This window comes from Thalassotalea algicola (genome assembly GCF_012932965.1).
In the GTDB taxonomy this organism is placed as follows: Bacteria; Pseudomonadota; Gammaproteobacteria; order Enterobacterales; family Alteromonadaceae; genus Thalassotalea_F; species Thalassotalea_F algicola.
In genome coordinates this window covers 230,687-288,357 of sequence record NZ_JABBXH010000001.1, presented here as the reverse complement: position 1 = coordinate 288,357, position 57,671 = coordinate 230,687, and the positions used below count along the sequence as shown (strand labels likewise).

Below are 57,671 nucleotides of genomic sequence, written 5' to 3'. Positions count from 1 at the left end.
GAAGTGCACCCATATCATTTTTCGCTAATGCATTAACCGTATCAATTACTCGCTGATTTTCACTAATCACATGATATGCCCGCTTAAATTCATTATCGCTTAATTGTGCCTTTGTTTCATTTAGTCGTGCTAATGTTGCAAGCCGCAATGATGAGACCTGCATTTTCTTCGCTGCACTTTCACAATCTATGCGGCGCTGGTTGTATTCACTTTCAACTAGCTTTCGGGGGTAGTTAGAGTTAACGATGACTAAAGACAAGTCTTCTGGAATCGTCACTGCCTGTGTTGATAAATCTTGGCAATCTATCTGTAACGCATGCCCGGCTTTTCCTTGTGCCGAAATCAACTGATCCATAATGCCACATTGGCAATGCATAAATTCATTTTCTGCTTGCTGACCAATAAGGGCAATGTCTTTACTCGATATACCTAAATTGAATGCTTGATTAAATGCGCCAGTAATCGCAACCTCTAAAGCAGCAGAGGAAGATAAGCCAGCGCCTTGAGGTACATCACTAGTTATTAACAACTCTAAACCGCCAATGTGAAAACCTCGTTGTTTTAGAACATAGGCAACGGCACGAATATAGTTTCCCCATTGTGAATCGCCTTGAATAATCGCTGTATCCACAGAAAAGGTGTCATATTCATTTGGGTAATTGAGTGAATATACACATACATGGTTGTCCTTTCGTCTGTTGAATAGCACCTGCGTTTTGAACTCAAGCGCACAAGGTAGTACATACCCCAAATTGTAATCAGTAAATTCGCCGATTAAATTAACCCGCCCAGGAGCAGAAGAAATCCCTTGTGCTTCTTGCCCGAATAGCTGGCTAAATTTAGCGTTTAATTGCGTCACTTCCATCAAGAAACTCCCTGCGCCTAAGCTGTTTTTATTTGTTTAAAGTGGACAGTGCTTGCTTTTTTAAGAATGTCGGCAGCAGTTTCTGCACTTAAATCTCGTTGGCTCTCAGCTAACATTTCGTAACCAACCATATGCTTTTTAACTGTTGCAGAGCGAAGCAATGGTGGGTAGAAGTGGGCATGCAGGCGCCAGTGGCTATCATCTTCAAGCGTTGTTGGTGCGCTATGCCATCCCATTGAATAAGGGAAACTACAATTAAAGACATTGTCATAGCGAGTGGTAAGCTCTTTTAATAGCGCAGCTAAACTTTTTGCTTGTTGGTTATCTATTTGACCAAACTGACGAATGTCATCTTTCGCTAGTATCATAGTTTCAAATGGCCAAGCAGCCCAAAATGGTACCAGTGCGACCCAATGCTCGTTTTGACAGATTATTCGAGTGTTATTGGCTAATTCTTTGCTTAAGTAATCACCTAAAAGAGAGCTTTCATTGCGTTTAAAGTAGCTCAATTGATTTGTGTCTTCGTTAGCGATTTCACTTGATGCATGCTGGTGAGCCCATATTTGGCCATGAGGGTGTGGCTGAGAGCAGCCCATAATTTCGCCTTTGTTTTCGAAAATATGAATATTGGCGTACGTTTTAGCAAGCTTAAGGTAGTTTTCACGCCAAGTAGTAACGACTTTTGTTAGTTCGTTTACGGAAAGCTCGGGCATAGTTTTGCTATGGTCAGGTGAATAACAAACTACTCTGCATTCGCCAGTCGCTGCTTGATAGTCAAATAATTCATCTGTGATTTCAGTAGCTTGTGCTAACTCATGCGTTAGTGCGCCAAAATCATTAACAAAGACAAAAGTATCTTGATAATCAGGGTTTGTTGTATCGTTCGCTCTTTCATTGCTTGGACATAAAGGGCAATCATGCTGATAGCTAGGAAGTTGCACAGAATTCGTTTGTTCTGTTGCGCCTAACCAAGGCCGATTGTTTCGATGCGGTGAAACCAGCACCCAGTCACCGCTTAATGGATTTTTTCTTCTATGCGTATATTCAAATTGAGTCATTGTTATTCCAAGCCATTAGGGTAATTGGTTTGCCAACGCCAAGTATCTTCGGTCATTGAGTCTAGTCCGCGTTTAGCCTGCCAACCTAATTTGCGTTTAGCTAAGCCAGCATCTGCATAATTACAGGCAATGTCACCACTTCTACGTGGTGCAAAATCATATGGGATCTCTTTGTTTGCTGTTTTGGCAAATGCCTTGATCATCTCCAGAACCGTGTACCCTTGACCTGTACCAAGGTTATAAGCATAGCTGCCTTCTTCGCTTTGATGGTTTAAAAATGCGTCAACATGCCCTTGCGCTAAATCGCTGATATGAATGTAATCTCTCACGCCTGTCCCATCTGGTGTATCATAGTCATGTCCAAAGACACTAATGCTATCGCGACGACCAACAGCTGTTTGCGCAATAAACGGCATTAAATTATTCGGTATACCTTTTGGTGATTCACCTATAAGGCCGCTTTTGTCTGCACCGACAGGGTTGAAATATCGTAACGCTATTGTTAGCCATTGCTTATCGCTTGCCGCAAGGTCTTTGAGCGCTTGTTCAACCATCACTTTGCTCCAACCATATGGATTGGTAGATGAAATTGGATGATTTTCGTCAATGGGTAAATATTGTGGATCGCCATAAACTGTCGCTGAAGAACTGAAAATGAGATTCTTTACGTTCATCAACGACATCACATCCAACATGGTTAAGGTGTTGGCGACATTATTTTGATAGTAACGAATAGGTTGCTGCGTTGATTCGCCGACCGCTTTTAACGCGGCAAAATGGAAAACCGCTTGTATTTTGTGTGCCTTTAAGGCGCTTGTTAGCGCTTGACGATCGCCAACATCTGCAACGATATATTCAAACGTCTTACCTGTAATTTGTGCAAGCTGCTCGATAACTTTAGTGCTTGCGTTAGACAAGTTGTCGTAGATAACTGGTGTGATCCCTGCTTTATGTAGTGCGATACAGGTATGGCTACCTATATACCCCATTCCGCCGGTAACAAGAACTTTCACTTTAATCGTCCTAGCGCTAAACGCATTGCTTTAGATAACTTAGCCCAAAAGTTGGCATTTATCATGTTTGAATTATTTATAATATAAATACTACTATTGAGTTGTGACACTCGCAAGATATTTTTTATTACTAGGTAACTTTATTAGGAGTCTATTTGTTAATTGTTAAATAAGTTTTACTCAAGTTGAGTTAATTTTAGATGAGGGTGATAAAGCTAGAACTAACATTAGGTTTGTTGGTGAATTTGAATATTGGTCACACCAATAGGCACTTTTAAAAGCGAGTGCCTATCAGTTTATACTGAAAATTATCTCATCAATACACGTTTCACAGCATCTTGCCAGCCGCTCAGCATAGTGATTCGTTGCTGTTGGTTCATTTGCGGCGTTAAGCTAGTATCGCTCTGCCAAAGTGATTGTATATGTTCAAGTGAGTCATAAATGCCAGCGTGAAGCCCTGCAAGGTATGCTGCACCTAGTGCTGAGGTCTCAACTGTTTTTGGGCGGTCAATTTGTACATCTAATATGTCTGCTAAAAATTGAATAAACCAGTTATTAGCTGCCATACCACCGTCAACACGCATTTGACTAATATTGATGCCGTCTTTAGCGATGGCTGAGGTTAAATCGTCAGTTTGATAGCATACAGACTGCAAGCCAGCAGAGACAATTTCATTAATACCTGTAGCTCTTGTTAAACCAAAGATTGCCCCCCTAGCTTCGGGGTCCCAATAGGGCGCACCTAAACCTGTAAATGCTGGGACAAAGTAAACGCCATTATCAACGGTCGTTGTTCGGGCAATGCTTTCCGTTTCCTTTGCAGAATCAACCATGCCAACACCATCGCGTAACCATTGTATGGCGGCACCGGCAACAAAAATACTGCCTTCTAATGCATAGTGCACCTTGCCATTTATCTGGTAGCCAATAGTAGTTAATAGCCTGTTGTTAGAAACCAACGCTTTATCGCCAGTATTTACCATGAGAAAACAACCTGTACCATAGGTACTTTTTGCCATGCCCGGTTGAAAACATGTTTGTCCAATAAGTGCAGCTTGTTGGTCACCTGCAATTCCTTGAATGGCTATTTCACCGCCAAAGGCTTTGGTTACACCAAAATTAAACGCGCTATCGCATACTTGAGGTAAAACAGAGGCAGGAATATCCATCAACTCTAGTAATTCAGTATCCCAAATTCCTTGGTGAATGTTGTACAGCATAGTGCGAGAAGCATTTGTTGCATCAGTATAATGTGAGCTGCCATCGGTTAAATGCCACAAAAGGTAAGTATCAACAGTGCCAAATGCTAGTTTTCCTTGGTCAGCAAGCTCTTTTGCGCCGTCGACATTATTGAGTATCCAGCGAATTTTGGTCGCAGAAAAATAAGGGTCAATCAGTAAACCTGTTTTGTCGGTAATGGTGTGACCGTAATCTTGTTCACTTAATTTAGTACAATAGTCTGCAGTACGTCGGTCTTGCCATACAATCGCATTGTAGATGGGCTTTCCGGTATCTCTGTGCCATACCAAGGTCGTTTCGCGCTGATTACATATGCCAATGGAGGCGATTTGCTCAGGTGTAATTTTAGTCTTCTTAATGACTGCTTTTGCGGTATTGATAACGGTAGATAATATATCGTCTGGATTATGCTCTACCCATCCGTTTTGAGGGTAGTGTTGCTCAAATTCCTGCTGTTCACTACCAATCATTTCACCGCGGATATTAAATAAAATTGCACGAGAACTCGTGGTACCTTGATCGATTGATAATAGGTACTGCTCCATAACGACCTCTTTATTAAACTATAAATATGATAAATATCATAAAGGCAATGGTAAGTAAGTCAACTATTTCACTTATGGACAAGAAGGTAAACCCAATGACGTTTTTTCTCGATAAAAGTGATTGAAATTTTGAGATTTTCTTTCGTGATTTATAGCTATATGCAATACTCAAGTTATATGGAGCTGTAACCATTGGTGAGAAGAATTAGTGCGAGTAAAACAATTGTCGTTAGTGAATGTTTGTATGGCACTTTTGCTAATGTTTGCTATTCCTGTTTTATCCAATGCTTACGCCATAGTTGATAACGCTGAACAGCTTCCTAAAAAGAAGTTAACCCTTAATGTTGCACTGCTTTATAGCGCTCGTGGTCATCGTGGTTTCTTTCGTCATTTCAAAAAAGAGTTTGAGGCCAAACACCCGGACATTACACTAGTTTTTACCGGTTTATTAGATGCTGAATATAAACAAGCAGTAATGCCTTGGTTAATGTCTGGCCAAATAGATGTTCTATACTGGCAAGCCGGCGAGCGATTAAATGCAGTAGCTAAAAATAACCTTATCTTACCTATAGACGAACTTTGGCAAAAAGAACAATTTGATACTATTTTCCCAAAAAATATAAAGCAGGCGGTAAGCCATAATGACAAAATATATGCATTACCCTATGCCTATTACACCTGGGGATTATTTTATAATAAAGCATTATTATCCGACTTAGGGTTAGAGCCGCCGATTGATTGGCCGGCTTTACTTAGCTTCTGCCAAGCTGTTCGACAAGAAGGACTAGTGCCAATTATGATTGGAAGCCAAGACCCTTGGTTGCCTGCGGCTTGGTTTGACTACATTGATTTAAGATTAAACGGTTTAGCTTTCCATCAAGAGCTATTGGCGGGTAAGGTTTCTTTTACTGATGAACGAGTAAAAAATGTCTTTGTTCATTGGAAAGCAATGATTGAAAATGATTGCTTTATTTCAACTCATGAGCACTTAAGTTGGCGGAATTTATTGCCACCGTTATTTAGAAAAATGGCTGCGATGACGTTGCTGGGCAATTTTCTCGACAACAATACCCCGCCAGAATTTCAGGATGATATTGGTTACCAAGCCTTTCCAATGATTAATAAAGAGATAGCACGTTATGAAGATGTTCCATTAGATGTTTTTGTTATATCTCAACGTAGCAAAAATATTCCTGCTGCAAAAAAATTCTTAAAATTCATGTCTCGAGCGGATATACAATCGACCATAGCGAATACAATTGGACAAAGTTCACCGCACCTAAAGGCAACGAACAGTAACTATTTCTCTAAGAAGAATAAAAGTATTCTTCTTGGTGCTGAAGGTCTTGCACAATATTTTGATCGAGACATTAACCAGCATATGGTTACTGAAAGTTTAGCGATATTTAAAACATTTCTAACAAATCCGAATATTGAGCGTACTACCAGCCAATTAGAGAAGTTAAGACTTCGTACCGCACATTAACGCTATACTGTTATTAGTGCTTAGCGGTTTGCACCGTTAATATTTTCTAACGATTATCCTACCGTTGACGCATTTTTTACTTGAATTGCTCGTTTAATAAGCTAGTATGTTTGTCATATTGATTATATTTATCATATAAATTATATTTAATCTGAAACAGGTGCTAAAAGTAACTAATCTCATGAGTGCAACTAATACCATATTTGATGTCTTCGTAATTGGCGGCGGTATAAACGGCGTAGGTATCGCTAATGATGCTGCGGGCCGAGGGTTGAATGTTGCACTTTGTGAAATGAATGACTTGGCGTCAGCGACATCAAGTGCTAGCAGCAAGCTTATTCATGGCGGACTACGTTATTTGGAATACTATGAGTTTGGTTTAGTCAAAAAAGCACTCGCCGAACGAGAAGTGTTATTAAAAAATGCGCCACACATCATCTCTCCATTAGTGTTTAGGTTACCCCATCAAGCCCATTTAAGACCAGCGTGGATGATTCGAGCAGGGTTATTTCTGTACGATAACTTGAGTAAGCGCCTGACTTTACCTAAGTCTAAGGGGATTAAGTTTAAAAGCACAGACCCGTTAAAAGTGGAAATTACTAAAGGGTTTGAATATGCGGATGCTTGGGTGGATGACTCGAGGTTAACTGTACTAAATGCGCTTTCAGCAAAATCAAACGGCGCGAAATTATTTACTCAAACGAAAGTGCTGGAAGCGAAATCAGTAAATGGCATATGGCATCTTAAAGTATTAGATAGGGTGACAGGTGAAACATCACAAATGCATAGTAAAACCCTAGTAAACGCCGCAGGCCCATGGGTTGAAAATATAACTGACAATATTAATAGTGCAGAAAGTCATGGAATTCGTTTAGTTAAAGGTAGCCATATTGTTGTCCCTAAAATCCATCATGATCAGCATGCCTATATTCTGCAAAATGAAGATCAGCGTATTGTTTTTGTTCTGCCGTTTGAGGACGACTTTTCTCTAATTGGTACAACTGATGTTGATTATCAAGATGATCCTCAACAGGCAGAAATTTCTCAAGATGAAATTGACTATTTAGTTTCAATTACCAACAGCTATTTTAAACATCAAATTTCGCAGCAAGATATTGTTCATACATTTGCAGGTGTTCGACCTCTTTTACATGATGAAGCAGAAGACGCTAAAGCTGTTACTCGAGACTATACCATCGAGCTCTCTACTAATGGTCATGCTCCATTACTTAATATTTACGGCGGTAAAATTACTACTTATCGAACACTTGCAGAATCAGCAGTAGATAAACTTTCAACGTTATTTCCAAATTTGAAACCTGCTTGGACAAAAAATACGACATTACCAGGTGGCGACTTTAACTCCCGTTCAATGCTGTCGGCAAAGCTTGCTGAAGAATTTCCTTGGCTTCCTATAGCTTTGCGGCAGCGTTACGTTCGCTCATATGGCTCACTATGCTATCGGTTCCTTGATGGCTGCTATACACAGGAAGATCTTGGTGAGCACTATGGCAGTGGCTTATATCAAAAAGAATTATGTTACTTAGTGCAACATGAATGGGCTAAATCGCTAGATGACGTAATTTGGCGGCGCACTAAGCTGGGACTTAGGCTTTCAAAACAAGAAAAAGAAAAAATAAACCAATATTTAGCTAGCAAGTTAACAGAGCATAGCTATGCTCAAAAGTGTTGTGCTTAATAAGATTACAACAACACTAACTTGTTTAAAAAACGTAAAACTTAAAAAAAACAACAAGTAAGTAAAGGGGAGATATATGTTTACACTTACCAAGCGCACAGCGTTAGCTGTAGCCATTGCAAGTGCTGTAGGGGGTTACTCGCAAGCGGCTTTTGCTGCTGAAGAAGCTGCGGATAAGAAAAGTGATGATACTGAGTACATCTTAGTTCGTGGTTTACGTAATAGCTTAAAAGCGGCTATGTTCGATAAAAAAGAAGGTGTCGGTGTTTATGATGGTATTGCTGCCGATGACTTAGGTAAATTTCCAGATCAAAACGTAGCTGAATCACTGCAACGTATTACAGGTGTTTCTATTGACCGTAGTGGTGGTGAAGGTCAATTTGTTACCGTACGTGGTTTTGGTCCGCAGTTTAATACTGTGCTTGTCAACGGGCGTCAAATTGCGACAGAAAACCCTGGTCGTGAATTTAGTTTTGATACATTAGCAGCTGAATTAATTACTGGTGTAGACGTATATAAAAGCCCTACTGCGAATATGCAAGAAGGTGGTATTGGTGCAACCATTAATGTTAATACTGCAAAACCTTTAAACTACGATGGCTTTAAGGCTGTTGCTAGTGCAAAAGGGGTTTACGATGATTTATCGGAAGAAACAACTCCACAGTTTTCAGGCTTGATCAGCAATACCTTTATGGAAGGCAAAGCCGGTGTATTAGTTTCATTGGCACATCAAGAGCGTACGGCTCAAGATAACATTATGGAGTCACGCTATTATCGTCCAAATGTAAGTTTTGAAACACAAAATGGTAAGCAATTTACTAATGCTTATGTACCGCAAAACTTCGATGTAATGGTTGATGAGCAAGACCGCACTCGTACCTCTGGTACTGCGGTATTCCAATATGCTCCCTCTGATGAATTAACCTTAACTTTTGATGGCTTAATCTCTCAATTTGAAGTTGAATCAGATGTTCACTCTTTAGGCCATTGGTTCTCAGAAAGTAACTTTATTGATGCTGAAGTCGATGAAAACAACTCTGTTGTTTACATTGAAAATGCCAATACAGGTGCAACTGATTTTATCCGTCGTAACTATAACCGCGAAGTTGATGTACAGGCTTTTGGCTTTAATGCTGAATGGCAGATCAATGATGATGTAATGGCAACGTTTGATGTTTCAACTTCAACTGCTGAAGAAAAAAGTGCTGGTGACGTATTTTTCAATGTTATCGGATACAACAATGCGTACACATGGGACAACCGTGACGGTAGCCCATCAATTGAAATTCTAGGCGGTGAAGACGCAGCATTGCGCGCCGACCTTGGTCGTGCTCATTACAACGAACGTAATGGTTGGGATCGCGAAGACACTATCACAGAATTTAAAACCGACTTTGAATGGGAAACTGGCTTAGATACATTTACCTCAATGCGTTGGGGAGGTTATTACCAAGACCGTGAAAAAGATGCAGTTCGTAAATATGCATCAGACTGTAATTTATACTGTGGTTATGGCACTGATGTTCCAGATGAGTTATTAACTGAATACACTGCCAATGGCTTCTTTGGCGGAGTGCCAGATCGTTGGTTAACGTATGATGTTGCGGCTTATGATGCATATCGCGAATCTGTTACTGGTGACACTGGTTATTCAGATCCGCAAGGACAAGCTGATCAATATACAGTTGAAGAAGAAATTCTTAGCGCTTACATCGACTTCACTTTTGAAGGTGATTTAGGTGACTTACCTTGGCAAGCAAACGTTGGTGTACGTTATACACAAACAGATACTACGCTTTCTGGTGTTACTCAAGAGCTAATTGATTTACAAGAAGTGCCAAACGATCCTTCAGATTTGTTTGAAGTATATGCACCAGGTGGTGTTCAGCCGGTATCGGCAAGTAATTCATATACCAACCTTTTACCATCAGTAAATGTTAAATTTGATTTAACGGATGAAATGGTAATGCGTGTTGCTTACTCTGAAACATTAACGCGCCCTACCATGGATGAATTAAACCCAGCTACAACGGTCACGGTATCTCGTCCAAATAATAATGCGGCACAAGGTGGTAATGCTGATCTTAAACCATTTGTATCATCTAACTGGGATGTTTCTTACGAATGGTATTATGCAGATACTAGTTACTTCGCAGCAGCTATATTCAGTAAAGAAGTTGATGACTTTATTACCAGTACCGTAGCAACTGAAGTGTGGAACTTAGAAAGCGGAGCATACAACTTTAACGTACGTAGACCTCGTAATGGTGAAACCGCGGAAGTTAATGGTTTAGAGTTAGCGTGGACTCATACGTGGGAAAATGGTTTTGGTTTGCAAGCCAATGCGACATTTGTAGATAGTGATGCAGAACTAGATAATAACTCAACTGAGTCATTCGGTTTAGAAGGACTAGGCGATTCACAAAACATTGTAGGCTTCTATGAAAATGGGCCGTACCAACTACGTTTAGCGTTTAATAACCGTGAAGGCTTCTTACAAGATCAAGTAAACCGTTTTGGTGGTACTGAGCCACTTAAAACTGATACTTATGGTCAGTGGGATATCAGCGGTAGTTATGAAATCAATGAGATGTTCACTGTATTCTTTGAAGGTATTAACATCACTGGTGAGGAGACGCGTCGTCATAGTCGTTACCAAAACCAGTTTGTTCGTCTAGAAGATAACGGCACGCGTTGGGCATTTGGTGTTCGAGCGAACTTCTAATTGCTAATAGAGAAACAAAAAAGGGCTTTTTAGCCCTTTTTTTGTTGGGTTTAATTACTGCATAATGAAGTCATATAAGACATGCAGCAAACTAAAACTAAAATAAGATGCAAGCAGTTAAAAACATAATAATACTAGGTGGTGGAAGTGCAGGGTGGTTGACTGCCTGTATTTTGGCTAAAAAGCATATAAATCACCCAGATTTAACCATAACATTAGTAGAGTCTACCGATGTACCTGGTGTTGGCGTCGGCGAGGGCACTTGGCCAACTATGCGCAATACCTTACAAAAAATAGGTATTGATGAGCATGAATTTATTAAGCACTGTAATGTCGGTTTTAAACAAGGTAGTCAATTCGTGGGCTGGGTTAATGGCGAGCAAGGTGATAGCTATTTTCATCCTTTTACCGCCCCTAAAGGCCATGGCCAATTCGACTTAACCCCTTATTGGCAAAAAAACCAAGCATCTCAAGACTTCTCTTCGGGCGTTTGCTATCAACAAGCAATTTGCCTAGCAGGGAAAGCGCCCAAAACCATTACCGACCCTGCATATCAGGGGTTAGCTAATTATGGCTACCATCTAGATGCGGGTAAATTTTCTGAGTTGCTTAAACAGCATGGTAAAGACAAGCTTAATGTAATCCATAAAATAGCAACGTTCGAGCAGGCTCAGCAATCGGCTAATGGCGATATTAAGGCTTTGTTATTTACAGATGGAACTGCATTAACTGGTGAATTGTTTATAGATTGTTCAGGCTTTAGTGCCTTGCTTATTGGTAAAGTGCTCAATGTTCCTTATCTCGACAAGCAAGACGTTTCCGCGATTGATACTGCACTTGCTGTTCAAATACCTTATCGTGATGAACAACAAGCAGTTGCTTGTCAAACTATTTCAACGGCACAAGATGCTGGTTGGATTTGGGATATTGGTCTACAAACAAGACGTGGCATTGGCTATGTTTATTCAAGTAAATATTGTGATGAACAAAGAGCTAAGCAAACACTTGCTAACTACGTAGGTGTTGAAGTAGAAGAGTTAACTATTAAGACGATTGCTTTTACACCTGGGCGAAGAGAGAAGTTTTGGCAAAATAATGTGGTAGCTATTGGCTTATCGGCCGGCTTTTTAGAACCGTTAGAGGCATCTGCATTGATGATGATTGAAACTTCTGCTGAATATGTTGCAGAGCATTTGCCAGTGTCGACTGAACAAATTTCGGTTGTTGCAAAGCGCTTTAACACAAGCTTTCTTTATCGCTGGCAAAAAGTTATCGACTTTCTAAAGTTGCATTATTTGTTGAGTAAGCGCACAGAACCTTTTTGGCAGCAGATGAGTGATATTGATACTGCTAGTGACAATTTACGTGATTTAATGAGTCTTTGGCAGCATCGTGCGCCTAACATGGAAGACTTTGATAGTAATTTTGAAGTATTTCCTGCTGCAAGTTATCAATATGTTCTGTATGGTATGGGTTATAACAGTAATTTTTCAGCACAGAGTTATTTATATAATGAGCATGAAAAAGCACAAAAATTGATGGCAATTAATCAACAGGCAGTTCAGCAAGCATTAGTGCGTTTACCAAAACACCGTGAATTACTGGCAGCCATTAAAGCCAATGGACACTAACCTTTTTAATAAGAATAAAAACTATGAATTTTCAACCAATAAAACCTGATAATAACCAGAAAACTAAAGTGAAAGTAGACGTCGATTGGCCTTTTATTGCGAGTCAACATCAATTGGAAGTAACGGTAAATGAACTATTACAAGCTGCTTCTAGTTATCCACTGTTTTTCATTAAGAACTCTAAAACAGGGGCAACGTCAGTTGCTGCTATTACCTCATTTGCTATGGATAGCAATGTGTTAGTTAACGAAAATGGTGAACATAATGTCGCTTATGTACCATTGGCAGCACGTACAATGCCATTTGCTTTAGGTATTGACCCTAAAAATGAAAAAAGCATTATTCCATTTATCAATACAGAAAGTGGTTTGGTAGGAGAAGAAGAAGGGGAGTTACTATTTGATGGTGAACAAGCTACTTCTTATTTTCAACAGATTAACCAACAGCTAGAACAGCTTTATCATGATCAAATCACTACAGCAGCGTTTATCAATGAATTAAATGACTTATCACTTATTCAGCCAATTGAAGTGGAATTGACCATGGCAAATAATGAGAAAAGCACGCTTAAAGGGCTATACCATTTAGATGAGGAAGCATTTAATAAGTTAACTGAAGAAAAGCAAATGTCGTTGCTATCGAAAGGTTATTACAGTGGTGTTTATGCCATGCTTTCATCATTAACCCAAATTAATCGCCTTATCCAGGGACATGTAAAACAAGGCGAAGGTATTGCAGGGGTTAATATTAAAGTAGCCAAATAGAAAGTTAGTTATTAGCAAGCCTCAATTATCGGTAAATCGTAAGGTTGAGGCTTAACTAGACTGTTATGCTGATGTTGGTTAATGAGTTAACTCAATTAAATCCCATTTGTTGCCGTATAAATCTTTAAAAATAACGACAGTACCATATTCTTCTTCACGTGGTTTTTCACAAAACTCTACACCAGCATTTAGCATTGCTTGATACTTTTCATCAAAATTATCGGTTTGCAAAATAGCTAACACACAACCGCCAGTTTGATTCCCAACCGCTGCTTTTTGTTGAGCAGTTTCAGCCTTGTTAATAATGACTTTTAAAATTCCTGATGATTCAGGGCTAACGGTGAGCCAACGGTGATCATCCATGGAAATATCGTCAATGACATAGAAACCTAACTTATCTCGGTAAAACTCTAGTGCTTGCTGGTAGTCGTCGACTAATAGGTTGATGGCTGAGACTTTTAACATAATTAATTTCCTGAATTCGTTTCTTTTATGTTATCAGTTGGTATAAGCCAAGTGGTAATGATATAACTGAACACATTGGTCGGATGTCTATGTTTCTCAATTTATTATGACAAGTTTAAGCTTAAAAACCCCCATCTTTCGTTATGTAATTTTAGTATTTGCACTGTGCTATTTAATATCTTTGCCGTATCGTCCTTATTTAGGGGATTTTCTTGTCAAAGTTTTCCCGATGTTACTAATTCTGTTCTTAGCAATAACTCAGCTATCAGGGAAGTATCGAATATTGATGGCGATTGGCGTGTTAGCCTCATGCTTTGGTGATGTCTTTTTAGCATTACCAATTACCAATAGCTTTTTGTTAGGGCTTGGTGCCTTTTTGATTGCGCAATTGGTTTATGCTGTCACCTATTTTCAAACCGCTAATTGGGCACAGGTAACTCACTGGCGAAAAATGTTAGTCGCAGTAATTTTACTTTTTTCAATATTAATGGCGACCTATCTATTGCCTGATACCGGTGAAATGCAAATCCCTGTAGCCATTTATTTGGCTGTAGTTTGTAGTATGGGCATTGCGGCATTTACTAGCGCTTTACCTAATAAAGTGGCCCTTGGTGCCTTAAGTTTTATTGTATCTGATTCAATTTTGGCCATGAGCTTTTTTAAAACGCCTTTACCAATGTCTGATGTGCTGGTAATGGCGAGTTATTATTTAGCTCAATACCTAATGGTTAAAGGCATGATCGATTATCAGGGTGAGCAAAGCGCATGATTTGCTCATTGCCACACTATAGCGTGCGAGCGCTAGTTAATTATCTGGTTAACTGTGGTTTAGATAGAAAGTTGTTGCTTACTCATATTGCAACTGATGAACAAGCGCTGAGTAATGCACAGCAGAGCTACCCACAAAGTGACTATGAAGCATTGCTTAGTTATGGTGCAAATCAATTGAATATACCCAATATTGGCTTTATGCACGGCAAAGCATTTGAGCTGAGTTTTTGGGGCATTCTGGGACATATTGTGGCTGCGGCGCCGACATTATGGGATGCGCTTGGCTATCAAAAACGATATCAATGTTTGTTGGGAAATTCAGGTCAGGCTTATCATGAAATTGAGGATGAGGTTGTCACAATTCGTTGGTTGTCAGACGCACAATGCAGTGCTAACTCTATTGAACAAGTCATTACTGCATGGGTAGCGTTTGCATTTTCTTATACATTGTCAAATGATAAACCGATAAGTGTCCACTTTACCCATTCAGCAGTGTCAGGGCTTGAACAATATCAAGAATTTTTTGGTTGTGAAGTTCTATTTAACACTGAATTCAATGGTATTAAAGTTAAGCAATCCTCGCTTACTTTACCATTAACGGCATTTAACGAAGAAGTACTAACTGTTTTGTGTAACTACGCAGAACAAAAGCTATCACAAAAGAAGTCGACTGGGTCATTAGATATTATCCGGCAATATATCATTGAAACGTTACCTGAAGGTATCGCTGAATTAAACGAAGTCGCTCAGTTCTTAGGAATTAGTTCTCGACAACTTCAACGAAAATTTCAACAACAAAACACCAGTCTAACTGCTTTTTTAGAGCATATTCGCCAAGACTTGGCTGTTTCGTACTTAACTCAAACTAATCACAAATTGTTATACATCTCATCGGTGTTAGGTTATTCCGAGCAAAGTGCTTTTCAACGAGCGTTTAAGCGTTGGTTTAATTGCACACCTCAAGAATATCGACTGAACCCTAAAGCCATCACTCGTGATTATCAATAAATACGTCGATTAGCTTGTCGAATGTACAGGCTCATTTTCTCTACGTTTTAACCGAGTAAAACTAATTATTGAGAGTATTGAGCTGGCGAGTAAAATTTCTGTTAACCAGTTAATTTGAAATGGTATTAACATCGTATTTAAGGTAAACGCAGTGATAATAACTCTTACAGGCTCAGCCCAGACGTGCCAATACTTTTGTTCTTGGATGCTGCTAATCACCACCAAGTTTAAGATAGCAACGGCACAAAGCGTCCAGTTTGTTAATAGGTTATTGCTGGCAACTGATAATATAAAGGCAAATATTAAACCCAGAAAAACAATAAAATGGATAAGTAAGTAGGCTTTATAACTTGAGCTTATCTCGACATCATATTTAACCATGGTTTTTGTTGTTGCATAGCGCCTTGGAAATTTTTGTTTTACATCAGAAGGGCGCCAACCTGGAGGCATGAAAAAGACTTTAATTTTATCCTTTATTTTACGCGTATGAAGGGCGTCGATACAAAGGTTCCAGTAAACTTGAAAATTCGCCCAAACAGGATTCCAGCTTTTAAGTTGATGGCTGACACCATAAACAATTTTCACCTCATTTTTTTCTGGCTGAAATGAGCCAAATAGTTTATCCCATAGAATAAAGACGCCAGCAAAATTTTTATCAATATAGTCTCTATTTAGCGCATGATGCACGCGGTGGTGACTAGGGGTGACAAATATTGCTTCATACCACTGTGGTAGCTTATCAACATGGCGAGTATGTACCCAAAATTGATAGATTAGGTTTAATGAACCGCAAGCAACAGCAAGTTCAGGACTCACCCCAATTACAGCCATTGGTAGGTAAATTATCCAACCAAACAAACTAGGCGTGCTTGTTTGTCTAAGTGCTGTTGTTAGGTTGTACTCTTCACTTGAGTGGTGAACGACATGAGAGCCCCACATTACAGATACTCTATGTCCTAAACGATGAACCCAGTAATAGCCTAGGTCGTATGCTATAAAAGCAAAAAACCAAACGGCGATAGACTGATCAGATAATTGCCATATAGCGTGATTATGATATAGCCAGTAGTAGGCGGATATTGGGATTGCGGCTAATAGAATGCCTGAAACTCGACTCAATACACCAAGGTTTAATGAATTTAGCGCATCATTAAACTGATAATAACCCGTGCCACGGACTTTATCTGCGATTAATTCAATCGCTATAAGTATGAGAAACACAGGGATGGCGGCAATAATAAAACTCATCGTAAAATAAGTCCGATAAATAGGTTCTTATATTCACTATAGGTTAGCAAGAGTAATAAATATTGACAGAATAACGACATTGATTGACCGTAAAAGTCATATAATGTCGAGTATTATTTTCAGTGTGAATTTAGGATAGATATTTTTATAGAGGCTGGCTAGGTTTAGCTAGCCTCTTTGGAAGGAATAAGCGTAATTATGCGGTAGCGTTATGTGCCATCGATATTTTATTGCCAAAGATAATGCGGTTAACTAGTAAGGCCATACCTACGCAGCTAAATAATGTAATACACATCATATGAATATAGTGGAAAGGCGCCCATACAAAGACAAAAAATGCGTACAGCAAGGTTCCAAAAATCACGGCAGTAATTGCTGCCCTCGCATCAACATCTTTAAACAGTAAACCGACGATAAAGGTTGACAGTATCGGCATACTGAGTAAACCAAATAACTCTTGTACCAAGTTAATGATGCTGTCTGCTGTTGCATACACAGGGACAAGTGCAAGTGCAATGATGACAAATATTCCAGTAATGATGGCATTTAACTTACCAACATTGACATCTTTATTTATGTATTTTTCGTGAATATCACAACAATAAAGTGCGGCTGAAGAGTTAAGTATACTGTTGAATGTTGTTAATACTGCTGCAGCAATTGCAGCAGCGAAAGCACCTGATAACCATACAGGTAAAATGTCACCCGCAAGAGTTCCGTATGCTGCATCGCCGATATCGCCATAAAGCTTGTAAGATACAATACCTGGAATAACAATCATTGGCGGTACAATTAACAAACGAATGGCGGCGGCGGCAAACACACCTTTTTGCGCTTCTTTTACATTGGGCGCTGCCATTGCTCGTTGGGTAATGGTTTGGTTGGTGCCCCAATAAAAGGTTTGAATAAATATCATACCGGTTAATAGTACATGCCATGGAAGTGGAGAGTCATCATCACCTATTAACGTAAGTCGTTCGACTGGAATGCCTGAAAAATCGAAGTTAATTGCAGCAACTGCTAGATACACTATGAGTAAGCCCATACCGATTAACAAAATTCCGCTGTAGGTATCAGACACGGCAACTGCTCGTAATCCACCAAAAACCGCGTAACAAGCACCAATTATTCCAAAGAATGTTGCTAAAGTAATTAGCGGTAAATCGGTATTGAACAGTGACTTCATAAATAATGAACCACCGTACAGTACACTTGGTAAGAAGATGAAAATATTGCCAAATAAAAACAATGCGGCGATCACTGCGCGAATATTTTTATCGCCATATCGCTTTTCAAGTAATTCGGTTGTTGTTGTACAATTATGTTTGTAATACACAGGCAGAAATACTTTTGCCAAAATGAACAGCCCAATTACTGCTGCAAATTCCCACCAAGCTAATAACGCCATTTGGTTACCATTCATGCCGATTAGTTGGTCAGTACTTAAATTCGTTAGCGTAATAGATCCGGCGACGAATACCCATGAAAGGCCACCGCTTGCTAGGAAGTATTCTTTATTCGAGTCGCCAGAGCGGCTGTGCCCTACACATTTTAAGTAAGTGGCAAACGCTATTAATGCAGTAATACCAAAAAATACAATTAACTGTATTGTTTGTTCAGACATAAAATTCCCTTACTACCTTAGCGCTAACGTAAGCATTGAGAGACTAGTCACTTTGCGGTCTCGATTGATTATGTGTACCTGCTTGAGCTTTAGTGCTTTGCTTTTACGATTACGATAAAGCCTGAACATTCATTTCTCCCCACTGCTTCAATTATATATTTTCATACACGTTAAAATAACGCGAATATTTTCTTTATTCATTATTTATAATATATATACTATCTTTATTTTTGTCGGTTTAAAACACCGAGTTTAAGATTTATTCACATTAACCGCTAAGCTATTAATATTGATTAGCTTTGTGCATCAACCTGAAATGTCAGTGTTTTAGGTATTGTTAAACATAGTAGAGGTAAACATGGGCGACTTTCCGGAATACATTCATTTACGAGGTAAGCGTAGTAGCTTTATTGTAGATATTAGTAAACGCCTACCGAGCGTCTTGTATTGGGGGAAGCTTTTAAAGCAACAAAACTCTGCTTTGATGTTGGCTCAATTAGCGACAAGGCAAGAAGCTAAATGTGCAGCAGTAGAGGAGCCACCTTTATCGCTAATGCCAACATACGGGCAAGGCTTTACAGGAAACGCAGGTGTTGAGCTTATTAGCGATAATCAAGCATGGTCCATTTGTGGGGATATCGTGCATATTGAGCAAGAGAACCAATACTCGGTATTGCTTAAAAGTTTAGATAACATTCGAAAAATTAGTGTCATTCATATTATCGCGTTAGATCCAAATACCGATGTTTTGCAAATTTCTACTGAGTTAGTCAATCATGGAGCTGACAGTGTAACGGTAAATTCCTGTATGGTCGCCACATTGCCTATTCCAGAGACCATGACCGAGCTCACTGGGTTTGAAGGTCGCTGGGCACAAGAATTTAATACGCACACTATTAAACGTTTTTCAGGGGGGTATGTTAGAGAGAATAGGAAAGGAAAAACCTCACATGACAGTTTCCCAGGGCTACTTGTTCATAGCAAATCTACCGCTCAAACTGACGGTATTTGCTATGGCTTTCACCTAGGTTGGAGTGGCAACCATAAAGTTTTATGTGAACAATTATCTGATGGACGCTCTTATGTGCAATTAGGCGAGTTACTTTTACCAGGTGAAGTCGTGCTCAATGAAGGGGAACGATATAGTTCACCCACATTATACGGGTGTTTTGCCGAGCAAGGTTTTAATCAACTTTCGACAAGTTTTCATCACTATGTACGTCAGCAATTATTACGTAATCATATTAACGATAAACCTCGCCCTATCCATTACAACACTTGGGAAGGGATCTATTTTGATCATGATATCGATACTTTAGTTGAACTGGCGAAACAAGCCGCTGCGTTAGGTGCAGAACGATTTGTACTTGATGATGGTTGGTTTAAAGGGCGTAGGGGAGACTTTGCGGGTTTAGGTGATTGGGAAGTCGATAAAGAAATTTACCCTAAAGGCCTACAGCCCCTGATAGAACAAGTATTAGCGCAAGGGATGGAATTTGGTATTTGGTTTGAACCAGAAATGGTTAACCCTGACAGTGATTTGTATCGTGCACATCCTGATTGGGTGCTTTCTAGCGCAGGCAATGAACAGCTTATATATCGAAACCAACTAGTTTTAGACTTAACTAACACCGAGGTAACTCAATATTTGTATCAAGCTATTGATGCTATTTTGCAAGAATACTCAGATATCAGCTACATAAAGTGGGACATGAACCGTGATATTAATCATGCGGGCAACTTAATAGGAAAACCTGCTGTTCACCGACAAACCTTAGCCCTATATCAGTTAATTGAGCGACTAAAATTGGCACATCCTAATGTAGATATTGAAAGTTGTTCCTCAGGTGGTGGTCGCGTTGACTACGGTATACTAAAACACACTGACCGTGTTTGGACATCAGATTCAAACGATGCGCTAGATCGACTGAATATTCAACGTGGCTGTTCATATTTTTTTCCGTCAAATATTATGGGTTCACATGTTGGGCCAAGAGATTGTCATATAACTGGCCGACGAATTAGCATTGAAATGAGAGCTGCGGTAGCCATGTTTGGCCATATGGGTATAGAGATGGATCCGAGAGAGCTAACAGAGCACGAAAGGGTTGTGCTTCGTGAAGCGATCAGTCTCCATAAAAAGTATCGTCAATTGATTCATCAAGGTGAGCTTGTTCGTATGGACAGCGGAGACAATGAAATTCGTTTTGCGATAGTCAATGATGAGCAAAGTCATGGTTTATTTAGCTACAACTTATTGGCTGAAACGTTACGTTATGCACCTGATAAATTCTATTTTGCTGGCTTAAAAGAAGAAGCAAAGTATCGATTAAACTTGGTGTGGCCTACTAAAGTGAAAGAATATTCGACGTCAGTGTTAAGTGTTGTTGATGGTCAAGTATTTTCAGGAGAGGCGCTGATGGCTTTTGGTATGCAATTACCGATTATCGATCCACAATCGTCACTTATTTTTGAGGTTAGCCAAATTAAATAGCTGAATAGCCGCTAGTATTCAAAAATACTTCGTTTACACCTAAACTCTCTTCGAGCTGGTAAATAAACACATTACCAGCTTGTGGTTGTTTGGCTAGTTCATATTTTGACAGTCCTTGTTGTGCGCTAGTGATACACAAAAGATCTAAGTTAGGTCCACCAATCGCTACGCAGGTTGGTTGGCTAACAGGAAGTTGGATAACCTGTTGAGCGCAACCATGTATATCATACTCAATGACTTGAGCGCCCCCCCATTGAGCAGACCATAAATGTCCAATGCTATCTATGCATGCGCCATCAGGCACTTGACCGCTAGCTGTTTCGGCAAACAATTGCTTATTTACCAGCCCTTTATCATTGTCAAATTGATATTTGAATATGCTATGGCTGGGTGAGTCAGCATGATAAACACCTTCGCCGTTAGTGCTCCAACAAAGGGCATTTGAGATTCCAATATTGTCGAGCGCGACACAGCATTCTCCATTACTCTTAAGGTAATATAGCTTGCCTTCTGCAGTCGATAATTGCTTGTTTTCGACCATAGTGCCCGCCCAGAAGCGGCCTAGACGATCAACGCCACCGTCATTAAAACGATTCCCTTTGTTGTATAACTCGGGACGAGCAAGCCACTTAACCTCTGAAGTATTTAGGTTGTATAACGCAATGCCGGAGGCGAATGCAGCAATAATCTGCTGACTATCCTTTGTGAAGCCAAAGCAACCTAATCGCTCTGGAAGCGCATAATGAATCAAATTATTGTGCTGCCACTCATAGCAATATAGCTTGCAAGTTAAAATATCTGTCCACCATAAAGATTGTTGGTCTGGATGCCAAACAATGCCTTCGCCGAGTAAGTTTTTGACAGCTAGGATTTTAATTAATTGCATGATTAATTCTGGGAAAGTACTGAGAGTTTGCTGGTAACATCGAAAGGAGTATCACCCTGCTGGAAAAGCTCATTGCCAATACCTACTCCGCTGGCATTGTGTTTGAGCCATAAATCGATTTCGTTCAACTTTACACCGCCAACTGCAATTAACTGACTGTGGTTAGGAAGTACAGTTTTAAGTGCTTGGATATGTTTCGGTCCGTAGCTATTGGCAGGATATACTTTTAGGGTGGTAGCGCCAGCATTAAAGGCCTTAAATGCTTCTGTTGCCGTTGCAATTCCGGGTAAGCTAACGAGTCCGAGATTTAACGACTGCTCAATTATCCCTGTATCACAATGTGGTGAAACAATTAATTGCCCACCTGCATCTGCGACTTTTTCTATATCTGTCAGCTTAACAACCGTTCCTGCACCAATTAAACAGTCGTCAGGTAATGTGTTTGCGAGTACTTCAATAGCATTAAATGCATCAGGGCGATTAAGTGGCACTTCAATGATTCGAATACCCGCTTGATATAAAAGCTTCCCGATTTCAGCTGCGTGTTGAGTTGTTAAACCTCTTAAAATTGCAATGATAGGTGAGGCTGATAGTAAGGTTGCAAGTTTCATTATTTTTTAATCTTTAAACGCTGCGTAATGTTCAAATCTTGATATATTGATGAAAAACCGGCTAAAGTAACATCCGCAACTGCATATAATTGAGTTGAAATATCTTGCATTGATAGCACTTCTGAAAATCGCTTACTCAAGGTATTGCTGCCGATAATATTTACCGAGTCTAGTTGAGTAAACTGCCACTCTGTAGCGTTTAGTGCTGCGCGGACGTCACTACCAATTAACATACCGGATAAATATGAAGGCGCTTGTTCCGTGCTAAGCTCATTAAATAATTGCTTGCTACGGACACTAAATATTCCGTGAATTAGACTCCCTAATTCACTTGCTAAAGTATACTTAGCCCCATCATTAAATGCTTGTTGATTAAATTCGTCATTAGGGTGTTGAATCAATACGCTATGATGAATAAGCAGATCGTAAAGCTCGCCGGTCATCGCTGTTTTAAACAAAACAACTTGTCCATCTTCAACTAACACCCATTTGGTGTGGGTGCCTGGTAAACACACTAAATGCCTACCCAGAGTATGTTTTGGATTTTGTGCTAACCAGCCAAGAACCTGAAGTTCTTCGCCTCTCATCACATCACGATAATTATTTTCGTGGCTGCAATGTAATCCTGGAACTATCGCTAGTTGGTGTTCTCGACAATTAAAGCGTAAACAGGAAGCTGCGACTGCTTTAGGTGAGATAGGACAGGCTAGGTAGGTTGTTTCTTTCCAGCCAATGCTTGAGCCAATTTGTCCCGACATTAAAATAGATAGATTTCCAAATTGCTCAACCCAGGGCTCAATACAGTCAAACAACTCCTGTTCAAAACCATGGCTTACTTTAGAAACCCCTCGTGCTGTTAAGCACTCTTGGTATGACAGAGTAAGGTCTTCATTTACTTTACAAAGGTAAGCTCTTAAATGGCTCGTCCCCCAATCAACTGCGATTACATATTGTGGCGTCATATTAAGTTCGACCACCATCTATTGTTATGCTTTGTCCAGTGATCATCGCACTATCATCTGAAGATAAAAACATCGCAAGTTTTGCTACTTCACAAGGCTCAATGCGCCTCTTAATGGCCATTGACGCCATCCAGCGTTTTTCTTCATTTTCACTTAAATACGAGGCTAATTGCTTTTCTGTAGCTATCCAGCCAGGCAATATTGCATTTACTCTAATATTGTAGCGACCATAATCTTTTGCTAATGATTTTGTCATTCCGATAAGACCTGCTTTGGCAGTGGTATAGCCAACCATGTTCTTAGGGCCAATTAGTGCATTGATAGAGCTGAAGTTAATAATTACGCCGTGTTTTTGTTTGCGCATATGACTAAATACCGCTTGAGCGGCAAAAAATGCTGCGTCTAAATTAATCTGCATACAATATTGCCAATCTTGTGGTGAAATATCTTGTGGTCGATGGCGCATATCATTGGCAACATTGTTTATTAGAACATCAATGCCATTAAATGCTTTGCATGCTTTCTTTATACTATTGGTTAACGCTTGATTGTCAGTAACGTCAACTGATTCAAACCAAACGTTTTCTTGATAAGCAATGAGTTCATCTTGTAGTTTCTTTGCAGCATTGTCGTCAATATCAATAAAAGCAACTTTAGCCTTTTGTTTTAAAAATGCCTTTACCATGGCTGCGCCGATTCCAGTAGCGCCACCGGTAATAAATACTGTCTTCCCTTCAAGGCTCTTGTAGTGAGTTGAATCTGGCAAAGTAATGTCCTAACTCATAATATCTAATCGCACTTTCACATGTTTAAAAGCTGAGTGCAAATGAAGTCAATCACATGAAATCTTGTTGTATTTCACGCTAGTAAACAAACCTATTTCAAAGGTATGTCATATACTATAATATGAATTAATTAGCGTAATTTTTGGTGCAATGTCAACTATTACTGAAAAATTGTTAAAAATTAGTTACTAAACGCCTATCGCGCTGAATTTAAAACTTGTAATATACAATATTCGTATCGCATTGAGAGCAAGGTTAAACAAAGAGAGTGTTATGAGAAGTAACCCCAAACATAACTTAACCCACCAATTAACACATAGCTTAGGAATGGCTATTGTTAAGGGAGATTACCCCATTGGTACTGGACTGCCTTCTGAAGCTGATTTATGTTTGGAGTATGACGTAAGCCGCAGTGCAACGCGTGAAGCGGTTAAAATGCTTTCAGCTAAAGGGCTTATTTCTTCTCGTCCAAAGCAAGGTATTTTGGTATTACCTGAAAGCAACTGGAATATGTTCGATACGGACGTATTAGGTTGGATTTTAAATAGTAAACCTTCATTAACTTTGTTAAAAGAATTTACTCAAGTGCGTGTGGCAATTGAGCCTGAAGCGGCTGCATTGGCGGCAGTGAATGGAACAGATGAACAGTTCGCTGAAATTGAAAAAGCCTTGTCACGTATGGCTGATGCTGACAAAGGTTTGGATGATCCACTAGACGCAGATATCGCTTTTCATACGGCAATATTACAAGCTAGCGGCAATCGTTTTATTGCACAATTAACTGACTTTATTGGAACTGCGCTACGCGTAAGTATTCGTTACACAAATCGAATTAAAGGTGTGCCAGGCGCAGACGTTCAAAAACATGCTGATATTCTTAACACCATTAAGTCTAGAGACTCCGAACAAGCAAAGGCGTGTGTCAAAACTATACTGAATGAAGCATTAGAGCTAATTGAGTCTCAATTAAAATAATCTTTTTTCATCCTATGATTGCCAATATCTAAGTATGTCGGCAATCTTATTCTCAACTTCTTACCAGTAGGCAAATCAAAGAAACACAATTTTTGTATAGCTACAAAATATTTGACATCGGGAATGAAGGCGGCACATTATCATGTAAACGCTTACTTGTTTTTGATGCCATGACAACTTCTGATGCATTTCCTGACTTAAACCTTGGACAAAAATCATTTTCTAAACAAAGCCATCAGTTTTGGACATTGCAAATATTTGGTTGGCTCGGTTATGTAATTGTCGTCTTTATCGCTATAGTTCGACCTCAATTTGACGATCCGAATTTTTATCTTGCTGGTCAGTTGATAAATTTGGCAATCGAAGCATCTAGTGGCTTCCTGCTTTCTTACATGCAATGGCTTATCATTCGAAAAACGGTACACTGGCCGCTAAAGAAAACGTTAATTTTAAGCTTTGGTAGTGCAGCCATACTTGGTGGGGTTTTTAATGTAATAAAGTTAGCATCCTATAAAACTATTGTTTATCAACAAATATGGTACCAGCAATGGAACATGTTGGAGTTTGGTGGCTGGTTGCTGTTTTCTGTTTCAACAATGTTTGTATGGACCGCAATTTTTTTCATTATGCTTTATAACACTAAGTTACAAAAAGAGCATGAGATGTTGTTAAGAGCTCAAAACTCTGCGAAAGAAGCTCAACTGCAAATGCTTAGGTATCAATTGAACCCTCATTTTATGTTTAATACGATGAATGCAATTTCAACGTTAATTTATAAAAAAGACAATGAAAAAGCCGGTGATATGTTAGACAAACTATGCGAGTTTTTTAGATATTCACTTGATCAAAATAGCAATCAGGAAAGCCAATTACATCGAGAAATAGAGTTACTTAATGTCTATTTAGCGATTGAGAAAGTTCGTTTTGGTGAGCGCTTAACTGTTAATTTAGATATAGATAAACAAGTAAGCCACGGCAAAGTACCATCATTATTCCTACAGCCAATTGTTGAAAACGCCATTAAATATGGCATTGAGTCGAGAAAACAGCCTGGTGTGATTTCAATCAGTGCAAAGGCGAAAAACCAACGTCTACGTATTGAAGTGTTAGATAGTGGCAAAGGTGAAGTTACAGATTCTGGTTTTGGGATAGGTTTAACAAATACCAGAGAGCGCTTAAGTTCGATGTTTAATGATGATATATCGATTGATATACAACACACTGAATCTGGTACTAGAGTATCACTAGATATGCCTTTTCAGAGAGGGTGAATATGTCAGAGCAAAAAATATCTGTAGTAATTGTTGATGATGAGCCTTTGGCAATTGAAGGCCTAAGACTGCGTTTAGAAAATATGAATGACATAATAGTGGTTGGTGAAGCAACGAATGGCGAAGATGCCGTTAAAATGTGTCAATCATTGCAGCCAGATGTACTTTTCATTGATTTAAGGTTGCCAGGGATAAATGGCTTAGAGGTTGTCCAATTATTACAATCCGATACTATGCCTATAGTGGTATTTGTTAGTGCGTATAGTGAGTATGCGGTTGATGCTTTTGAGTTAAATGCGATTGACTATATATTAAAGCCTGCAAATTTAGGTAGGTTGCAGCGAACCATGGATCGTATTCGAGAGCGCTTATCCCCTCAACAACGAGATTTGGAAAAATACCGCTTGTTAAAAGCATTAGGCGAAAGTTCTGGTATCGCTATTACGGAGCTAGAAGACTGGCTGGGCTCTCAAGACAAACCTTTGCCAACGAAGTATAGAAAAGAGCTTGTAATCAAGAACACCGACAATGAAAAAGTTTTTGTCGATGTTAACGATATTAAGTGGATAGATGCAGCAGGTGATTATATGTGTATCCATACTCAAGACGAAAATTATATTGTCCGCATTACCATGAAAAAATTAGCAGAAGAACTAGATGAATCGGTATTTCAAAGGATTCATAAATCAACATTAGTGAACATCTTCAGTGTTAGAAGTATTGAGCCACTGCGTAATAACGAAAGCTTACTCAATATGGGAAATGATATTAAATTGAAAGTAAGCAGAAATTATTGCGAAGCTGTTCAAAAAATTATTGAAAACAGAAACAGTCGATAACGTCTTATCTTAAATTTGTACCGTTTCAACTGATAGAAAACCTCCCCCTCAATTGATGCCGCATATATAACGCGGGATATCGCATTTACATTGTTCCAACAACGTAGTTGTAACACTATTTTGGTGATGATCTTTCATCAAGGCCAACAATAAAATAACCACAAAAATAGAATAAAGGTTTGCGATAAAGGCCAAGGGGAGGCCTAGCAGTTATGTAACTTTAACTGTCTAGGTATTTATTTAGTTATTTTACCTCTCAGGAAAATACTATGAACAACATTTCGAAAACGTGTCGAGCTATTCTAGCTTGTGCTTCCACGACGGCCCTAATAAGTTGCGGTGGTGGAGCTGAAACGAAAACTAATCCGACCAAAATTGAACCTACTGCACCTGTTAGTGACTGGCAATTGGTTTGGAATGACGAATTTGATGCCGCAGAAATTGATAGCAGCAAATGGACTCACGAAGTTAACTGTAATGGCGGTGGTAACAACGAAAAGCAATGCTACACCGACAACAGCGATAATTCTTACCTTGCTGATGGCGTATTGCATATTGTTGCTTTGCCTGCCGAGCAAGGAGCAGAGAAACCGTATACCTCAGCAAGACTTAATAGCAAATATAAAGGTGATTTCAAATATGGCCGCTTTGAAGTGCGTGCAAAACTTCCTTTTGGACAAGGCAGTTGGCCGGCATTCTGGATGTTACCTACAGATGAGTATTATGGTGGCTGGCCAAAATCAGGCGAGATAGATGTTTTAGAGGCGCTTAACTTAAAAACGGTAGATGAAGAGGGGAATGCTGAAAGTCGTGTTCATGGTACGTTGCATTATGGGAAAGATTGGCCGAACAATGTACACAGTGGTACGTCATATACTTTGCCTGATAACGTTAACCCGGCTGATGATTTCCATACTTATGCGATTGAATGGCAAGAAGGTGAAATTCGTTGGTATGTTGACGACTATTTGTACCAAACTCAACGTCGATCTGAAGTTAGGTATAACAGCAAAGATGAAGCTGTCGGCTTAGCCCACCAAGGTTGGTTTGCTGAATATTTTGACCAAGGAAGTGGCGAACTTACCACGCATTGGGACAATGCTCCATTTGACCAGCAATTTCATATGCTGCTTAACTTAGCGGTAGGTGGCGACTGGCCAGAGAATACCAATAATAAAGGCATTGATGCCGAAGCTTTCACAAACGGACAGCATTTTGAAATTGACTATGTGCGTGTGTATCAATGTGCTCAAAATCCTGAGACTGGAAAAGGCTGTGAAACCGTGCGTGGTGGCTACGATAGTCTTGATGACGCACTGATAGAAGGCAAGGCGCCAATTCCGTCACCGCCATCAACTGGTATTCCTCAAAATTTAACGATATTTGATGGCGTAGAAAACCCTAATTGGCCAGCTTGGGATTGTTGTGGTGGATCCACGCCTCAAGTCGTCAATGATGAAGCGCAAGGTGATGTTATAGAATTTTCTGTTGGAGCGTCCCCGACAGTTAATGGCTTTATTTCAAGAGATGAATTTATTTCTTCTGAAGATGGAACAGCTTCTCCTTTTGATGCTAGCCCGTTAATTGATAGTGGTTTTATTCGATTTAAAATGAAAGCGGTTACATTGCCAAATGATACGACTGCACCTTGGTTGTTTAAAGTTGAAAGCCAAGGTGCATCAACGGCGGTTGAATTACCTCTTTCTGACAGTGTAGAAGGCAACATGCCAACAGCTGGCGAATGGATGACTTATACTTTTCCGCTTCAAATGCTTGCTGACAACGGGTTAGATTTAAGTGCTATTGATGTGTTGATGGTGTTTCCTGCATGGGGAGCTGGTGAAGGTGCTGTATATCGTATTACAGATGTAGAAATAGCCGCAGAAACCAATTCTCCGGAATTGACCATTTTTGCCGATAGTGAAAATGCCAGTTGGCCAATGTGGGATTGTTGTGGCGGCTCATTACCGAGTGTTGAAACTGATGACAATGATCATGGCGCTGTTGCAGAGTTTGCAATCGGTGCAAGTCCTACGGTTATGGGGTTTATTTCACGTGCTGAATTTATTACTGACCCAACGGCACAGCCAAAACCGTTTGATGCTAGCGCTATTTTAGCCAATGGCGTCATTCAATTTGAAATGAAGCTTACTTCAGCACCAAACGAGGCAAATGCTGCTTGGAAATTTAAAGTAGAAAGTGACAATGCAAGTTCGGCAATAGAGCTTGATTTAAGCAGCAGTGTCGAAGGGCTTTCGCCGACGGTTAACCAATGGCAAACCTATACATTTTCCTTATCAGACTTGGCTGACGCAGGCCTAGATGTCAGTGCAATTGATGTCATTATGATTTTTCCAGCTTGGGGAAGCGGTGAAGGCGCAGTCTACCGAGTCGATAACGTCAAAATTTATGATCCAAACGCGTCGTCGGGCTTTAATGGGCATGTGCTGTTTGCCGATGGAGCGAAAGAGCAATGGTCAATTTGGGACTGTTGTGGTGGTTCTACTCCAACAGTAGAGAATGATGATGCTAGCCATGGCCTTACCGCTGAGTTTGTTATCGGCGCATCGCCAACAGTTATGGGGATACTCGCCGATGATGATGTTTATTTAGATGCCTCTAATTTTCTCGAAAATGGTGTTGTTCAATTCGAGCTTAAAGTGGTTAATGCCCCTAATGACAGTAGTGCGGTTTGGAAATTCAAAATAGAAGGTGCAGATGCAAGCTCTGCTGTTGAACTAGATCTTGCGGCTAGCCAAGAGGGTCAAGCACCGGTAACTGGACAATGGCAGACTTATACCTATTCAATTCAAAGCTTATATGAAGCTGGCCTAGATATTAGTGCTATTGATGTGTTGATGGTATTTCCTGCATGGGGTACTGGAGAAGGTGCTGTGTATCGATTAGATAACGTCATGATTTATGACCCTTCAAGCGTGCCTCAAGCACAAGGGTTAACACTATTCGCGAATAGCCAAAATACAGAGTGGCCAATTTGGGATTGTTGTGCGGGTTCAACGCCAACTGAAGAACAAGATGATGATGCTCATGGCATGGTGGCCGAATTCGTCATTGGTGAATCGCCAACAGTGATGGGATTTTTAGCGAATGATGGCGTTTACTTCGACGCTAGTGCGATGCTAGCAAATGGTGTTGTCCAATTTGAACTCAAAGTGGTTAACGCTCCAAATGATAGTAATGCGGTTTGGAAATTCAAAATAGAGTCAGGTGATGCCGCGACTGCTGTTGAATTAGACTTAACCGCTAGCCAAGAAGGCGCAGCGCCAATTGTTGGTCAATGGCAAACCTTTACTTTTTCTTTGCAAGATCTATTTGATGCTGGTTTAGATATCAGTGCTATAGATGTTGTGATGGTATTCCCTGCTTGGGGAACGGGCAATGGCGCAGTGTATCGCATTGATAATGCGATGATCACTGTTCTGTAAGTTCGAAAATTAAACGTTATAGGGTCCTCCCCAAATAACTAGCATTAATTGATATAAGTAGGGTTTAACATGATTAACAAACAATTTAATAAAACACGTATAGCGAGTGTTATTTCAGCACTATTGGCTGTAAGTACTAGTCAATTTACGTTAGCGCAAGAACAAGAGGCGCTTAACGAAACAGCAGCACAAGAAGACGTAGAGATTATTGAGATTCAAGGGATCAGAGGAAGCCTGATTCGTTCAATGAACTTAAAACGAGATATGTCAGGTGTCGTTGATGCAATATCAGCAGAAGAAATGGGTAAATTCCCAGATACTAATTTAGCCGAGTCTTTACAGAGAATTACTGGTGTTTCGGTAAGTCGAAGTAATGGTGAAGGTAGCCAGATAACGGTGCGTGGTTTTGGCCCTGATTTTAACTTAATTACCTTAAATGGTCGTCAGATGCCGGGTACGGGTAATACACGTTCATATAGTTTAGAAAACTTATCATCAGATGGCGTTTCTGCATTAGAGGTATACAAGACAGCTCGTGCTGAAAACCCTAGTGGTGGCTTAGGTGCGACTGTTAACATCGTTACACGTAAACCGTTAGCTAGTCCAGGTGAAAAATATACCTTTTCTGCAAAAGCTATCCATGACACGTCGAATGAGCTAGGTGATGACGTAACACCAGAGTTTTCTGCTCTGTATTCCAATACCTTTCTTGATGACTCATTAGGCTTCGCGCTGTCTATTACCCATCATGAAAGAGATTTTCAAAAACAACAGGCCAATATTCAAGGTTGGCAAGCTAATGTTGCGCTGCCTACTAACCTTGATGCAGATAGTGTCATAGATCCTCGCCCTCTTGATGAGGAAGGTAATAGAGTGGGTAATCATTTTTTCCCTCGAGACATGAACTACGGTATTGAACATTTAGAGCGTGATCGGACGAATGGCCATGTTGTGGTGCAATACACCCCATCTGAGGATTTAATACTATCGGTCGATTACACTAGAACTGAAGCTACTACAGGAATGAACTCTATTGGCTGGGGGATGTGGAATGATTATGGCGGCAATATTAATGGTTATGAACTGGATGAAAATGGCACCGTAATATTTGCTGACATTAGCGGAAATGATGGTTCTTACACTGCATCACGTGCAACAACTGAGGTAGAGGAAGAGTCGTTGGGTATCAATATTGATTGGCAGGTAACTGATACCTTAAATCTTGTCTTGGATTATCATGATTCATCTAGTGAAATTGATAATGGCGGGGATTCAGGGTTGGGAAGCCATGGTTCCTTAGTATTAGGCTCAGATCAATTAATCACAAAAACATATGATTATCGAGCTGGAGACGTCCCTCACGCACAAATCTATTGGAATAATGGGACAACCGAGTTAGCACCAGGTGAAATTGACTCTCACTTTAGTCAATTTATTCATTCGCCAGGGAAGTCAGAAATCGAACAAGTTCAGCTTCATGGTACTTGGGAAAATGACGGTTTCGATATTCCACTTATTGAAGTGAAATTTGGCGCTGCGTATACCGACCAAGTGATGGGAGGCTCAAATGCATGGAGCGGATTAATTGGCGGGTTCTTGTTTAACCCATCATGGCCGGAATTGTTCCCTGATGGTATGTTCGTTCGAAATGATACCAGTGATTTTTTAGATGGCATTAGTGGTGGTGGTAGTAGCCTTAACCCTGGATATTACTATACATTTGATTTTGATGAAGTCGTAGCTCGATCGGAAGCCTTTTTAACCAATGAAGTACTTGGCGGAAATGACTATTTTGCGACAACTGCATATCACGACATGGGAACGTTCGCCAAAGGGTCAGTGCAAGAAGAAACGACAAGCTTATACCTACAATCGCAATGGGAATTTGATGTTCTCGATTTTCCTGTGCAGTTGAATATTGGTGTTCGCTATGAAGAAACTGATGTAACTAGTAACGTAAAACAGTCTGTACCTACATCAGTTTGGTGGAAGGGGGGGAGTGAATGGCATACTCAATACTTGCCAGGAGATGATAACTACCTTAAGCAAACTGGAAGTCATGATGTTTTTTTACCTATGGTTGATCTCAAGGTTGAAATTACAGACGATATAGTCGGTAGAGTGTCTTGGGGCAAAACTATAACTCGAGCACCGCTAGGTAATTTAGCTGGTGTGAGAAGTTTATCTGGTAGTCCAAAAATTGGCTCAAGAAATGGTGGCGAAGGCAACACAAACCTAGAACCATTCGAATCAACTAACTTCGACTTAAGCATAGAATATTATTATGCTGAAGGAAGTTACGCAGCAGCTGGTTATTTTAGAAAGGACGTAGAGAACTTTATTGGTAGTCAAATTACTTCTACAACAATTGAAGGGTTTGAAGATATATATTTAAGTCCTCGCTGGAATCAAGCTGTCGCTGATATTGAGTCAAGAGGCGAACAAGCAACAAATGATGCAATATTCGCTCAGATTCAAGCAAATGGCTCTGCGTTAAACGATCAAGGTTACTTAGAGCCGGAGTCAGGCGATCCGCTTATCGTTTGGGACATTAGTCGACCATTTAATGCGCCAGATACAAAAACTGTCGATGGTGTAGAGCTAGCCGTTCAGCATTTGTTTGGTGAGACTGGTTTTGGCATTGGGGTTAACGCTACGTTTGTAGATGGCGATGTTGAGTTTGATGTTGATAGTTTAGATCAGCAAACGCCACTTACTGGTTTAAGTGACTCTGCTAACCTACAGTTATTCTATGAAAAACATGGTTGGTCAGTAAAAGCGACTTATGCATGGAGAGATGAGTATCTTATTGGCGTTGGTCAATCACAAGGTTCATCTGATAACCCTCCTCAATTTGCTAAAGAATATGGGCAATGGGATGTAAGCGTTAACTATGAAGTAGATGAACACTTCACGTTGTTCTTCGAAGGTATCAACTTGAATGATGAAACTGAGGAAGGTTTTGGTCGTTATCAAGAGCAATTCTTATTTGCTCGTCAATATGGCCCAAGGTACATTCTAGGTATGAGATATAGCTTTAAATAAGGCTGTTCAATCGCTATTTCCCTCGAGCTTTCGGGTTGATACTTGGCTTTCATCCCGAAGGTTCACCTTTTAATAGCCAATAAAAAACCACTTAGTTTATAAGTGGTTTTTTACTTCAAATATATAGCTTTAAGCGCCTTTAACCCTTTGTATGTCGGCTCCTAGCGCTTGAAGTTTATCTTCAATGTGCTGATATCCACGATCGATATGATATATACGGTCTACTTGTGTTTCTGTTGTTGAAACGAGTCCAGCGATCACTAAACTAGCAGACGCTCTTAAGTCTGTAGCCATTACTTGAGCACCGGTTAACGACTCAACACCTGTCATTATTGCAGTATTACCTTCTAACGCAATATCCGCACCCATACGTTGTAGCTCAGGAACATGCATAAAGCGATTTTCAAATATCGTTTCTGTGACATGTGCTGAGCCTTCAGCTAGTACGTTCAGTGTGACAAACTGCGCTTGCATATCTGTTGGAAAAGCCGGGTGCGGTGCTGTTTTAATGTTTACTGCTTTAGGGCGAGAGGTCATTGAAAGCTCAATCCAATCATCACCTGTCGTTATATCAGCCCCAGCTTCTTGTAATTTACTCAGTACAGCGTCTAGCGCTTTAGGGTCTGTATTGTTGCACTTAATATGACCTTGAGTAACTGCAGCCGCAACTAAGAATGTGCCTGTCTCGATGCGATCAGCCATTACGCTATATTTAGCGCCATGAAGTTTCTCTACACCTTCAATAGTAAGCATATCACTACCGGCACCAGAAACTTTTGCGCCCATAGCATTCAAGCATTGCGCTAAATCGACAATTTCTGGTTCACGAGCGGCATTTTCAATAATAGTAGTGCCTTCAGCCAAAGCTGCAGCCATCATTAGATTTTCCGTACCAGTTACACTCACGGTATCCATAAAAATAGTGGCGCCTTGTAACCGGCCAGCTTTTGTTGCCTTGATATAACCCTGTTCAACATCAATATCGGCGTCCATTAACTTTAAACCGTGAATATGTAAATCGACAGGGCGGGCACCTATCGCACAACCACCAGGTAATGAAACTTCGGCATGTCCGAATTTAGCTAACAACGGGCCTAATACTAAAATAGAGGCGCGCATAGTTTTAACGAGTTCGTATGACGCAATATGCTGATCAATTGAACCTGCTGTGATCGATAAGGTGTTTTCGTCTATCCAGTCGACTTTTGCGCCAAGTTGTAGCAACAATTTAATGGTCGTATTGATGTCATTAAGTCGAGGGACATTGCTGATAATGACTTCTTCGTCGGTTAATATTGCCGACATTAAAATCGGTAAAGCAGCGTTTTTTGCGCCAGATATGGTTACTTCGCCTTTTAGCGTGTTACCACCATTAATTTTAAATGAATCCAATGTATTTCGTCTTAAATTAGCAAGTTATAAAGGGAGGTTGAACATTTTGTCTTTCTTCCACTGCTCTGGCGTAAAAGTTTTAACCATCACAGCGTGTATGCGCCCATCGCTAATAGCACCAGCCAAAGGCTTAGTGATTGCTTGTTGTTTTTTTACTCGGCTTAGCTCTGCAAAAATTTCAGCGACGGCAATGACTTTGCACTGTGAGCCATCAAATGCAACATGCAGCTCGTCTAGTGCAATTGCATCATTGATTATTTGTTCAATTTCTGAAACTTCCAAGAGTATCTCCTAATGATTTTTATAAGGTAGGTGACGAAAGAAATTCGTCGACAGCACTTAATTTTGCCAATTTTAATAAATCTTCTGGCAAGTGTGCAAATGATAACTGACATCCCGACTTGTTTGCTTGCTCTAATATGAATAAAAGCCAAGCAAGACCTGCAGTGTCGATGTCAGTAATTTTTGACAAGTTTAATGTAATTTCACGGTGCTTAGTGATTTTACGTTGAATTTTATTTTTCAGCGCGGAAACTGCAGTACTGTTCAGTGAGCCGATAAGCTCGGCAACACCATCGTTAATCGATATTTCCAGCTTGTTCATATTAAGACTGACCATTGTTTTTAAAAACAACGTCACGTTCAGCTTTTTCTTTCAACATATCTGTCACGTGTGGCAAGCCTTTTTGGCGAATAATGCTGCTTAGTTCTGCTTGCTTACTATCGAGTAAGCTAACGCCTTCTGCAATCATATCAAATGCTTTCCATTCATTCTTCTTACGATTTTTACGAACTTTAAATGAAATGTCGATCGGGTCTCGACCCGGTTCAATAACGCGAGTGTTAACCGCAACAATCTTAGATTTACCTAACTTTTTAGCCGGCTCAAACTCAACTACTTGGTTATTATACAAGGTAAATACTTGAGCATATGAAGTGACTAAGTAGTCTTTGAATACAGGTACAAAAGCTTTTCGCTCAGCATCAGTTGTTTTCTTTAAATTTTTACCAATGACTTTAAATGCCGCATAGCGATAGTCAATGTAAGGTAACAGCTCTTCACGTACTATGGTTTTTAGTAAGTTGGGATTCTGTTTTATATTAGCTTGCTCATTCTTAAAGCGACTAAAGGTTATGTCAGCCACTTTCTGAATCATGTCATAAGGGTTTTTTTTATCTACAGTTTCAGCATTGGCTGAAATTGAGATTAAAATAGCTAATAAGCCGCTAAATAATGTTTTCATTTTCATCTCTAATCACCACTTCCTTGGCTAAATAAAAATTGTCCAATCAATTCTTCTAATACTAGTGCAGGCTTAGTGTCTTCAATATAGTCACCTGGCTCAAGTAAGTCGACTGACTCATCGATAAACCCTGGCTCCAAGCCAAGATATTGCTCACCTAATAGGCCAGCAGTTAAGATTGATACTGATGTTGCTTCAGAAAAATCTTGATATTCGGCAAATATTTCTAACGTTACTACTGGGGTATAGTCTTCGCTATCGAGTGTAATGTTACTTACACGTCCAACGACGACGCCGCCGACTTTTATAGGAGAGCGAACCTTCAAACCACCAATATTGTCAAATTTTGCATAAAGTTCGTAAGTATCACCGTTGCCTGAAATCCCTGAGTCAGCTACTTTTAATGCTAGCGCTAGTAACGCTGCAATTCCTAATGCCACAAAAAAACCAACAGTTAATTCAACTTTCTTAGACGTCATGTCTTTTTCACCTAAATATATAGAATATCTTTCTAAACACTATTAACGAGCAAACATTAATGCCGTTAACACAAAATCTAAACCTAAAACGAGTAAAGAGGATTGCACAACCGTCGCAGTGGTTGCTCTACTGATCCCTTCTGAAGTAGGCTCACACGCATAACCTTTATAAACCGCTATCCATGTCACAACAAAGGCAAATACTAGGCTCTTAATTATGCCATTTAGCACGTCTTTTTGAAAATCGACTTGTGCTTGCATTACTGACCAGAATGTACCGCTGTCTACACCTAGCCAATCAACACCAACCAAATGAGCGCCTAAAATGCCAACCGTTGAAAATATTGCCGCTAACAATGGCAAGCTAATAAAGCCAGCCCAAAAGCGCGGAGCTATCACTCGCTTAAGTGGATCTACGGCCATCATTTCCATGCTTGATAACTGTTCAGTCGCTTTCATTAAGCCAATTTCCGCTGTTAACGCAGAGCCCGCTCGACCCGCAAATAATAGCGCGGCAACTACCGGTCCTAACTCTCTAAGTAAAGATAAGGCTACCATAGGACCGAGGCTTGCCTCAGCACCATAACCAACAAGTATGGTATAACCTTGAAGCGCAAGCACCATGCCGATAAAAGTACCTGAAACGATAATGATGACTAATGAAAGTACACCAACGGCATACAGTTGGTTAAGCAGCAGCGGAAAACCTTTTTTCGGATTCGGCACTTGAACAATTGCAGCAGTCAACATTAATACTGCGCGACCAAGCCCAGAGATAACATTAAGGGTTTTACTACCAAGATTGATTAAAGCATTCATTGTTATTTCGATCCTCCAATAAGTTCTTCCTTATAAGAGGGGGCTTTAAAGTGAAAAGGTACAGGGCCGTCAGCTTCACCTTTTACAAACTGCTTAACTAAAGCGGAGTCTTGTTGGTGAATTTCTTCAGGTGTACCGTGACCAATTATTTTTTGCTCAGCAATGATGTAAATGTAGTCGGCTATACTCATAACCTCTGGTACATCGTGAGAAACAACGACAGACGTTAAACCTATTGCATCATTAAGTGCCTTAATTAAGCGGACAATAACACCCATTGAAATTGGATCTTGGCCGGCAAATGGCTCATCGTACATTATCAGTTCAGGGTCGAGCGCGATAGCACGAGCTAAGGCTGCTCGTCTCGCCATACCGCCAGATAGTTCACTTGGTTTTAAATGACGTGCACCGCGTAATCCTACTGCTTCCAGCTTCATTAACACCATCTTTTCAATAATGTGTTCAGGTAGCTGAGTATGTTCTCTTATTGGAAATGCAATATTATCATAAACTGACATTTCGCTAAATAGCGCACCACTTTGAAATAGCATACTCATGCGCTTTCTAACATCATAAAGCGCACTGCGATTAAGTGTTGGAATGTCATGACCGTCAAATAGAATTTGACCTGACTCTGGTTTCAATTGACCACCAATTAAGCGAAGCAATGTGGTTTTTCCAATACCACTTGGGCCCATAATTGCTGTCACTTTTCCTTTGGGGATCGACAAACTAATGTTGTCGTAAATAATCCGTTCGTCACGTTTGAAAGTGATATTTTTTATGTCAACCAAAGTCTCTGGCATTTGTATGAATCTTTACATCAAATTAACAAGCTTTATTTAGAGGCGAATATTACCTTAGCCACTAGTATTGTTCATCAGAAATTGACACTTTTTTACAGAATAAATGTGAATAAGTGTTAATGAGCAGTGTATATCAGAAAAATTATAGCTATATTCCTAGAAACCCCCTTACTTTATGATGATAAATTATACAAATAGACCTATTTTCGACAGTTAATTCATTTTCCTCTTTTTTTTTACCTAGTTAACAGCGACAATTTAATAAGTTTTCAGGAGTTTTAGATGTTATTGCAAGTTTTAATCTTAATTGTATCGCTGGTTGCTTTGGTGTGGAGTGCTGACAAATTTGTATTTGGCGCCTCTTCGGTTGCGAGAAATTTTGGTGTTTCACCAATGATAATTGGTCTTACTATTGTGGCAATGGGCTCGTCTGCTCCAGAAATGATGGTTGCAGCTACAGCGTCTTTTGGTGGGAACCCAGATACCGCTGTAGGAAATGCAATAGGCTCTAATATTACGAATATTGCGTTGGTATTAGGTTTAACTGCCTTATTTCAACCATTGAAGGTTTCATCTTCAACAGTAAAGCGTGAGCTACCGCTAATTCTAATCATTACCATTATCGCATATTTAATGTTAGCCAACCTAGAACTTAGCCTGCTAGAAGGTGTGTTGTTAATGGCTGGTTTCTTTATTTATATCGCTTCACTTTTAATTATTACACTGCGCCGAGCTAAGGCAAGTTCGGTTGATGATCCTATGATTATTGAAGCCGAAGCAGAGGTTCCCGAGGCTACCAGCAATGGTATGGCTTTTTTCTGGCTAATATTTGGCATTGTGTTACTGCCGTTGAGTGCAAGTTATTTAGTGGACTCAGCAGTATTTATCGCAAAAGCTTTCGGTATTAGTGATTTAGTTATTGGCCTAACTATTATTGCTATAGGGACGAGTTTACCTGAGTTAGCAGCGAGCATTATGAGTATCATCAAGAAAGAAGATGACTTAGCGCTCGGCAATATTATTGGCTCAAATATATTCAATATTTTAGCTGTGTTGTCGTTGCCTGGCCTTATTGCACCAGGGGTTATTGACGCAAACGCAGCTACGCGGGACGCACCTTATATGCTTGGTGTCACTATATTCCTATTCGTTTTATGTTTTAGTCGCAAGACTGGAGCGTTCAGAATTACTCGCTTAAAAGGTGCTGCATTATTTGTGACTTTTTTGGCGTACCAATATTTGTTATTTGGCCAAATGGCCTAATAGGTAGAAAATAAATGTCTATCGAAAAATTTATTACCTTAGCGAACCAGGTTGTTGACATAGAAACCAATGCGGTGAGTGCACTGAAATCTTATATTAATCATGAGTTTGCACAAGCCTGTCAAACTATGTTTGATTGCCAAGGGCGCATTGTTGTTATCGGTATGGGTAAATCTGGCCATATTGGTGGAAAAATAGCGGCAACACTCGCCAGCACAGGTTCTCCAGCTTTCTTTGTTCATCCAGGAGAAGCAAGTCATGGCGACTTAGGTATGATAACTAAAGATGATGTCGCTATAGTTATTTCCAATTCTGGTGAAACAGGAGAAGTGTTAGCCATTGTGCCAGTCATTAAACGCATTGGCGCTAAGCTTATTGCAATGACTGGAAATGAGCAGTCAACGTTGGCCAAATTAGCCGAGCACCATGTATGTGTTAAAGTAGAGCAAGAAGCTTGTCCGTTAGGTTTGGCTCCAACCTCGAGTACCACCGCGACTTTAGTCATGGGAGATGCAATTGCGGTAGCTTTGTTAAATGCCCGAGGTTTTACTGCCGATGATTTCGCTTTATCACATCCAGGTGGTAGTTTAGGCAAACGCTTGTTATTGCGTTTGTCTGATATCATGCATGATGGAGAACGCTTGCCAATAGTGTCAATTTCAGCATTAATCAAAGACGCCCTAGTAGAAATGTCAGAGAAAGGCCTCGGAATGACCGCAGTTGTTAAAGACAATGGCCAATTAGCTGGTGTCTTTACTGACGGAGATCTACGCAGAATACTCGACAGTCAAATAGATATTCATCAAGACAACATTGCAAACGTTATGACTAAGTCACCATGTGTTGCTCATCCCAATATGCTGGCGGCCGAAGCACTCAACGTGATGGAAGATAAAAAAATAAATGGCTTAATTGTTGTTGATGAAAACAATAAACCAATCGGTGCAATGAATATGCACGACTTGTTAAAATCGGGAGTGCTGTGATGGTTGAAACCTTATATGGTGAGGTCGCTGATGACGTGTTTAATAAAGCAAGTTCAATAAAGCTTTTGGTATGTGATGTCGATGGCGTTTTTTCGGACGGCCGAATTTATTTAGGTAACGATGGTGAAGAGCTAAAAGCTTTTCATACTAAAGATGGCTTTGGTATAAAGGCATTAATTGCGTCAGGTGTCGAAGTGGCAATTATTACCGGCAGAAACTCGCGAATTGTTCACGATAGAATGTCAGCACTGAATATTAAACACATTATTCAAGGCAAAGAAGATAAGTTACCCACCATGAAAGATATTATGTCTTCACTGTCGTTAACAGCCGAACAAGTTGCTTATATCGGCGATGACATGGCGGATATGCCTTGTATTGAACTGGCGTCGTTAGGAGTAGCAGTTAATGATGCGCATCCTTACGTTATTAAGCATGCAAATTATTGCACCTTCACTAAAGGTGGTTTTGGCGCGGTTAGAGAGTTGTGTGATTTAATAATGCTTAGTCAAAACACCTTGCAAGATGCAAAAGGCGCAAGTGTATGAGTCGATTGCATTGGCTAGCATTAGTAGCACTTGTTTTTAGCTTGATGGGCTATGGCATTGTGCAATGGCGTCAATCGCAAGTTACTCAAACGGAAATTGTTGATACAGAACTTACGCCAGATTTTATTGCCGAAGCACTTAAAAGTGATATTTATAATGATCGCGGTAAGCTTTCACATAAAATTGATGCGCAAAGAATGGAACATTATGCTGAGCTTTCATTTACGCATTTTGAATATCCTAATTATACGTTATACCCAAAAGATAATACGGCGCCATGGAAGTTAGCGGCTGCAGAAGGTACGCTATATAATAATAACCGCGTGGTGTTAAAAAATAGGGTAAGATTAACAGCAACGGAAGAAAATAGTTTAATTCAAGAAATTCATTGTAAATACCTTGAGTTAGACCTGAATACAAACATAATCAGCTCGGACCAAACTATTATGATTCAAGGTAAAGATTTTACCATGTATGGCTCTGGCTTGATTATTGATTTAAATACCAAACAGATGACGTTAACAGAGCATGTACAAACAATTTATAAGAAAACTACTAGCTAGCTTAGCTACTTTAACCATAGTAACTTCGCCAATATATGCTGCTAAACTCGATTTAGAGCAAGAAATCGTTATTAAAGCTAAGCGTCAAGCGGGTGATTTAAAAAATAAAATAGCTAGTTATTTAGATGATGTCGTAATAACTCAAGGCACTTTGTCAATAAGAGCAGATCTGGTTCAGGTTTATAGTAAAGAAGATCATGAAACAGAAACCTACATTGCCAAAGGAAAACCTGCAGTTTTTGAACAACAATTAGAAGACGGTTCTAAAATCCATTTAGAAGCGAATGAGATTAAATATGAACCGTTAATCTCAACCATTACAATTTCTGGAAAAGCCAAGTTGAGACAGGCTGGCAGCGAAGTTAGTGGTGATAAAATTATTTACAATACATTGACCGAACAGCTTGAAGCTGAAGGCGGCGATGACACTGTAACAACGATTTTGAAGCCAAAAGCTAAGAGTGATAAGCAATAAATGACCGATATAACCTTATCTGCAAATGGCTTAGCAAAAGCATATAAAGGCCGCCAGGTAGTTAAAAACGTAAGTTTGCAAGTGAGTGCTGGCCAAATCGTTGGCTTGTTAGGGCCTAATGGTGCGGGTAAAACGACTTCTTTTTACATGATCGTTGGTTTAGTACCAAATGATAGCGGTGAAATTAGGTTGAATAACGATGATTTAACCTTGCTTCCAATGCATGAACGAGCAAGAAGAGGGATCGGGTATTTACCGCAGGAAGCATCTATCTTTCGCAAGCTAACTGTATATGAAAATATTATGGCTATTTTGCAAACTCGCAAAGAGTTGAGTGATGCTGAACGTGAAGAAAAGCTCGAAATGTTGATTGAAGAATTCAATATTAGCCATATTAGAGATAATACCGGCATGAGTTTGTCGGGTGGTGAACGTAGACGTGTTGAGATAGCGCGTGCGTTAGCAGCAGAGCCATCATTTATATTGCTAGATGAGCCTTTTGCTGGTGTCGATCCAATTTCGGTTGGAGATATTAAAAAAATTATTTTGCACCTTAAACAACGTGGTATCGGTGTTCTTATTACCGACCATAATGTTAGGGAAACGCTTGATGTATGTGAGCATGCTTATATTGTAAGCCACGGAGAATTAATCGCTGAGGGTGATGCGGATCAAATTCTTGCAAATCAGCAAGTCAGAGATGTATACCTTGGTGAGCAATTCACGCTATAGTTAAAGTATAGAAAGTGAATTCATCAGTTAGTTAATTACAACAACGGGAAAAAGTTACACGTAGATGCGTCCATCACTTCAGTTAAAAATTGGTCAACAGCTAACAATGACGCCTCAGTTGCAGCAGGCGATTAAGTTATTGCAACTTTCAACGTTAGATTTACAACAGGAAATTCAAGAAGCGCTTGAAAGTAATCCGTTATTAGAAGTGGATGAGTCTGCACCTTCAACCGACGAAAATAGCGACAGTATTGAAGAAGCTTATTCTGCGTCTGTGCAAACAGAGCAAGTTAGTTCAGATGGTACTGAAGACGCACTTCCCACCAGTGATGAAGTCAGCACTACTGAAGCTATGGAAAAGAATGATATCCCAGAGGAGCTGAGCGTAGACTCTACTTGGGATGAGTCATTTAGCGCAGGTGTTTCAAGCTCAGGCATTGGTACTAGCGGTGGTGATGACACTGTTTATCAAGGCGAAACTACTGATTCAATTCAAGATCATCTACGTTGGCAAATGGAGCTGACACCATTTTCAGAAACCGATGAAGCGATTGCCATGGCAATCATTGATGCTGTTGATGATGCCGGTTATTTAACGGTAACCGCCGAAGATATTTTAGAAAGCTTAGGCCTAGAAGAGGTTGAACTTGATGAAGTAGAAGCGGTACTTAAACGCATTAATATGTTTGACCCAATCGGAGTCGCGGCTCGCTCAATTCCTGAATGTTTGCTCATACAGTTAAATCAATTTGAAGATGACATTCCTTATTTAGCTGAAAGTAAGCTAATTATCACTGAACACATTGATTTATTGGGTAATCGTGACTATCGTCAAATTATGCGTAAAACGAAGTTAAAGGAAGATCAACTTCGTGAAGTGATTCGTCTGATACAGTCGCTAAATCCTCGTCCAGGAGATGCGGTTATTAAAGGCGATGACCAGTACGTAATCCCTGATGTTTCTGTAGAAAAGAAAAACGGTCGTTGGGTAGTGGAATTGAATCCTAATACGGCACCAAGACTGTCGATTAACCAACAGTATGCGGCAATGACTAAAAGTATGAAGTCATCTGATGATAATCAGTTTATTCGCTCAAATTTACAAGAAGCGAAATGGTTTATAAAAAGTTTAGAAAGTCGCAACGAAACCTTATTAAAAGTGTCCAACTGTATTGTTCAACGTCAGCAGGGCTTTTTTGAGTATGGCCCAGAAGCTATGCGCCCAATGGTATTGAACGATATTGCTGAGGCGGTTGATATGCATGAATCAACCATTTCTCGTGTAACAACGCAAAAATACATGCATACACCGAGAGGTATTTTCGAGTTGAAATACTTCTTTTCAAGTCACGTTAGTACTGAAAATGGAGGAGAGTGTTCATCAACTGCTATCAGAGCATTAATTAAGAAGCTTGTATCAGCAGAAACTCCATCTAAGCCATTAAGTGATAGCAAAATGGCGGAGCTATTAGCTGACCAAGGCATTAATGTGGCGAGACGGACAATAGCGAAGTATAGAGAATCTTTATCTATTCCACCGTCTAATCAAAGAAAAAGTTTACTCTAAGTAATAAAAGCAATGAGGAAAAGAGCTTATGCAAATTAACTTATCAGGTCACCACGTAGAAGTTACTGATTCAATGAAAGAATATGTTAACGACAAGTTTGCAAAGCTAGAGCGACATTTTGATAACATTAATAATGTCTACGTCGTTCTTACTGTAGAAAAACTAAATCAGATTGCTGAAGCGACTGTACATCTAAACGGTAAAGAGATTCATGCTAAAGCAAGTAATGACGACATGTATGCTTCAATCGACAGTTTAACTGACAAGTTAGACCGTCAAATCATTAAATATAAAGAAAAAATTACCGCTCATTAATAAATGAAACTCCAAGATATACTTACTGAGGACTGCACTTCCTGTGCAGTCCAAATTTCTAGTAAAAAGAAAATTTTAGAGCAAATTTGCGCTATTGCGACTAATCATATTCCTGAACATTCAACTTTTGAGCTTCTACAAAGCTTACTCGAAAGAGAAAAGATGGGCAGTACAGGTATAGGCAACGGTATTGCGATTCCACATGGCAGGTTAACTGGTACTAAGCACGTTGTTGCTGTGTTGCTGACCTCTGAGCAACCGGTAGCATTTGACGCTATAGATAACCGGGCAGTTGACATTTTTGTTGCGTTATTTGTGCCTGAAGATTGCTGTAAAGAACACTTATCAACGCTGCAAAGCATTGCCAAATTACTTAGTAATAAGCAAATGAGCAAAAGTATTCGTAAATGCACATCAGATAAAGCACTTTTCGATTTGATTAATCAAGCGGCAGAATAGTAGTGAAGCTAATCATTGTTAGTGGCCGTTCTGGCTCAGGGAAGTCAGTTGCGCTAAGAGTGCTAGAAGATCTTGGTTATTATTGTGTCGATAACATTCCGGTTAATTTATTACCAGCACTTACCCATACGGTAATCAATGATTACGAAACCGTTGCAGTAAGCATCGATGTTCGAAATTTACCAGATGACCCGAATGATATTCATGAAATTATTGATTACCTTCCTGCGGCAGTAGAACTGACCATACTTTATCTTGATGCTAATGATAATGATCTAATTAGGCGCTTTAGTGAAACCAGACGTCTACATCCACTTATTCGCCAAAATATTGCGTTAGATCAGGCAATATCATTAGAGAAGAAGCTACTAGAGCCAGTATCGACAAGAGCCGATTTATATATTAATACTAGTCAGTTATCGCCCCATCAATTAGCAGATTTGGTACGTGAACGTATCCTTGGAAAGAAAACTGGCGCCATGGTACTAGTGTTTGAATCTTTCGGCTTCAAACATGGAATACCTGCAGATGCAGACTATGTGTTCGACGCTCGATTCTTACCTAACCCTTTTTGGGATAAAGAATTAAAAACACAAAATGGTTTAGATCAACCGGTGAGAGACTTTTTATCCAGCCAACCAATAGTTACTAAGTTTGTTTGGCAAATTAATAGTTTTCTAATGACTTGGTTACCACACCTAGAGCGTAACAATCGTAGCTATGTCACAATTGCTATTGGTTGCACTGGCGGGAAGCATCGCTCGGTTTATATCGCAGAGTTGTTAGCAAGTAACTTCAGAAAAGAGCGAGAAGATGTGCAATCACGTCATAGAGATATCGATATTAAGAGTACTTAAATGCCGCATGTAGAAAAAAAAGTCGAAATAATTAATAAATTAGGTTTACATGCGCGAGCTGCTACCAAATTAGCTCAATTGAGCCAGAAATTTTCAGCTAAAGTGACTGTCGAACTTGATAGTAACAAAGCTGATGCAAATAGCATTATGGCACTTATGCTACTTGCAGGCGCTCAAGGAAAAGTTGTCAAGGTAATCGCTGATGGCGATGATGCCGATTCAGCACTTGATAGTATTTGTGAACTGATCAACCAGCGTTTTGAAGAAGACGAATAATTCTCTAATTGTGTGGTCGTTCTTCGTATAAATTTCAAATAAAAGCTGAAAATAACCCTTAAATCATATACACTTGCCTTCAGTGCTGTCGCATTTTCTTCATAAAACTCTAATAGAATAGCGCGAGCACACTTTTCTTAAAAACAGACATCGAAATTGATCAGTGTCGACAGTGGTTTATTACGGCGCAGGGTGAGTTATGCCGGAAATATCTGAACAAGAATATAATCAACAACGACTGCAAGAGGTTAACGAAGCTCTTGGCAGTGGTATGTTCGTTTACGTTCGTAAACTACTGCAACAATTACCTGCATACGATTTAGCGTTAATACTAGAGTCATCAACGGTTAAAAGCAGACCGATACTGTGGCAGCTAATCGATCCTGATTATCAAGGTGAAGTACTTGAAGAGTTAAATGAAGAAGTACGTAAAGGTATCCTCAAAAGCATGCGACCTGAAAAAGTCGCCGCTGTTGCCGAGGGGATGGACGTTGATGATTTAGCGGAAGTATTGCGTACTTTGCCTGATAAAGTTTATCAGGAAGTTATAAAAAGCATGGACTCTCAAGACCGAGCGCGTGTTGAGACAGCTTTATCATTTGAAGAAGATACTGCCGGCGGTATCATGAATACTGATACCATTACCATTCGACCTGACGTGTCGGTTGATGTGGTATTGCGCTACTTACGCTTAAAAGGTGAACTACCTGAAGCGACTGATAGCTTTTATGTCGTTGATCGTCATGATCGCTTTATCGGTGCAGTTTCTTTAGCAACCATAGTGACGGCAAAACCAGAAACTGTTGTGACTAGTTTGATTGAAGCTGACGTTGAAGCGGTTCCTCCTGATATGCCAGAAAATGATGTAGCGGCATTATTTGAGCGCTATGACTGGATTTCTGCGCCTGTCGTAGGTGAAGACGGACGATTGCTAGGTCGTATTACTATTGATGATGTCATTGACATTATTCGTGAAGAGGCTGAGCACTCGATGATGAGCATGGCTGGTCTAGATGATGAAGCCGATACCTTCGCACCTGTGCTTAAGAGTACTCAACAACGTTCTGTTTGGCTTGGTGTCAATTTAATTACTGCACTATTGGCTGTAGCCGTTACTAGTATGTTTGAAGACTTATTTAGTCAATTAGCTATTCTTGCAGTCTTGAATTCATTAGTGCCGAGTATGGGCGGTGTGGCAGGTAATCAAACTTTAACGCTAGTGATTCGCGGTATTGCATTAGGTCATGTTGGTGAAAGTAACTCTCGCTCGTTATTGATTAAAGAGTTAGCGGTTGGTTTTTTAAATGGCTTAATCTGGGCGTTACTCATCGCAAGCGTTGTCGCTATATGGAAGCAGGATTTAACACTAGGCGGTATTATTGCCTTTGCGATGCTAATGAATTTAACCGCCGCCGGTATAGCGGGTGTAACCATACCATTGGTATTAAAACGAATGAGTATAGATCCAGCACTTGCCGGTAGTGTGATTTTGACTACGATTACAGATGTGGTCGGGATTTTTGCCTTCCTTGGCACTGCAACTCTATTATTAACCTAAGCTGCGAAGATTGAAGTTAGCAGTTAACTTAGTTACCTGCTATTTGCATTTCTTCAATAATAAGTGAGCCTGTTCTAATGCTACCACGTAGATCCGTATCATTACCGATAGCAACAATGTTTTTAAACATGTCTTGTAATTTTCCAGCAATTGTTATTTCTGAAACTGGATATTGAATTTCACCATTTTCTACCCAAAACCCTGCGGCGCCTCTAGAGTAATCGCCAGTAACGACATTAACGCCTTGTCCCATTAGTTCAGTCACTAATAAACCTGTGCCTAATTGTTTAAGCATGGCTTCAAAATCACCACCGTTTGCTGTTACAAGCCAGTTGTGAATACCACCGGCATGACCGGTAGTTTTCATGCCAAGCTTACGCGCTGAATAACTTGTCAGTAAATAAGTTTCTAATTGACCAGCTGTAATTATTTCGCGGTCAAGGGTTGCTACACCTTCACTATCAAAAGTACTGCTTGCAAGCGCTTTTTTAAGGTGAGGTCGCTCACTAATGGTAATATGTTCCGGAAAGACTTGTTGTCCGAGTGCATCAAGTAAAAATGACGATTTACGATATAGATTACCGCCACTAATTGCTGCAATGAAATGCCCAAATATCGTGTTTGCAATATCAGCACGAAACATTACCGGCACTTTTTGAGTATTGAGTTTTTGAGCATGTAATCGAGAAATTACTTCACTAGCAGCCTGTTGACCTACTGAAATGGCAGGTGAAAGCAAGTTGAAGTCACGGTTAACAGTATAAGCATAGTCTCTCTGCATATCATCGCCGTCAGAGGCAATGCTAACGCAACTTAAGCTATGACGAGTACTAGGGTAGCCAACTAATTGTCCATGGCTGTTGCCATAAACTTTGAACCCTTCATAACATGCTAGTGTTGCACCGTCTGAGTTGGTAATTCGGCTGTCACTTGCTAGTGCTGCGTCTTCACATTGTTTGGCAATGTCGATAGCTTGATCTGTAGATAATACTTTTGGGTGATAAAGATCTAAGTCTGGTGGAGACATTGCTAGCAGTTCTTTATCTGCTAACCCCGCACATTTGTCTACCGAGGTATAGCTGGCAATATCAACAGCAGCTTTTACTGCATTATTAAGTGCACTTTCTGATAAATCGGCAGTAGAAGCACTACCTTTGCGACCGGCTTTATAGACAGTAATACCTAATGCGCCGTCGTTGGTGAATTCAACATTCTCTACTTCACCCATTCGTGTATTGACACTAAGCCCTTGTTGGCGGCTTAAAGCAACTTCCGCATCATCCGCACCTAATGACTTAGCAAGTGATAGTGCATTTTCTACACGACTTTTAACATGACTAATTTGGCTGCTGATACTATCAACTTCTTTCATTTTTATATTCCGATAGGGCGTTAGGTTGTTGTACGCCTTGTTATGTGTTGCCCGAGGCTTGTTTATTGTATAATGGCGGGTAACTGAGTTTTTAATTGCGAATATTATGCACCACTTAGACAATGATATCGATGAATTCGATGAAGATTATAAAAGTAAAACAGATATAAAGCGTGAAATGCATGAAATGCAAGAATTCGCGCTTGAGATAATTCGTTTACCAAAAGTTAAGCGTAACAAGTTGCCATTAAGCGAAGCACTTCAAGATTCAATGGTGTTAGCTGACAAGATTCTCAATAGACCTGATGCCTTAAGACGACATTCACGTTTCATTGCAAAGCAACTTATGGAAGAAAATGCTGCTGAAATTCGAACAACTATTGATGCGTTAGCGAATAAACACCAACAGCAAACGAAATTACTCGAAAAATTTGAGTTGCTTCGAGAAGAGCTTATTGACGGAAGTAACGACGATATAGAGGCGCTGTTGGATAAATGTCCGGCGATGGAACGACAAAAGTTACGCCAATTAGTGCGTCAAGCACGAAAGGAAAAGAGTAGTGAGAAGTTGGCGAAAGGCTATCGAGAGCTTTTAGCCTACATAAAGCAACATTTATCTTAATAGTCATTGCTTTAAAAAGACTAGTAATAAAAAAGGCTGCATTTAATATGCAGCCTTTTCTAGTTAAATGACAGGTGAGTGTTATCTAATCATCAAATACATTGTGCGATTACCACGTACAACATTTAATGCCAACACGCCTTTGTGATCTTTTAAGTAGCTACGTAATTCACCGATGGTATTAATACGAGTACGGTTAATACCAGTAATTAAATCACCTGACTTCAAGCCAACTGCTTCAGCAGCGCTACCATTTTCTACTGCGCTAATTTCGACCCCTTTACCGTCGGCATGGTTGTCTAACTCAGCACCATCTAACATTTGGTGTAGGCTAGCAGCTTCTACGTTAGCTGATTCTGCTTGCTTAAGCTTTACCGTAAACTTCTTTTCTTTGCCGTCACGAACGACAGTTAGCTTAACCTTTTTACCTGCACCTATAGAGCCTATTTTTCCTCTAAGTTCGCTGAAAGATCTTACCGACTTACCATTTACTTTAGTAATAACATCTCCGGCTTTAAGCCCTGCCTCAGAAGCGGCTGAGTCTGGCGATACTTGCTCAATAAAGCCGCCTTGTGTGGTATCAAGTTCCATTGCTTTTGCAATTTCACCATTGACACTGCGACCAGCTACACCTAGAACGCCACGACGAATTTCACCGAACTCGATCATTTGATTGACTAAGTTGTGCATCATGTTACTTGGAATTGCGAAGCCAATGCCGACGTTACCGCCATTTGGCCCAAGAATAGCTGTGTTTATACCAATTAACTCGCCGCGTAAATTAACGAGCGCGCCACCTGAGTTACCGCTATTAATAGCGGCATCAGTTTGAATAAAGTCTTCAAAATTTTCAGCATTTAAACCACTGCGGCCCAATGCACTAACAATACCTGAGGTAACTGTCTGCCCTAATCCAAAAGGACTACCGATGGCGACAGCAAAGTCTCCGACCCGTAACTTATCAGAATCAGCAATTTTTATTTGCGTTAAATCGCCATTATCTACTTGTAATAGAGCGATGTCTGTCTCAGCATCTGCGCCAATTTTTTTAGCCTCTAATTGACGGCCATCTTTTAGTGTTACCAATATTTCATCTGCTTGGTCGACAACATGATTATTGGTGACGATATACCCTTCGTCAGCATCTATAATGACACCTGAACCTAAACCCTGAAAAGGCCGTTCTTGAGGGCCTTGGTTTCTTCTTGGGTTGCCAAAGAAAAAGCGAAAGGCATCTGGCACGCGTTGCTGAACCTCGTGGGTACCTTTAACGGAAATGCTGACAACTGCTGGTGTTGTTTGTTCTAGCATTGGCGCTAAACTTGGTAACACTTGACCATCAACTGCTAAAGGCAAGTTAGCATATGCAGGTGCACTTGAGAGTGCAACAGAACCAGAAATTAACGCAGCACTGATAACTAAAGACAGTTTTTTCATAGGTAATAATACTCCTTAAAACAATACTCAATAATTGACATACTAGTTAAGAAATAGTTCAGGATTTAGCTATTCGGCATTTGTAACACTTTGTTTCTTATCATCAAAAAGACCGCTTGGGTTGCCTGAATAATCTAATGGCGCTTCTGTCATATCATCATGCTCGACTGATTCTTTTTTCTCGTGTCGAAGTTTAACAGTTTGCGCTAATTGCTCTTGTGTTTCATGTGAGAAGAATGGCATCGCATCCTTTTCCGCTGGTGTAGCCCGTTGCAATAAAGCTGTACTTTGCTCCATTTGTTTCATAGCGTTTTGGCATGTAGTGTTCATTTGTTCAAGTAGTGTTGCCGAATTCTCTAAATGTTCTGCAACATCATTTTGATATTGACTTAAAGTAGCTTCGGTTTGAGAGACTTGCTCTGCTAGCTCTTTATTTTCTTTTGCTGAAGCTGATAATGTTCTACCGGCAAAAAAGCCAATAGCGCCGCCAACTAATAAAAGTACAATGGTCATTACAACAGTCATATCTTAGGTTCCTCGTTGTATTGTGTGGGAAAATTGGTGAGAATATTCATAAGCTAAATATAACGCTTATTATCTTGCTAATATAGCGAATATATTTGCTAATTTGTTTTTTTCAAGCCAGCTACGCAGAATATGTAGAATTATAGTGGATAAACTCGATAAATGATTAATCTTTCCCCCTTGGAAAAATACCAGCGTGATTTAGAGCGCGACGATTTTCAATATGATGCTGCGCAGGAAAACGCGGTTAAAAACTTACAACGTTTATATGAAGATTTGCAAAATAAGCCGTTACCAGTCACTGGTTTTAAAAAAGTACTTAACCGTTGGAAACGAGTAGTAGCGAAACAACAACCTAGAATGACGCAAGGACTTTATTTTTGGGGTGGGGTAGGCAGAGGGAAAACATACTTAGTTGATACCTTTTATGACTGCCTACCGTTTAAAAATAAAACGCGGGTGCATTTTCATCGATTTATGCATCGTGTTCATGAAGAGATGAAGAGTCTAGCAGGCCAAGAAGATCCGCTTAAAATTATTGCAAAACGATTTGCCGATGAAACTTGTATCATTTGTTTTGATGAGTTTTTTGTTTCTGATATTACCGACGCTATGATCTTAGGAACATTATTTGAAGAGCTATTTGCGCATAACGTTACCTTAGTCGCTACCTCAAATATCATCCCTGATGAGCTGTACCGAAATGGCCTTCAGCGAGCACGCTTTCTCCCTGCGATAAAATTAATTAACGAACATTGTGATGTAGTGAACGTCGACAGCGGTATTGATTATCGATTGCGAACGCTAGAACAAGCCGAGATTTTTCATTTTCCATTAGACGAACAGGCAAATATCAACCTTAATCAATATTTTAAGCAACTGTCGGTGGAAGAGGGGAAAGTAGGAAGAACAATAGAAATAAATAATCGTGAACTTTCTACGATTCAAGAGTCTGATGGCGTGGTGCATTTCGAGTTCAATGAACTATGTGAAAGTGCGCGTAGTCAAAGTGACTACATGGAGTTAAGTCGCTTATATCATACCGTGTTATTGGCTAATGTTACTCAGATGAATGTTGATTGTGACGATGCAGCAAGACGTTTTATTGCATTAGTTGATGAATTTTATGAACGTAATGTGAAGTTAATTATCTCTTCTGCTGTACCTATGGATGACCTATACTCCCATGGTGGTTTAGAATTTGAATTTAAGCGTTGTTTAAGTCGGCTTCAGGAAATGCAATCCCACGATTATTTAGCGAGTGAACATTTACCGTAAAAGGCGAAAATTTATACGTGATCTTTTGAACTAACTTCTGTATAATCCTGCGCTCCCTACGTTACAAAGCTTATTCTTTCCCAAGATTAAGCACCGGGCTCGATACTCGAAGGGGTAATTGCGAAGCCTTTTGAACCGATAACGCTAGGGCGTTATCACGTTTAGTAACATTATTAATTGGGTTTTTTAAATGAAAACTTTTGTAGCAAAAGCTGAAAGCGTAGAACGCGATTGGTTTCTAGTGGACGCTGAGAACAAAACTCTTGGTCGTATCGCTACTGAGATTGCTAGCCGTTTACGCGGTAAGCACAAGCCAGAATACACTCCTCACTGTGACACAGGCGATTACATCGTTGTTGTTAACGCTGAGAAAGTAAAAGTAACAGGTAACAAAGCGAAAGGTAAAATTTACTACTCGCACACTGAGTTCCCTGGTGGTTTAAAGCAAATTAGCTTTGAAAAGCTTATCGATAAAGCGCCAGAGCGTGCTATCGAATTCGCTGTTAAAGGTATGCTTCCTAAAGGTCCTTTAGGTCGTCAAATGTACCGCAAGTTAAAAGTGTATGCTGGCCCAGAGCACAAGCATGCTGCACAACAACCACAACTTTTGGAGCTATAAGCAATGGCTGATAATCAATATTACGGTACTGGTCGTCGCAAGAGCTCAACTGCTCGTGTGTTCATGAAAGCTGGTAACGGTGCAATCAAAATTAACAATCGTGACATTTCTGAGTACTTCGGTCGTGAAACTGCTCGTATGGTTGTTCGTCAACCGTTAGAGTTAGTTGAAATGTTAGAGAAATTCGATTTCAACATTACTGTTGCTGGTGGTGGTATGTCAGGTCAAGCTGGTGCTATCCGTCACGGCATTACTCGTGCATTAATGCAGTTCGACGAGTCATTACGTGGTGATCTACGTAAAGCTGGTTTCGTTACTCGTGATGCTCGTAAAGTTGAGCGTAAGAAGGTTGGTTTACACAAAGCACGTAAACGTCCTCAATTCTCAAAACGTTAATTTTTACGTTTTCGAATTCAAAAACCGGCTATATGCCGGTTTTTTTATGCCTAATTATAATCTCGGACGAGCGATTGGTGACTATTCGTGATTACTTTTAAATTGAATAAATTTTAATCCTAAAAGATCAACAAACCCCGCGCTTTAATCATTATTTAAAGCTTTAGAAATATTTTGTCACTTTTTTCTACAAACTATTGCAAACAAAGGTGAATTTCCTTGTAAAAAAAGGGGTATTTCATTATGATCAAAAAAATTTTTTTGTCGCTAGTTTGCTTAATTAAGCCAGTAATATTCCTTAAATAAGAATCATTATCAACTGGTTTGTTTAAGTATTAAAATATTTGGAGAAATTGAATGAGCAATGCGCCCGTGGATAACGGCCGTCGACGCTTTTTAACTGCGGCTACTTCGGTAGTTGGTGGTGTAGGTGTTGTCGGTGTGGCTGTGCCTTTCATTGGTTCTTGGAACCCTAGTGCCAGAGCGAAAGCTGCTGGTGCGCCGGTTGAAGTCAATGTTGGCAAAATTGAGCCTGGTCAATTAGTTCGTGCTGAATGGCGTGGTAAACCTGTTTACGTAGTTCGCCGTACAGAAAAGATTGTTGCCGATTTAGGAAATCATGAAGCACAGCTTCGAGATCCTAATTCAGAAGAGCCACAACAGCCAGAGTATGCAAAGAATGCGCATCGCTCAATTAACCCAGAAATAATGGTAGCGCTAGGTGTTTGTACTCACTTAGGTTGTGCTCCTACTCATCATAAAGGCGATTTTGAACAACATGTGGCTGGCGTAACGGATGGTTTCTTCTGTCCTTGTCATGGTTCTAAGTTTGATATGGCTGGTCGAGTATTCTCAGGTGTTCCTGCGCCAACTAACTTAATGGTGCCAGAGCATTCTTTCCCTAAAGCAGACACACTATTAATTGGTGTTGCACCAGGAGAAGCGTAATGAATAATTTTCTGGCTTGGATAGAACAACGCCTTCCAGTAATGGAAGCGATGAATAAACATGTAGTGCAATATCCTGCACCAAAAAACTTTAACTTTTGGTACTTCTTTGGTTCATTAGCAATGTTAGTGCTAGTTAACCAAATCCTAACGGGTATCTGGTTAACAATGAACTATGAACCATCTGGAGATGGCGCATTTGCTTCAATTGAATACATCATGCGTGATGTTGATTACGGTTGGTTGCTGCGTTATATGCACTCTACGGGTGCTTCAGCATTTTTCGTCGTTGTTTATCTGCATATGTTCCGTGGTTTAATGTACGGCTCATACCAAAAACCACGCGAATTACTATGGATCTTCGGTATGCTAATTTTCTTAGTATTAATGGCCGAAGCATTTATGGGTTATCTACTGCCTTGGGGTAACATGAGTTACTGGGGGGCCCAGGTAATCATATCCTTGTTTGGTGCAATACCGGTAGTTGGTGAAGATTTAGCGACTTGGATTAAAGGTGACTATGTAATCTCTGGTGCTACCTTAAACCGTTTCTTCGCACTACACGTAATTGCATTACCATTAGTGTTGGTTATTTTAGTATTCTTACACATTCTTGCTTTACATGAAGTTGGCTCAAACAACCCTGAAGGTACTTCAATTAAGAAGCCTAAAGGTAGTGTGAAACCAGAAGAAATATCTAAGTTTAAATATCACAAACAATATAGTGAGAAATACGATATTGTTGATGCTATCCCATTCCACCCTTATTACACTGTTAAAGATATTATGGGGGTCGCAGGCTTCTTGATCTTATTCTGTTGGGTGATGTTCTTTGCTCCAGAAGGTGGTGGTTACTTCCTAGAGGCGCCTAACTTTACACCGGCTAATGGTCTGAAAACGCCTGAGCACATTGCGCCAGTTTGGTACTTTGGTCCGTTCTACACTATTTTGCGAGTTATCCCTGATAAGTTAATCGGTATGATCATGATGTTTGCAGCAATTGGTGTGTTATTTGCTCTACCATGGTTCGATCGCGGTACTGTTAAGTCAGTAAGATATCGTAGTAAGTGGCACTTATTAAACCTTACACAATTTGCTATTTGTTTCATCGTGTTAGGTATTCTTGGTACTATGCCAGCGTCAGATACTGCCAACCTTATTGGTGTTATCGCTAGTTTCGGTTACTTTGGTTTCTTCGTGGCTATTTGGTTCTACTCTAAGAATGAAAATACTAAGCCTGTACCAGAAAGGATTATCAAATAATGAAAAAGCTATTAATAACTTTATTGGCGATGGTGCCTGTATTAGCTTTTGCTGCAGGTCCAAGCATTCCTTTAGATTCAGCTAACAATGACTTAGCAGATAAAGAATCATTAAAACGCGGTTTTAAATCGTACATAAACTATTGTTTAGGTTGTCACGAGTTACAATACCAGCGCTACAATCGTACATTTGCTGATTTAGGTATCAGTGATGAAGAAGGTGCCGCAGAGTGGATGTATACTGGTGAAAAAGTTGGTGATCACATCAAAAACACTATGCCTGCAAAAGAAGCGGCTAAGTGGTTTGGTGCTGCGCCACCAGATTTAACGCTTGAAGCCCGTTTCAGAAGTCCTGACTGGATTTATACGTACCTTCGTTCTTTCTACGTTGATGAAGCACGTCCGTTTGGTGTGAACAACAAGGTATTTAAAGATGTTGGTATGCCGCATGTATTACAGAACCTTCAAGGTATTCGTACTATGGATGAAAATGGTGTGTTATCACCTGCATCTGGCGGTACTATGACTGAGCAAGAGTATGATGCATTTGTTCGTGATTTAACTAACTTCCTTGAGTACGTTGGTGAGCCGAACAAACTAGAGCGTAAAAATCTAGGTAAATGGGTAATTGGTTTCCTGTTTATTTTATTCATCCTTTCTTACTTCCTGAAAAAGGAATACTGGAGAGATGTTCACTAGTTAGTGAATTATAACGCTAAGAAAAGGCAGCCATTGTGTTGCCTTTTTTATTAAAAAAAGCTATCTGGTCATACCAGTTTTTAAAATAGCCAGAAATCGGTTATCATAGTGCCACTCGTTAGCTTCTCGCTAACTCATTCGTAACCCATCCTTGGAGGCATTATGGCCGTAGCTGCAAACAAACGTTCTGTTATGACGTTATATTCACATGCAGATGATATGTACAGTCATCAAACCCGCATCGTTCTTGCTGAGAAAGGTGTAGGTGTTGATATTCATTTAGTTGATTTAGCAAATCTTCCTGAAGATTTAATTGACTTAAACCCATACGGTACCGTGCCAACACTTATTGATCGTGAGTTAGCTTTATATGAAGCTAGCATTATTATTGAGTATTTAGATGAGCGTTTTCCTCACCCTCCATTAATGCCTGTTTATCCAGTGTCTCGTGGTCGTAGTCGACTAATGATGCACCGCATTGAGCAAGACTGGTATAGCCTTGCAAAAATTATCATGAATGGTGATGCCGGCGCAGCGGAAAAAGCACGTCAAGAATTAAAAGAAAGTTTATTAAGTGTCGCGCCTATCTTAAACGAAGCGCCTTACTTTATGAGTGAAGAGTTTAGCTTAGTAGATTGCTACTTAGCTCCGCTATTATGGCGCTTACCGGTATTAGGAATTGAGCTATCTGGCCAAGGTTCTCAGGAATTAAAAGCTTA

Annotated in this window: 54 protein-coding genes (2 of these 54 running past the window's edge); 33 read left to right on the top strand and 21 right to left on the bottom strand. The window is 40.0% G+C overall.

What is annotated here, in order from left to right; all coding sequences use genetic code 11:
* The 4 genes from galK to glpK form a co-directional block, all read right to left on the bottom strand.
* Positions 1–865 carry the 5' portion of a galactokinase gene (gene galK, locus HII17_RS01340; protein WP_169073528.1) on the bottom strand. The gene continues 287 nt to the left of window position 1, outside the view, so the window shows 865 of its 1,152 coding nt (coding positions 1–865); the start codon lies at positions 863–865; its stop codon lies beyond the left edge, outside the window.
* A gap of 17 nt (positions 866–882) precedes the next feature.
* Positions 883–1,923, bottom strand: a complete 1,041-nt coding sequence (locus HII17_RS01335) for a UDP-glucose--hexose-1-phosphate uridylyltransferase (protein ID WP_169073527.1) — start codon at positions 1,921–1,923, stop codon at positions 883–885.
* Between the two features lie 2 nt (positions 1,924–1,925).
* On the bottom strand, positions 1,926–2,936 hold the full coding sequence (gene galE / locus HII17_RS01330; RefSeq protein WP_169073526.1) for a UDP-glucose 4-epimerase GalE: 1,011 nt from the start codon (positions 2,934–2,936) through the stop codon (positions 1,926–1,928).
* Positions 2,937–3,244: 308 nt separating this feature from the next.
* Positions 3,245–4,720 carry a glycerol kinase GlpK gene (glpK, locus tag HII17_RS01325; protein WP_169073525.1) on the bottom strand — a complete coding sequence of 492 codons (1,476 nt, stop codon included), beginning with the start codon at positions 4,718–4,720 and terminating at the stop codon, positions 3,245–3,247.
* Positions 4,721–4,928: 208 nt separating this feature from the next.
* Between glpK and HII17_RS01320 the strand changes: the two genes are divergently transcribed.
* The 5 genes from HII17_RS01320 (at position 4,929) to HII17_RS01300 (ending at position 13,025) form a co-directional block, all read left to right on the top strand.
* Positions 4,929–6,206 carry an ABC transporter substrate-binding protein gene (locus HII17_RS01320; RefSeq protein ID WP_169073524.1) on the top strand — a complete coding sequence of 426 codons (1,278 nt, stop codon included), beginning with the start codon at positions 4,929–4,931 and terminating at the stop codon, positions 6,204–6,206.
* Positions 6,207–6,387: 181 nt separating this feature from the next.
* Complete coding sequence (gene glpD, locus HII17_RS01315) at positions 6,388–7,905, top strand: glycerol-3-phosphate dehydrogenase (RefSeq protein WP_169073523.1); 1,518 nt, start codon at positions 6,388–6,390, stop codon at positions 7,903–7,905.
* A 76-nt stretch (positions 7,906–7,981) separates the two neighbouring features.
* Positions 7,982–10,630, top strand: coding sequence for a TonB-dependent receptor (locus tag HII17_RS01310; protein WP_169073522.1), 2,649 nt, complete (start codon positions 7,982–7,984; stop codon positions 10,628–10,630).
* Between the two features lie 107 nt (positions 10,631–10,737).
* Positions 10,738–12,261 carry a tryptophan halogenase family protein gene (locus HII17_RS01305; RefSeq protein ID WP_169073521.1) on the top strand — a complete coding sequence of 508 codons (1,524 nt, stop codon included), beginning with the start codon at positions 10,738–10,740 and terminating at the stop codon, positions 12,259–12,261.
* Between the two features lie 23 nt (positions 12,262–12,284).
* Positions 12,285–13,025: a SapC family protein gene (locus tag HII17_RS01300; protein ID WP_169073520.1), complete on the top strand. Its 741-nt coding sequence runs from the start codon at positions 12,285–12,287 to the stop codon at positions 13,023–13,025.
* 78 nt (positions 13,026–13,103) lie between these two features.
* Here HII17_RS01300 and HII17_RS01295 read toward each other — a convergent pair whose 3' ends face one another.
* Positions 13,104–13,490 carry a VOC family protein gene (locus HII17_RS01295; RefSeq protein WP_169073519.1) on the bottom strand — a complete coding sequence of 129 codons (387 nt, stop codon included), beginning with the start codon at positions 13,488–13,490 and terminating at the stop codon, positions 13,104–13,106.
* Positions 13,491–13,596: 106 nt separating this feature from the next.
* Here HII17_RS01295 and HII17_RS01290 point away from each other — a divergent pair, with 106 nt between their 5' ends.
* Together HII17_RS01290 and HII17_RS01285 are read left to right on the top strand one after the other, a co-directional pair.
* Positions 13,597–14,259: a lysoplasmalogenase gene (locus HII17_RS01290; protein WP_268969123.1), complete on the top strand. Its 663-nt coding sequence runs from the start codon at positions 13,597–13,599 to the stop codon at positions 14,257–14,259.
* Positions 14,256–15,269, top strand: a complete 1,014-nt coding sequence (locus tag HII17_RS01285; RefSeq protein WP_169073517.1) for an AraC family transcriptional regulator — start codon at positions 14,256–14,258, stop codon at positions 15,267–15,269. The genes HII17_RS01290 and HII17_RS01285 overlap by 4 nt, the downstream gene beginning before the upstream one ends.
* A 9-nt stretch (positions 15,270–15,278) precedes the next feature.
* On the opposite strand, the gene HII17_RS01280 is transcribed toward HII17_RS01285, so the two are convergent.
* A complete protein-coding gene (locus HII17_RS01280; protein ID WP_169073516.1) occupies positions 15,279–16,517 on the bottom strand; it encodes a sterol desaturase family protein in 1,239 nt (412 codons plus the stop codon).
* Between the two features lie 196 nt (positions 16,518–16,713).
* Positions 16,714–18,141 carry an SLC5 family protein gene (locus HII17_RS01275; RefSeq protein ID WP_169073515.1) on the bottom strand — a complete coding sequence of 476 codons (1,428 nt, stop codon included), beginning with the start codon at positions 18,139–18,141 and terminating at the stop codon, positions 16,714–16,716.
* A 358-nt stretch (positions 18,142–18,499) separates the two neighbouring features.
* Between HII17_RS01275 and HII17_RS01270 the strand changes: the two genes are divergently transcribed.
* Entirely contained in the window at positions 18,500–20,635 is a 2,136-nt protein-coding gene (locus HII17_RS01270; protein WP_169073514.1) for an alpha-galactosidase, read from the top strand.
* On the opposite strand, the gene HII17_RS01265 is transcribed toward HII17_RS01270, so the two are convergent.
* From HII17_RS01265 to HII17_RS01250, 4 genes are read right to left on the bottom strand one after another with little or no spacing between them, the layout of a single operon-like run.
* Positions 20,628–21,521, bottom strand: coding sequence for an SMP-30/gluconolactonase/LRE family protein (locus HII17_RS01265; protein ID WP_169073513.1), 894 nt, complete (start codon positions 21,519–21,521; stop codon positions 20,628–20,630). The genes HII17_RS01270 and HII17_RS01265 overlap by 8 nt on opposite strands.
* A 2-nt stretch (positions 21,522–21,523) precedes the next feature.
* Positions 21,524–22,132 (bottom strand): 2-dehydro-3-deoxy-6-phosphogalactonate aldolase, encoded by a 609-nt coding sequence (locus HII17_RS01260; protein WP_169073512.1) that lies wholly within the window; start codon positions 22,130–22,132, stop codon positions 21,524–21,526.
* Positions 22,132–23,094 (bottom strand): 2-dehydro-3-deoxygalactonokinase, encoded by a 963-nt coding sequence (locus HII17_RS01255; RefSeq protein ID WP_169073511.1) that lies wholly within the window; start codon positions 23,092–23,094, stop codon positions 22,132–22,134. The genes HII17_RS01260 and HII17_RS01255 overlap by 1 nt, the downstream gene beginning before the upstream one ends.
* 1 nt (position 23,095) lies before the next feature.
* A complete protein-coding gene (locus HII17_RS01250) occupies positions 23,096–23,860 on the bottom strand; it encodes an SDR family NAD(P)-dependent oxidoreductase (RefSeq protein WP_169073510.1) in 765 nt (254 codons plus the stop codon).
* A gap of 292 nt (positions 23,861–24,152) precedes the next feature.
* On the opposite strand from HII17_RS01250, the gene HII17_RS01245 reads away from it, so the two are divergent.
* The 5 genes from HII17_RS01245 (at position 24,153) to HII17_RS01225 (ending at position 33,455) form a co-directional block, all read left to right on the top strand.
* The gene (locus tag HII17_RS01245; protein ID WP_169073509.1) at positions 24,153–24,854 is read left to right on the top strand and encodes a FadR/GntR family transcriptional regulator; all 702 of its coding nucleotides are present in this window, start codon (positions 24,153–24,155) and stop codon (positions 24,852–24,854) included.
* A 92-nt stretch (positions 24,855–24,946) separates the two neighbouring features.
* Entirely contained in the window at positions 24,947–26,125 is a 1,179-nt protein-coding gene (locus HII17_RS01240) for a sensor histidine kinase (RefSeq protein ID WP_235938606.1), read from the top strand.
* A gap of 2 nt (positions 26,126–26,127) precedes the next feature.
* Positions 26,128–26,964: a LytR/AlgR family response regulator transcription factor gene (locus HII17_RS01235; protein ID WP_169073508.1), complete on the top strand. Its 837-nt coding sequence runs from the start codon at positions 26,128–26,130 to the stop codon at positions 26,962–26,964.
* Between the two features lie 269 nt (positions 26,965–27,233).
* Positions 27,234–30,410 (top strand): family 16 glycosylhydrolase, encoded by a 3,177-nt coding sequence (locus HII17_RS01230; protein ID WP_456243348.1) that lies wholly within the window; start codon positions 27,234–27,236, stop codon positions 30,408–30,410.
* A 69-nt stretch (positions 30,411–30,479) separates the two neighbouring features.
* Positions 30,480–33,455: a TonB-dependent receptor gene (locus tag HII17_RS01225; protein ID WP_169073507.1), complete on the top strand. Its 2,976-nt coding sequence runs from the start codon at positions 30,480–30,482 to the stop codon at positions 33,453–33,455.
* A gap of 129 nt (positions 33,456–33,584) precedes the next feature.
* Here the strand turns inward: HII17_RS01225 and murA are convergent, their stop codons facing one another.
* The 7 genes from murA to mlaF are packed head-to-tail and all read right to left on the bottom strand — an operon-like array spanning position 33,585 to position 38,195.
* Complete coding sequence (gene murA, locus HII17_RS01220; RefSeq protein ID WP_169073506.1) at positions 33,585–34,847, bottom strand: UDP-N-acetylglucosamine 1-carboxyvinyltransferase; 1,263 nt, start codon at positions 34,845–34,847, stop codon at positions 33,585–33,587.
* A 24-nt stretch (positions 34,848–34,871) separates the two neighbouring features.
* Positions 34,872–35,129 (bottom strand): BolA family protein, encoded by a 258-nt coding sequence (locus tag HII17_RS01215; RefSeq protein WP_169073505.1) that lies wholly within the window; start codon positions 35,127–35,129, stop codon positions 34,872–34,874.
* A 19-nt stretch (positions 35,130–35,148) separates the two neighbouring features.
* A complete protein-coding gene (locus tag HII17_RS01210; protein WP_169073504.1) occupies positions 35,149–35,451 on the bottom strand; it encodes an STAS domain-containing protein in 303 nt (100 codons plus the stop codon).
* Position 35,452: 1 nt separating this feature from the next.
* A complete protein-coding gene (gene mlaC / locus HII17_RS01205) occupies positions 35,453–36,091 on the bottom strand; it encodes a phospholipid-binding protein MlaC (protein WP_211185214.1) in 639 nt (212 codons plus the stop codon).
* A gap of 8 nt (positions 36,092–36,099) precedes the next feature.
* Positions 36,100–36,570 (bottom strand): outer membrane lipid asymmetry maintenance protein MlaD, encoded by a 471-nt coding sequence (mlaD, locus tag HII17_RS01200; protein ID WP_169073502.1) that lies wholly within the window; start codon positions 36,568–36,570, stop codon positions 36,100–36,102.
* 42 nt (positions 36,571–36,612) lie between these two features.
* Positions 36,613–37,389, bottom strand: coding sequence for a lipid asymmetry maintenance ABC transporter permease subunit MlaE (gene mlaE / locus HII17_RS01195; RefSeq protein ID WP_169073501.1), 777 nt, complete (start codon positions 37,387–37,389; stop codon positions 36,613–36,615).
* A 2-nt stretch (positions 37,390–37,391) separates the two neighbouring features.
* Positions 37,392–38,195, bottom strand: coding sequence for a phospholipid ABC transporter ATP-binding protein MlaF (mlaF, locus tag HII17_RS01190; RefSeq protein WP_169073500.1), 804 nt, complete (start codon positions 38,193–38,195; stop codon positions 37,392–37,394).
* Positions 38,196–38,477: 282 nt separating this feature from the next.
* On the opposite strand from mlaF, the gene HII17_RS01185 reads away from it, so the two are divergent.
* The 12 genes from HII17_RS01185 (at position 38,478) to mgtE (ending at position 47,795) form a co-directional block, all read left to right on the top strand.
* Positions 38,478–39,458 carry a calcium/sodium antiporter gene (locus HII17_RS01185; RefSeq protein ID WP_169073499.1) on the top strand — a complete coding sequence of 327 codons (981 nt, stop codon included), beginning with the start codon at positions 38,478–38,480 and terminating at the stop codon, positions 39,456–39,458.
* Between the two features lie 14 nt (positions 39,459–39,472).
* Positions 39,473–40,444, top strand: a complete 972-nt coding sequence (locus HII17_RS01180; RefSeq protein ID WP_211185213.1) for a KpsF/GutQ family sugar-phosphate isomerase — start codon at positions 39,473–39,475, stop codon at positions 40,442–40,444.
* A complete protein-coding gene (gene kdsC / locus HII17_RS01175) occupies positions 40,444–40,992 on the top strand; it encodes a 3-deoxy-manno-octulosonate-8-phosphatase KdsC (RefSeq protein ID WP_169073498.1) in 549 nt (182 codons plus the stop codon). Before HII17_RS01180 ends, kdsC begins: the two co-directional genes overlap by 1 nt.
* The gene (gene lptC, locus HII17_RS01170) at positions 40,989–41,555 is read left to right on the top strand and encodes an LPS export ABC transporter periplasmic protein LptC (RefSeq protein ID WP_169073497.1); all 567 of its coding nucleotides are present in this window, start codon (positions 40,989–40,991) and stop codon (positions 41,553–41,555) included. The genes kdsC and lptC overlap by 4 nt, the downstream gene beginning before the upstream one ends.
* Positions 41,521–42,030 (top strand): lipopolysaccharide transport periplasmic protein LptA, encoded by a 510-nt coding sequence (gene lptA, locus HII17_RS01165; RefSeq protein ID WP_169073496.1) that lies wholly within the window; start codon positions 41,521–41,523, stop codon positions 42,028–42,030. Before lptC ends, lptA begins: the two co-directional genes overlap by 35 nt.
* The gene (gene lptB, locus HII17_RS01160) at positions 42,031–42,762 is read left to right on the top strand and encodes an LPS export ABC transporter ATP-binding protein (RefSeq protein ID WP_169073495.1); all 732 of its coding nucleotides are present in this window, start codon (positions 42,031–42,033) and stop codon (positions 42,760–42,762) included.
* Positions 42,763–42,826: 64 nt separating this feature from the next.
* Positions 42,827–44,329: an RNA polymerase factor sigma-54 gene (locus tag HII17_RS01155; protein WP_169073494.1), complete on the top strand. Its 1,503-nt coding sequence runs from the start codon at positions 42,827–42,829 to the stop codon at positions 44,327–44,329.
* 28 nt (positions 44,330–44,357) lie between these two features.
* The gene (gene hpf / locus HII17_RS01150) at positions 44,358–44,645 is read left to right on the top strand and encodes a ribosome hibernation promoting factor (RefSeq protein ID WP_169073493.1); all 288 of its coding nucleotides are present in this window, start codon (positions 44,358–44,360) and stop codon (positions 44,643–44,645) included.
* A 3-nt stretch (positions 44,646–44,648) separates the two neighbouring features.
* On the top strand, positions 44,649–45,104 hold the full coding sequence (gene ptsN, locus HII17_RS01145) for a PTS IIA-like nitrogen regulatory protein PtsN (RefSeq protein ID WP_169073492.1): 456 nt from the start codon (positions 44,649–44,651) through the stop codon (positions 45,102–45,104).
* Between the two features lie 2 nt (positions 45,105–45,106).
* A complete protein-coding gene (rapZ, locus tag HII17_RS01140; RefSeq protein WP_169073491.1) occupies positions 45,107–45,961 on the top strand; it encodes an RNase adapter RapZ in 855 nt (284 codons plus the stop codon).
* Complete coding sequence (locus HII17_RS01135; protein WP_169073490.1) at positions 45,962–46,237, top strand: HPr family phosphocarrier protein; 276 nt, start codon at positions 45,962–45,964, stop codon at positions 46,235–46,237.
* A 199-nt stretch (positions 46,238–46,436) separates the two neighbouring features.
* Positions 46,437–47,795, top strand: coding sequence for a magnesium transporter (gene mgtE / locus HII17_RS01130; protein ID WP_169073489.1), 1,359 nt, complete (start codon positions 46,437–46,439; stop codon positions 47,793–47,795).
* Positions 47,796–47,823: 28 nt separating this feature from the next.
* On the opposite strand, the gene pmbA is transcribed toward mgtE, so the two are convergent.
* Positions 47,824–49,173, bottom strand: a complete 1,350-nt coding sequence (gene pmbA, locus HII17_RS01125; protein WP_169074123.1) for a metalloprotease PmbA — start codon at positions 49,171–49,173, stop codon at positions 47,824–47,826.
* A gap of 100 nt (positions 49,174–49,273) precedes the next feature.
* Here pmbA and yjgA point away from each other — a divergent pair, with 100 nt between their 5' ends.
* On the top strand, positions 49,274–49,789 hold the full coding sequence (gene yjgA / locus HII17_RS01120) for a ribosome biogenesis factor YjgA (protein WP_169073488.1): 516 nt from the start codon (positions 49,274–49,276) through the stop codon (positions 49,787–49,789).
* Positions 49,790–49,870: 81 nt separating this feature from the next.
* Here yjgA and HII17_RS01115 read toward each other — a convergent pair whose 3' ends face one another.
* Together HII17_RS01115 and HII17_RS01110 are read right to left on the bottom strand one after the other, a co-directional pair.
* Positions 49,871–51,226, bottom strand: a complete 1,356-nt coding sequence (locus HII17_RS01115; protein ID WP_169073487.1) for a Do family serine endopeptidase — start codon at positions 51,224–51,226, stop codon at positions 49,871–49,873.
* A gap of 69 nt (positions 51,227–51,295) precedes the next feature.
* On the bottom strand, positions 51,296–51,751 hold the full coding sequence (locus HII17_RS01110) for a YhcB family protein (RefSeq protein ID WP_169073486.1): 456 nt from the start codon (positions 51,749–51,751) through the stop codon (positions 51,296–51,298).
* Positions 51,752–51,913: 162 nt separating this feature from the next.
* Here HII17_RS01110 and zapE point away from each other — a divergent pair, with 162 nt between their 5' ends.
* From zapE to sspA, 7 genes are all read left to right on the top strand, one after another.
* Entirely contained in the window at positions 51,914–53,029 is a 1,116-nt protein-coding gene (gene zapE, locus HII17_RS01105; protein ID WP_169073485.1) for a cell division protein ZapE, read from the top strand.
* A gap of 190 nt (positions 53,030–53,219) precedes the next feature.
* Positions 53,220–53,648: a 50S ribosomal protein L13 gene (gene rplM, locus HII17_RS18945; protein WP_211185211.1), complete on the top strand. Its 429-nt coding sequence runs from the start codon at positions 53,220–53,222 to the stop codon at positions 53,646–53,648.
* A 3-nt stretch (positions 53,649–53,651) separates the two neighbouring features.
* Complete coding sequence (gene rpsI / locus HII17_RS18940; RefSeq protein WP_211185210.1) at positions 53,652–54,044, top strand: 30S ribosomal protein S9; 393 nt, start codon at positions 53,652–53,654, stop codon at positions 54,042–54,044.
* 357 nt (positions 54,045–54,401) lie between these two features.
* Complete coding sequence (petA, locus tag HII17_RS01095) at positions 54,402–54,992, top strand: ubiquinol-cytochrome c reductase iron-sulfur subunit (protein WP_169073484.1); 591 nt, start codon at positions 54,402–54,404, stop codon at positions 54,990–54,992.
* Entirely contained in the window at positions 54,992–56,254 is a 1,263-nt protein-coding gene (locus HII17_RS01090) for a cytochrome b (RefSeq protein WP_169073483.1), read from the top strand. The genes petA and HII17_RS01090 overlap by 1 nt, the downstream gene beginning before the upstream one ends.
* Positions 56,254–56,952 carry a cytochrome c1 gene (locus tag HII17_RS01085; protein WP_169073482.1) on the top strand — a complete coding sequence of 233 codons (699 nt, stop codon included), beginning with the start codon at positions 56,254–56,256 and terminating at the stop codon, positions 56,950–56,952. Before HII17_RS01090 ends, HII17_RS01085 begins: the two co-directional genes overlap by 1 nt.
* A 162-nt stretch (positions 56,953–57,114) precedes the next feature.
* Positions 57,115–57,671, top strand: the 5' portion of a protein-coding gene (sspA, locus tag HII17_RS01080) for a stringent starvation protein SspA (protein WP_169073481.1). The gene runs 85 nt beyond the window's last position; the window shows 557 of its 642 coding nt (coding positions 1–557); the start codon lies at positions 57,115–57,117; its stop codon lies beyond the right edge, outside the window.

Coding starts and splice junctions, on each gene's coding strand:
- yjgA (WP_169073488.1), top strand. CDS start 49,274: ATGCACCACTTAGACAATGATATCGATGAATTCGATGAAGATTATAAA.
- HII17_RS01245 (WP_169073509.1), top strand. CDS start 24,153: ATGAGAAGTAACCCCAAACATAACTTAACCCACCAATTAACACATAGC.
- mlaE (WP_169073501.1), bottom strand. CDS start 37,389: ATGAATGCTTTAATCAATCTTGGTAGTAAAACCCTTAATGTTATCTCT.
- HII17_RS01300 (WP_169073520.1), top strand. CDS start 12,285: ATGAATTTTCAACCAATAAAACCTGATAATAACCAGAAAACTAAAGTG.
- HII17_RS01260 (WP_169073512.1), bottom strand. CDS start 22,132: ATGAAACTTGCAACCTTACTATCAGCCTCACCTATCATTGCAATTTTA.
- lptA (WP_169073496.1), top strand. CDS start 41,521: ATGTACAAACAATTTATAAGAAAACTACTAGCTAGCTTAGCTACTTTA.
- lptC (WP_169073497.1), top strand. CDS start 40,989: ATGAGTCGATTGCATTGGCTAGCATTAGTAGCACTTGTTTTTAGCTTG.
- rpsI (WP_211185210.1), top strand. CDS start 53,652: ATGGCTGATAATCAATATTACGGTACTGGTCGTCGCAAGAGCTCAACT.
- petA (WP_169073484.1), top strand. CDS start 54,402: ATGAGCAATGCGCCCGTGGATAACGGCCGTCGACGCTTTTTAACTGCG.
- HII17_RS01180 (WP_211185213.1), top strand. CDS start 39,473: ATGTCTATCGAAAAATTTATTACCTTAGCGAACCAGGTTGTTGACATA.
- HII17_RS01115 (WP_169073487.1), bottom strand. CDS start 51,226: ATGAAAAAACTGTCTTTAGTTATCAGTGCTGCGTTAATTTCTGGTTCT.
- mlaC (WP_211185214.1), bottom strand. CDS start 36,091: ATGAAAACATTATTTAGCGGCTTATTAGCTATTTTAATCTCAATTTCA.
- HII17_RS01090 (WP_169073483.1), top strand. CDS start 54,992: ATGAATAATTTTCTGGCTTGGATAGAACAACGCCTTCCAGTAATGGAA.
- HII17_RS01310 (WP_169073522.1), top strand. CDS start 7,982: ATGTTTACACTTACCAAGCGCACAGCGTTAGCTGTAGCCATTGCAAGT.
- glpD (WP_169073523.1), top strand. CDS start 6,388: ATGAGTGCAACTAATACCATATTTGATGTCTTCGTAATTGGCGGCGGT.
- HII17_RS01280 (WP_169073516.1), bottom strand. CDS start 16,517: ATGAGTTTTATTATTGCCGCCATCCCTGTGTTTCTCATACTTATAGCG.
- rplM (WP_211185211.1), top strand. CDS start 53,220: ATGAAAACTTTTGTAGCAAAAGCTGAAAGCGTAGAACGCGATTGGTTT.
- HII17_RS01285 (WP_169073517.1), top strand. CDS start 14,256: ATGATTTGCTCATTGCCACACTATAGCGTGCGAGCGCTAGTTAATTAT.
- HII17_RS01290 (WP_268969123.1), top strand. CDS start 13,597: ATGACAAGTTTAAGCTTAAAAACCCCCATCTTTCGTTATGTAATTTTA.
- ptsN (WP_169073492.1), top strand. CDS start 44,649: ATGAAACTCCAAGATATACTTACTGAGGACTGCACTTCCTGTGCAGTC.
- HII17_RS01305 (WP_169073521.1), top strand. CDS start 10,738: ATGCAAGCAGTTAAAAACATAATAATACTAGGTGGTGGAAGTGCAGGG.
- HII17_RS01265 (WP_169073513.1), bottom strand. CDS start 21,521: ATGCAATTAATTAAAATCCTAGCTGTCAAAAACTTACTCGGCGAAGGC.
- HII17_RS01335 (WP_169073527.1), bottom strand. CDS start 1,923: ATGACTCAATTTGAATATACGCATAGAAGAAAAAATCCATTAAGCGGT.
- HII17_RS01275 (WP_169073515.1), bottom strand. CDS start 18,141: ATGTCTGAACAAACAATACAGTTAATTGTATTTTTTGGTATTACTGCA.
- HII17_RS01225 (WP_169073507.1), top strand. CDS start 30,480: ATGATTAACAAACAATTTAATAAAACACGTATAGCGAGTGTTATTTCA.
- HII17_RS01235 (WP_169073508.1), top strand. CDS start 26,128: ATGTCAGAGCAAAAAATATCTGTAGTAATTGTTGATGATGAGCCTTTG.
- kdsC (WP_169073498.1), top strand. CDS start 40,444: ATGGTTGAAACCTTATATGGTGAGGTCGCTGATGACGTGTTTAATAAA.
- mlaD (WP_169073502.1), bottom strand. CDS start 36,570: ATGACGTCTAAGAAAGTTGAATTAACTGTTGGTTTTTTTGTGGCATTA.
- HII17_RS01185 (WP_169073499.1), top strand. CDS start 38,478: ATGTTATTGCAAGTTTTAATCTTAATTGTATCGCTGGTTGCTTTGGTG.
- HII17_RS01295 (WP_169073519.1), bottom strand. CDS start 13,490: ATGTTAAAAGTCTCAGCCATCAACCTATTAGTCGACGACTACCAGCAA.
- HII17_RS01230 (WP_456243348.1), top strand. CDS start 27,234: ATGAACAACATTTCGAAAACGTGTCGAGCTATTCTAGCTTGTGCTTCC.
- HII17_RS01255 (WP_169073511.1), bottom strand. CDS start 23,094: ATGACGCCACAATATGTAATCGCAGTTGATTGGGGGACGAGCCATTTA.
- HII17_RS01210 (WP_169073504.1), bottom strand. CDS start 35,451: ATGAACAAGCTGGAAATATCGATTAACGATGGTGTTGCCGAGCTTATC.
- glpK (WP_169073525.1), bottom strand. CDS start 4,720: ATGGAGCAGTACCTATTATCAATCGATCAAGGTACCACGAGTTCTCGT.
- HII17_RS01110 (WP_169073486.1), bottom strand. CDS start 51,751: ATGACTGTTGTAATGACCATTGTACTTTTATTAGTTGGCGGCGCTATT.
- mgtE (WP_169073489.1), top strand. CDS start 46,437: ATGCCGGAAATATCTGAACAAGAATATAATCAACAACGACTGCAAGAG.
- HII17_RS01085 (WP_169073482.1), top strand. CDS start 56,254: ATGAAAAAGCTATTAATAACTTTATTGGCGATGGTGCCTGTATTAGCT.
- HII17_RS01270 (WP_169073514.1), top strand. CDS start 18,500: ATGGGCGACTTTCCGGAATACATTCATTTACGAGGTAAGCGTAGTAGC.
- hpf (WP_169073493.1), top strand. CDS start 44,358: ATGCAAATTAACTTATCAGGTCACCACGTAGAAGTTACTGATTCAATG.
- HII17_RS01155 (WP_169073494.1), top strand. CDS start 42,827: ATGCGTCCATCACTTCAGTTAAAAATTGGTCAACAGCTAACAATGACG.
- lptB (WP_169073495.1), top strand. CDS start 42,031: ATGACCGATATAACCTTATCTGCAAATGGCTTAGCAAAAGCATATAAA.
- mlaF (WP_169073500.1), bottom strand. CDS start 38,195: ATGCCAGAGACTTTGGTTGACATAAAAAATATCACTTTCAAACGTGAC.
- HII17_RS01135 (WP_169073490.1), top strand. CDS start 45,962: ATGCCGCATGTAGAAAAAAAAGTCGAAATAATTAATAAATTAGGTTTA.
- zapE (WP_169073485.1), top strand. CDS start 51,914: ATGATTAATCTTTCCCCCTTGGAAAAATACCAGCGTGATTTAGAGCGC.